Raw genomic sequence first — 52,002 nt, forward strand, 5'->3', positions numbered from 1 at the left:
GCCTTTTTCGGACGGGGGTTCGATTCCCCCCACCTCCAATTTGTATAACTCATTACATTACAACAAGATAAGGAGAGCAAAGGAAGGGTTGTTTGATACAATTCCCCCATCCCTCCCAGAAATTCAGGCTATAACCCTCAATAACTTAGAATAACTTAAAACCTCAGATGTCACGATTTTGTCACGGGATTGGCTTAATTATTTTCTATTAGTTCGGCTTAAAAAGGCTTGTGCCGTTTAATTTTTAGCGGTATAATATGTCGGTAATTATTTGTCTTTACCGACATATTAGGATATAGCGGTTATACTATGAAAACGGAAATTACAAATCAAATTATTAAAATTGTCAAACGGCTGGGTATTGTCAGACCAAGAGATATGGATGAATATGACATACATCGCAAGTATATCCATATGCTATATAATCAGGGTGTGCTAAATCGGATTGGACGAGGCCTTTATACCCTGCCTGAGACAGAGCCGTCTGAAAATAGGAGTATTGCCGAGGCATGTAAACGGGTACCGTCAGGAATAGTATGCCTGCTCTCAGCACTCAGATTTCACGATCTGACAACCCAATCGCCGTATGAAATCTGGATGGCCATTGACAATAAGGCTCGTAGCCCCAAAGAGCTTGGCATTCCTATACGGATAGCAAGATTTTCCGGTAAAGTACTTACGTCCGGAATCGAACGACACAATATTGAAGGCGTTACGATCCGCGTTTATAATCCGGCGAAAACAGTTGCCGATTGTTTTAAATTCAGAAATAAAATTGGGCTGGATGTTGCCCTTGAAGCTCTTCGCGATTGTCATCGGGCTCGCAAATGCACAATGGATGATCTCTGGAAATATGCTAAAATCTGCAGGGTTGCTAATATCATGAAACCTTATCTGGAGTCTCTGGTATGAGCAAAAGGAATTTTGAAAATCTTGAGGCTTCGGTTCGTCAGCGTCTTTTAAATCTCAGCCGAGAACGAAATGAGGATTTCAACTTAATCCTGACACGTTATGCGGTTGAAAGATTCCTATATCGACTATCAAAATCTAAACATGTAGACAGATTTATTCTTAAAGGTGCGATGCTAACCGTCATTTGGATAGGCGAAGTGCACCGTCCAACTCGTGATCTGGATTTGCTTGGTTTTGGCGATCCGGAAGCAGAAGCGCTTAAGGCAGTAATCAGAGAGATATGCTTGGTAGAGGTTATGAAGGATGGACTTGAATATGATGCTGACAGTGTAGAGATAGAGGAAATTCGCGGCAATCAGGAATATCCCGGACAGCGAGTGAAGGTAAACGCGAAACTAGGTAGCGCCAGGATTAGAATACAGATCGATGTTGGTTTTGGTGATGCCGTAACCCCAAAGGCGAAATTAATTAACTATCCAGTATTGCTTGATTTTCCGGCTCCTCGAATCAAAGCTTATAATAAAGAGACCCAGATTACTGAGAAACTACAATCTATGGTTTTCCTGGGGATGGCCAACAGTCGAATGAAAGATTTCTATGACATTTATATTCTCTCCAAGACTTTTTCGTTCGATGGTAATATACTCGTCAAAGCCATAAAGACAACGTTTGAACGAAGAGGCACACAGATTCCAGAGGACATACCTTTGGCTTTAAGTGATGAATTTGCGAATAGCACGGATAAGAATACTCAATGGAAAGCATTCATAAATCGGAATAGTCTTGAAGATATTGGTGTTGATTTCCCTCAACTTATAAAATTGCTCCGAGAATTTTTACTTGAACCACTACAGGCCACCGCGGTTGGTAGTCCATTCAGGTACAAATGGAATGGCAGTAATTGGAAATAAAGAGATTAGCATACTCATGCAGAATGAAACCGAAAAAGAATTGTTACGTAAGTTGCGTGATCTGCAGGAGGAGAACAAACGCCTTCGTATCGAAAACAACAGGTTGAAGAAAATTCTTGAATCCTTTTCCATTAAACCGGTCTTTTCCATGAAATTACAGGAACAAACTGATGGCGAAAGGCCTGTATCCAATGAAGAAGCTGAAATCGAACCGAATTTGGAATTCGATAAGGTTCGGCTTTTTCGGGATCTGTTTCGAGGACGAGAAGATGTATTTGCTTTCCGGTGGGAAAATAAATCAGGCAAATCTGGCTATTCTCCAGCTTGTGCCCATGAATGGGATCCATTGCTCTGCAGAAAGCCGTGTTCAAAATGCCCCAACAGCGATTATCTGCCAATTACGGATTCAGTGATCGAAGAGCATCTCGCCGGCAAAAAGACTATAGGAATCTACCCACTGCTGACCGAAGAGAGCTGTTACTTGTTGGCTGCAGATTTCGACAAGGAGTGTTGGCAGGATGATGTAGGCGCTTATCTGCAATCCTGCAGGGAGATGAATGTCCCCGCGGCCCTGGAGCAGTCGCGCTCCGGGCAAGGTGGTCACATCTGGATTTTCTTCTCAGAAGCAATACCAGCCATATTAGCCCGCAAACTGGGTAGTGTCGTATTAACAAATGCTCTATCAAAAAGACATAAGATCGGCTTTGACTCATACGATCGCTTCTTTCCAAGTCAGGATACTATGCCGAAAGGGGGCTTTGGAAATTTGATAGCGTTGCCGCTGCAGAAGATGCCAAGAGAGAAGGGGAATACCGTATTTCTTGATGTCGATTTAAGGCCGTATCCAGACCAATGGAGATTTCTGGCATCCATCAAGAGAATGAATCCTGATGAGGCAAGATACATTGTCAAAAATGCCGAAAGATCAAACTCGGTAATTGGTGTTCGAGCCGTAAAATATGACGATCTCGCTCAAGATGATCCTTGGGCACTCCCACCTTCAAAGCAAGTACCTGAGCTGGAGTTTAAGGGGCCCTTTCCTAAAAGCATTTCAATTGTCTGCAGCAATTTGCTTTTTATTGAGAAAGAAAAGTTATCTTCACAGTTAATTAGCCGATTAGTGCGGCTTGCAGCTTTTCAGAATCCAGAATTTTATCGTGCTCAGTCTATGCGCCTTTCCACATTTGGAAAACCTCGTATTATTTACTGTGCAGAGGAATTCCCAAAACACATTGGTCTTCCAAGAGGTTGCCTCGATGAAATCAGAAGCCTTCTTAATTCCTTAAACATAGAGACTAAGCTGGAAGATAAGCGATTTCAAGGAAAGACGATTGATGTATCATTTGAGGGTAAATTACAGGATATTCAATATGGCGCTGCTTCGAAGATGCTTGAAAATGAAGATGGTGTATTGGTAGCTCCTACCGGGTTTGGTAAGACCGTAATTGCCTCATGGCTGATCGCTCAGCGAAAAGTGAACACATTGATTCTCGTACATCGGAGAATACTGATGGACCAATGGAGAGAAAGGCTTAGTCTTTTTCTGGATATTCCACTCAAAGACATAGGGATGTATGGGGGTGGGAAAAAGAGGTTGACCGGTATAATTGATATTGCTGTTATTCAGAGTCTTCAGCGAAAGGGCGAGGTTCAGAATTTTGTGGCTGACTATGGGCATGTCATAATTGATGAGTGCCACCATGTATCGGCCTTTAGTTTTGAACAAGTTCTCAAGCAGGTTAAGGCGCAATATGTTCTCGGTCTGACCGCTACCCCGGCAAGACGAGATGGGCATCATCCTATTATCATAATGCAATGTGGTCCAATCCGGGCGAAAATAGACAGCAAAATTGTGGCACTTGAACGTCCATTCAAACATGTTGTGCTTCTCAAAGAGACCTGCTTTAAGATTCCAGAATCAATGATAGAGCCAACAATTCAGGAATTGTATTCGGCACTTGTCAATGATCGCGAGCGAAACAATCAAATTGCAGAAGAAATTCTTGCTTCTATTGCTGAAGGCAGATCTCCTCTGGTACTGACAGAAAGAACTGAGCACCTCAAGATTTTGTCTGAAATGCTGGGGGATTCTATAAAAAATCTGATGGTATTAAAGGGTGGAATGGGAAAGAGACAGCGGGAGGCTGTCTTGGATCAACTTAAGTCGATTTCCGATAATGAAGAACAAATCATTTTGGCTACCGGCAGGCATATTGGTGAGGGTTTTGATGACGCTCGCTTGGACACTTTATTCCTAGTGATGCCGATTTCCTGGCGTGGAACTCTGCAGCAATATGTAGGGCGCTTACATCGGCTACATGATAATAAGCGTGAGGTGCGGGTTTATGACTTTGTTGATAGGCAGGTTCCTATGCTTTTTCGTATGTTTAATAAAAGGCTGGCCGGATATAAAGCAATCGGCTACTCAATCGGAAGTGAAACAACCAGTTCTTAGAGTAATCAGCGATTGTAGATTCAAACCTGAAATCAATATATAATTTCTACCGCATTGCTATTGAAACACATTATTGCGAATTGAAGGTGTTTTTGTATATGTGCCAAAAACCATTACATGTCAAGATTTGGAGGCTGAATAGAATAATCGGTGAACTTATTCACGGAAACAATGATAGGCTCGGACTGGTGGGAGCAGGAAACACCGTCACGATATTGTCACGCGACGTTGTAAGTGGTTGACCTGTATCACGTTTTTGTGGTTCGTTTCCCCCCACCTCCAGCTATATCGCTGAATATCATGCAATAACTTACGACGGTTATGGGTACGATTTGGGCACAGTTTTCAAACATGCCCGATGTAGTAACATATTCGGATTTTGCTTGACAATTGATCTCAATAAGAGTTCATTTGTTCCGATAATAGTATCAGTTGTGTCAATAATAGAATCGGTTATCATTGTATGTATGCGCGAAAACCGAAAATCGAATCGTCGATCGGGGTAGGCTCCGGAATAGGGGAAGCTCTGTTTCCCAAGATACGCCGGAAAGCGCTCGCGCTATTCTTACTCAATCCTGAAAAACAGTATTATTTCCGCGAAGCTGTCAGGCTACTTGGCGACACGCCCGGCTCCCTCCACCGCGAGTTAAAGTCACTGACAGCGGCCGGGATCCTGTCGGTAGAGCAGATCGGGATGCAAAAGTTCTACCGCGCGAATCCCGAGAGCCCGGTCTTCGATGAACTCAAGTCAATAGCCGAAAAGACATTTGGCATTGCGGATGTCATTCGTGACGTCTTACACACTGCAGCCCAAGATCAAATAGAGGTCGCGTGGATTTACGGATCAGTAGCCAGCGGTAAGGACACCAGCTCCAGTGACATCGACCTGATGGTGATAGGTGCTTTGCCGTTTCGCGAGTTGGTGGCTATTTTGAAGCCGGTAGAAGAACAGATGCAGCGCCCGATCAACCCGACGCTGTACTCGGAAAGTGAATTTCAGAAGAAGGTCCAGGACGAGAATCATTTTCTTTTGAACGTATTAAAATCCGACAAGTTATTCGTGGTGGGAAACGAAGATGACCTTGAAAGATTGGCTCAGTAGCGGCTGGTTGAAACAGCACACGACTAGCCGACAGGAAATACGAGACCTGCTTGACAAGGTTGACCGGGACATTACCGAGGCTGGCAAAGAGGAGATCACCCTCGACTGGAGGCTGGCCATAGCCTATAACGCGTGCCTTGGTTGCGCGACCATTGCTCTTAGAGCAAGCGGTTATCGAATTCCCGGAGGCTCCGGCCAACACTATCGAACCATCCAATCGCTGCGTTTCACAATCAAACCATAGGCCGATGTAATAGCATCGTTGGAGGTCATCAGCAGGAAGAGAGCCATAGTCAGCTACGATGCGGCCGGGACCATTACGGAATCGGAAGTAGTAGAAGCAAGAAGCTTAGCAGAAGAATTGCGAGAGGAGTTGCTTGCCTGGCTGCGGCAAGAGCATCCAGATTTGATACAGGAGTAACCGGCAGGCTGGTATACCGTCTCATTGAACGGTGCCACGGCATCCGAACAATCGGCGGCCACTGCCGTCTACTTGTATCGCTTCAAAGCTGGGGAGCATGGCGCAACTGCGATGCGTTCTTCTTAAAACAGGCCAGAGAGATCGATAGCTTACAGCGACAAAAAGTTGTGAAACTAGAACAAGGACAAAGAATTGGACAGTTTAGAATTACAACTGCTGGTAGACCTGCATAAACATGCGGAACGACAAGGTCCTGGCGGAGAGGCTGAGACAAAGCAAGCGATGGAACTAGCCGGTCTCAATCGCTCGCACCTTTTGAAGATAGCAGATATTGGCTGCGGCACGGGAATATCAACGATTCTGCTGGCAAAAGAGCTGGATGCGAAAATAACCGCAGTGGATTTTCTGCAGGAGTTTCTGGACGAACTTCAAATCAGGGCGGAAAATAATGGGGTTGCAGAGCAGATCACAACATTGAACTGCTCCATGGATGCATTGCCTTTTTCTGATGAGGAATTCGACGTAATCTGGTCTGAGGGAGCTATCTATAACATGGGCTTCGAGGCCGGTGTGGCGGCTTGGAGGCGATTCCTGAAGCCTGGAGGAAAACTCGTCGTTTCGGAGATTACGTGGCTTAGCGCCTCGAGGCCGTCAGAGCTTCAGTCCCACTGGGACGAAGAGTATCCCGAAATAGATGTGGCCTCGGCAAAGATCGGCATCCTTGAGCGTCATGGTTATATTCCCGAGGCGTATTTCTTCTTACCGCCGCATTGCTGGTTTGAGAATTACTATCGGCCCATGCAGGACCGTCTCGATGCGTTCCTGAAGCGACATGGCCAGAGCGAGCAGGCAAAGGCCATCGTAGAAGCGGAACATCACGAAATAGCTCTTTATGAGAAGTACGGCGAATACTACAGCTATGGCGTCTATATAGCGAAGAAGGTTTGAAATCCGTAGATTCGATGGGCCGAACCGGGTAAGAACCGGTCACAATTTGGTCACCTAAGAAATATTATAGGTTCTTTAACTCAACCAAACTTCACCTTAACTTCAACATTCTTGACAGATTCAACACCTGAAAGGACAGACTGGATATCAGCTTCTCTGGTCTGGTGGGCGTCAGGAGGTAAGCTGCCACTTACTATGATTTTCCCTGTCGATGAATCGGCATCCACATCCAGGTCCAGTCCCATAGTCTTTGCGGATCTCATAAGATGAGTTTTTACTATGCATGCCAGGTGCAGATCTTTCAAGATCTTTAAAGATTTCTCCGTAGGCCGAAAGGGATCTTTGGCAATTTCGGTAACAACCATTTCAATTGCATCGTCGATACGTATTCTTTCCAGGTTCAGAACCAGGTCGAAAAAAATAGGATCAATGACTTCGGCATCATAAAGGAACTGCGTCCAGAGTCTTCTCCTGTTATCCATATCCTTTATCTTTTCGAAAGCTCTTTCCCTGGAAATCCCCTCCTCTTCCATCAGCATTTTAACTCGATCCCCGAGGGGTGCATTCACCCGGACCCTGAGAACGAAAGGAACTTCGTTAAGAAGGATATGAGCCAGATTTCCGTGATAGATGATAGAACCTTCCACGGCAAAGTCCAACAAAGCCGTCTTGAAACAAGTGAGATAATGCGCTCTTTCATTAGACCGTTCGTGCCAGTAGCCCGGCGGATGCATTTCCATTATATCTTTTTCACCCAAACCAGTTTCCTCTATTCCGTAACGTCCGGCCGCATCAATTACCTCCTCGCGGCTGATGACTTTATATTGCAGCCGGGCCTTTAGGCCTTCTACCAACTTTCTGGTAGCCAAGAGAGAACCTCTTGATATCGCTATGACAGACATATCAATTACCTTCCGCTTAAATATTTGATTACTTTTCTCATTTATCCGTACCGGGGAGCCCGAAATCTATGAGCCCGCCGCTGCCGGGCAGTGAGCACCTGTTTCTGTTTTTCTCTGCATTAATTTCATACTATTCTCGATTGGCACGAGCTATGTTTACGGAACAGCTCAAAAGGTACAACATAATTAGAAGTGTTAACTGCTTATCCCGTGAATCAGTATGACATAACATTGGTCGCTTCAAGTATTTCCATGACCGCCCTGGCGGCTTTAACCGGCTGTGCGATTTTCACCAGCATATCCGGTGTTATATTTCGCTCCTGAATGCATGGCGTGCAGATAAGAAGCGTCCCGCCCTGTTCAATGAAGGATTGTATCAGATCTTTAAGAGGCGGTAATCCGGCCGCAAAAACATGTTCATAACAGCCCTCTTTTGCGATGAAGACGGCTGACCCCTGGAGCATAATAGTTACCTGCACCTCCATGACCAGAGCCGCATTGCCAATGACAAACGGTAAACATGCCCTCTCAGGGTCTTCAGGTCCGTGGGTTCCAAAGATAACAAGTTTCTCTTTTTTCTCTTCGCTCATAGTTTTACCTTATATAGATGTTTGGGGCTCTTTTTTGGTGTTCAACAAAATACTCTCCGGAAATATATTAGTCACTTCCTACATTCGTACACTCTCGGCAGGTTGAAATTCACCACAGTAGGCCTTCGCCAGGTATTCGGAAATATCCTTAACTTCAATATTTTTATCTTTGGCCGCATGTTTAAGATTCACGAGGCAGATAGGACACATAGCCACGATATTACCTCCTGCGGCGGATAACTGCTCAATTCTCTTATCGGCGATCGCCTGAGCCTTGCCGGGGAAGAATGACTCAATCGGACCTCCGCAGCAATGCGTCAGCTTCCCGGCATATTCCGGCTCGATGATTCCTGCTCCTGCTTTATTGAGCAACCAGCGCGGCTCATTGACGATGTTCTCGTAACGAGCATAGACACAGGAATCATGAATAGTCACATTCAAATCAAGGGTTTGCATCGATTCGATATTGCTGTCAACTAGCACTTCAAGATAGCTCTTCACTTCTACGTCGAAATCCTGAACGTATTTCGGGTAAACACTCCGGAGCATGTTTGTCGTGTGGGGATCAACGGTAATTACGGACTTGACGCCGTTTTTCTTGAAAACCTTAAATACCCGCTGAGCGTGTTGTTTGAAGGCATCATCAACACCTTCATCGTGAACAAGCGCGCCCGAGTACATTTCATCTTCATAGAGATAACCAAAATCAACTTCAGCCGCCTGAAGTAACTGCGCAATACTGCGCAGGATATTGTTGTATTGCTTTACTTCACTGGAATCGGTTCGGGCCATAAACCAGGCAAGGTTGATGAATTTATTCGCGAACCTTCCCAGCCCAAAGAATTTTGTAATCCATGAGTTTTCGAAAAAGGCCATTTTGGTGGCCAGAGCTGAGATAGCCGGGATGAGCTGATACATATGACCGGTATAGAGGATCGTTTCCCCACCCCTGGGTATAGTTAATCCCTGGGCCCACCTGGTGGTCGTACGAGGGGATAATTTAAGTACGCTTTTCCTCTTCAACAGGTTATCGACCAGGATTCCCAGGACATGTTGCGTTGGTAGCGGCATGATTTAATTCCTCAATAGCCCAAAGACTTTTCGGCTAATATACGTGCGAAGAGTCCTTACATTTTCCGTAATATTGACGCCTGCGGGGCAGTTTTGCTCACACATTTTGCACATGAGGCAGGAGAAAATTGTCTCCTGATTTTCCAGAACCCTATCTTCCACGCCAATTATCACGTAGCGAAAGAGCTGTCTGGGCAGAATATCCAGCCCCATCGGACAAACAGCGGTACAAACACCGCAATTCATGCAGGCCGAGGCGTTAAAAGATTCCGAGGTTTTTATTTCATCAATAAATTTTGAATCTACTCTTGTCATAAGATATCCTTATTTAACCGGTCGATATTTATAAAAGCCTTCATTGTCGGGTTTGCCGACCTCTTCGACAATACCATACCTCCACATAGCCATAATCCATAGCATGACATCAACACTGGGATGTTCGAGCACCGTGGCAATTTCGGGGATAGTCGCGGGTTCCTCTCGCAACCGGGAAAGAATACGCTCTTTCATAATCATTTCATCTCTCATTACCTCGGCGAGGTCCCGATTATTTTGATTTATCATCATTTAACCTCTTTAATGAGCGAGTCAATCATGGCGGTAATCTGGACATCCGTGTATCCCTCAACGTCGATCGCGTCCTGAGGACAAAGCGGAACACATGTGCCCCCTCCCTTACACAAAGAAGGTATAATCCTCGCCACTTCCTTGCCGTCGGCGGATACTTTCTCAATGGCGCCATAAGGACAGGCTTTCGTGCATTCATCACACCAAACGCACCTTTCAGGATCGATTTTGGCAATAAGAGGTTCGAGATCAACATATCCTTTCATCAGCAGTGCGGCGCTTTTGGAAACGGCCGCCATTGAGGAGGTCACACTCTCCGCCAGTGTTTTGGGACCCTGGGAAGCTCCGGCAATAAATACCCCATCAATGACCGTTTCGACCGGCCTGAGCTTGGGGTGAATTTCATTGAAGAAACCATCCATGCCAATCGGAAGCTTCAGGACATCTGCCAGCTTATTGTTTTTTCTTGGAATCATACCTGTTACAAGTATGAGCAGGTCGACTTCAATATCAAACTCCTCGCCATGAGAAAGCAGATCCTTTACCTTAATATGTACTTTGTCGCCGGCTCTTTCAACTTTCGGAAAGTCATCATCGGCATACTTGATAAAAACGGAACCATTGTTTAGAGCGCTGTTGTACAGAAGTTCATACTTGCCATATGTTCTCATATCACGGTATAAATGGAACTGGTGAATTGACTTGTCTTTTTTGCCCACCTCCAGGGATGTATGCACGGCCGCAGTGCAACAATAACGCGAGCAATAGAGGTTGGGATTTTCCATCTCCCGCGGTTGACGACTGCCGACACAATAAATGTAGGCTATGTCTTTGATTTTACGACCATTAAAGGCCAGAGAGCCATTTGACTTATCCAGCATCATTTTGAAATCCGGAAGAGTAATGACCCCATCAAGACCATAGCCGAACTCCCCCTCAGTAAGCCGGTAGGAATCAAAACCGGTTGCTACAATGACTGTCCCGACATTCAGCGATATTTTTTCCTTTCCTTCAACCTGGATAACCACGGAAAAATCACCAATACTGCCGCCCTTTTCTATGAGTTCGGAGGAAGTAAAAATCTTGATATTATCTCGCTGTCCCGCTTCCCCCGCGAGAGTCCCGATAAGATCGATTCCCTTACGATCGTTTGGAAACATACTGCCGAATTTTCCGACCCAGCCGCCAATTTCGGCTTCTTTCTCAATAACAAAGACAGATAATCCCATGTCGGACAGGGAAAGAGCGGCGCGCAATCCTGCCACACCGGCACCGATAATAAGAACTCTCGGCGCTGTCTTGATTCTCATGGTCGAAAGAGGTTCTGTCAGGGCGCATTTGGCTATTCCGGCCCGAACCAGACGGATACCTTTTTCGGTAGCCTGATCCTTATCATGCTGGTGGGCCCAGGAATCCTGTTCCCTGAGATTTACCTGTACATACTGATAGGGATTTAATCCGGCTCGTTCCGCCACGGCCCGGAATGTGAAAAGGTGCAATTTCGGTGAACATGAGGCTACCACCAAACCATCAAGTTTATTGGTTTTTATGTCCTCTATCATTTCCTCCTGCGCGGCATCGGAACAAGCGAACATGGTCGTTTTGGCCACCACCACACCGGGATCACGGCTGATCGCCACACGGACTTTTTCAACTTCCACATAGTCGGAAATATTTCCGCCGCAGTAACATATGTATACGCCAATTCTTCTATCCGTCATCGTCCGGCCCTTATCCTCTCTATGTAAGCGGCGGTCTGAGCCACCGCCGCGCCTGCATGAAGAATGCTGTCGGGAATATCCCGAGGGGCAGAAGCCGCTCCGGCCACGAAAACACCGTTTATACTGGTTTTACCAGAATTGATATCTTCATCGATTTCCTGAACATAAGCAAAGGGGTCCAACACAAGTTTGCCATTCTTGAACATATGTACGTAGTCAATATTTGGTGAGAACCCGGTCGACAGAACAACCAGATCGTGTTCCATATGTTTGATGCCTCCGCCGCCTTCGATATTCTCATACTGGACGTCAAGATTGCCGTTTTCGACTTCATTAATGAGGGCCACTTTTCCTTTCACAAAGGAAATACCCATTCCCCTGGCCTGCTGATAAAATTCGTCATAGCCTTTGCCGAAGGTCCGGATATCGATATAATAGATGGTTATGTCGGCCAGCGGCAGAGCGCCCATGATTAACTGCGCCTGCTTGATTGAATACATACAACAGACCCTGGAACATAAAGGATTATCGACGGTACTATCCCGGGAACCGGTGCAAAGTACGTAAGCGATATTATCAGGCGCCTTGCCGTCCGAAGGGCGGATGACGTGATTATAGGGTCGGGTAGGGGCCAGGATGCGGTCCATTTGCATGGCTGTAATAACATTGGGGTATTTACCATACCCGTATGTTGGTTTTAAGTGAGCATCGAATAGATTGAATCCGGTCGATATGATGACCGATTTCGCCTCAACCGTCCGTTCTTCGTCACGCATGTTGAAATCAATGGCATGAGCCGGACAGGCTTTTACGCATTGCTGACATTCGGAGCAAATGCCGCAGTCAAGGCAACGGCCGGCGCTGTAGCGTGCCTCCTCTTCGGTAATGGGAAGCTCCACTTCGGACATGTTTTTAATTCGTTCCCCTGCCGGCAGCTCTCGCTTTTCAACAGGGATTCGTTTCGAAATCGAAGGCCGCGGTGTTGCCATTCCAACAACAGGGAGGATTTTGTCATGTCCGTAGCCATTACCGCCGTTGCCGGAGGGGAATCTCGAGAGAACTGAAGCCGCCGTTACCGCCGGCAGTCTATTATCGAAGGTGATTCCGTTAAGCGTTTCGCCTTTCAGATAACGATCAATATAAAATGCCGCCCGTTTTCCCTGACCGATGGCGCTGACAATCATGGACGGACCGGTAACGGCATCACCTCCGGCAAAGATCGAAGATTGGGATGTTTGCAGCGTTTCCTCATTAACTTTAATGGTACCGTTGCGATTGAGATCGAGTTCACCGGCAAACGGCGACGTGCTCGGTTTCAGACCTATCGCAAGTATGACCAGGTCAACGGGGATACTCTGTTCGGATCCGTCCACCGGAATCGGCCGGCGCCGCCCGCTGTCATCCGGCCCGCCGAGTTTCATAGCCAGACTTTCGACCGCTTCGAGCCGGCCGTTCGATCCGATAAATCTTTTTGGGGTTTTGAGAACCTGCAGCTCCACCCCCTCTTCCAGAGCCGCGGTAACCTCCCAATCATGCGCCGGCATCTCATTCCGACTGCGGCGATATTGAATAATGACTTTGGCGGCACCCGCCCGGATTGCCATTCTTGCAGGATCAATGGCCGCATTGCCCCCGCCGATTACCATTACCGTCTTTCCACTTAAGTCTATTCCGTTTGATGAATTCGCCTGCTTGAGAAATGTCATGCAGTCGGTCACGCCATCGAGATTTTCACCCTCGATAGACATCTTCATCCCTTCCATAGTCCCCAAAGCCAGAAAGGTCGCGTCGAATCCCTGTTCCCTGAGAGGAGCAAGCGAGGATATGGGCGCATTTGTTTTAAGGGAAACACCCAGGGCAGTGACATTCCTAATATCTCGATCAACCACATTATTAGGCAAACGGTAAGCCGGAATCCCATAACGTAACATACCGCCGGGCAGGGGCGCCGATTCGAAAATCGTAACTCGATACCCGCGACGAGCCAGGTGATAAGCGGCCGAAAGCCCGGCCGGACCGGAGCCGACCACGGCCACTTTTTTGTCAGCAATTGTATCCGGTGCCATATATTCAGGTTCGGGATGCCTTTGATAATAATAGTCTACCATGAACCGCTTGATGGCGCGGATAGAAACGGCTCCCTCCAGTTTGCCCCTGGTACATTCGCCCTCGCAGGGAGCATAACAGGCCCGGCTGAGACTGCCGGGAAGAGGAGCATCTTCCATGTGCAGATGAAAAGCCTCTTCATACTTGCCGCTGCGAACCAGCGAAACGTAACCGTGAGCTTTGACCCCGGCTGGGCAGGCATAAGAACATGGGGACGTTCCCTCGCGTATCATGACCGCCTTTTTGGGAACCGCCTGGGGAAAGGGAATATGTATCGCTCGATGGGCAACCAAACCGAAATTGAAGGGATCGATTCTGGCTACTGTACAGGCTCGCTCGCATTCTCCGCATCCGGTGCAGGCCGCCGAATTTACAAAGGTGGGTTTTTTATTAAATTTAACCAGAAAACCGCCTTTATCCTGTTTTACTATTTTAGCAATCTCACTGGAAGTGGCGACGGTTATATTGGGATGATGAGCGGTGGAGGCCATTTTGGGTGTAGAGATACAGCTGGCACAGTCAAGAGTCGGGAATACCTTGCTGAGGAGAACCATCTTGCCGCCGATGCTGGCCTCCTTTTCCACCAGTAGTACCTTGTACCCCATATCACCCAGAGTGAGTGATGATTCCATCCCCGCAATGCCGCCCCCAATAACCAAAGCATCGTAGTTCATGTCTTCATACCTTTTGCTGAAAGGTCAGGAGTAAACGGCAATTCGTGAAATACATCATATGCACATTCAAAGATAAAGGTCATTGAGCAACCTTCTCTTCCGTTGAATTGAGTTTCATCAATGCCGCTTCGAATTTATCCATATGCGACTGGAATGATTCAGCACAAACCGAACAAATTGCGGCCATCTTGAGCCGTCGCGGGTCGTGTCCGTGTTTTTCCAATAGCGATTGTGCCTTTTGAACGATTTCACCTGTCCTTTTCGTGCAGTCCTGCAAATAAGCGCAATCAGTCCCGTCGGCGGCTATGAAAACGCCGTCGAAACCCGCGTCAATTGCGTGAAGCACCCAGGATGGCTTGATACCGCTGGAACAGGGAACCGGTATCACAAGCACCGCGGGTGAATAAGACATATGGGAACCGCCGGCCATATCGATTCCAGGATCAGAGATATTGTTGGTGGAAAATACCAAAATCCTCGGAACCCTGCTGCTATTTGAATTCCCCGCCGACATTATTTCATCCGGCGCACAAATAGACGCCAATATCCGGCTTCTTCTATATTGCCAAGGTATTCGTGTCCGACTTTTTTACACCAAAGAGGAATATCGTCGTTAGTCCCTTCGTCAGATGAAAGCACTTCCAAAATTCCTTCCCTTGATACATCAGCCATTCCCCGCTTCGCTTCCAGCAGTGGTCCCGGACAGGCTGTCCCCCGCGCGTCAACAACCTTGTCAATTTCTAGTGCTTTGAGCTCCTCGGTATTCATCCTTTTATCCTTTTTTAATAGTTTATCTTGTGCGTATAAGCGTATCTGCGAATTATTGCATATAAATTATAAAAAAAATATCAGGTCCTGCTTTTGATTAATCCCTTTGCCTTCTTTCCCCTCTGTTCCATTCCTTCCAATAGTATTGATCTTATATCAGAACAGACTTTGGCCAGCCTGATATTGGTCAGCTGGTAATAGACCGTCTGTCCTTCCTTGCGTGGTTCGACTATATGTTGAGATTTAAGGACTCTCAGATGTTGGCTGATATTACTCTGGTGCAAACCGAGCGCTTGGGCAATTTTGCTGACGCTCATTTCTTTCCTGGCCAGCAACTCGATAATCATCAGCCTTTTGGAGCTGGCAATCATCCGGCAAAACTCGGCATGCATTTCGAATATTTCAGCATCTCCTGTATTCATATACTCCTTTATTCGTTACTACGTATATACATATATATATAATCGGCACTTGTCAAGCCCAAAATAATATTTTGTCGAAATATTTTTTATGAGACAGCGTAACATGAATCATATCATCATGTTATACCAATGGCTATGGTTGGTATGCATGTGACGACAGGTTGGTCCTCAACTCACATCCCGAGTCTTTAGCATCATTTTTGGTTGATTTTATCTCTATAGATGTGTATGATTTAACGTCAGGCATAATGATTGGAGATGCCAATGAAAGATCAAAAATCACTCTGCGAAAAGTTGTTGACGATTGTCGATAGTATCGCCGATGGTGTCATTACTATCGATTTAGATTGGCACATCACATTCATAAATAAGGCCGCCCAAAGAATCACGGGATTTAAAGTCCAGGATGCGCTGGGAAAACCATGTCGGGAGATTTTTCAAACCAACGCCTGCGACGCCAACTGCCCCCTCAAAAAAACTTTTGCTACCGGAAACCCGGTTATCAATCAGCCGGTCTGCATAACCAGCAGAAATGGGCGGCGCGTTCCCATTAGTATTTCGACAGCCCTTTTGAAAGATGAAAAAGGCAAAATCATTGGGGGGGTCGAAACATTTCGGGATCTTGATTTGGCCAGGAAGCTTCATAACGATTTTGAAGGGAAATTCACACATGAAGGGATGATAAGTCGCAACAAGGTAATGCAGGAACTCTTTGAGATTCTCCCTACCATTGCCGAGAGCGGCAGTCCGGTTCTGATTGAGGGCGAAAGCGGGACCGGAAAGGAGCTTGTGGCCAGGGCATTACATAACCTGAGCCCGAGAAAAGCAGGTCCCTTTATAGGATTAAACTGCGGGGCTCTTCCGGATAATCTTCTTGAGTCTGAACTTTTCGGCTATGTCGCGGGTGCTTTTACCGACGCCAAAAAGGACAGAAAAGGGCGCTTTGCGCTCGCAGAAAACGGCACCTTATTCCTTGATGAAATAGGCAATATCTCGCAGGCCATGCAGGTCAGGTTACTGCGTGTTCTCCAGGAAAAGGAGTTTGAACCGCTGGGCGCCGCCAAATCCATCCCTTCTAATGTCAGAATTATCACCGCTTCAAATAACCCCCTGGATCAATTGGTTTCGCAGGGCGTATTTCGCACCGATCTATTCTATCGAATAAACGTTGTAAAAATCAACCTGCCCCCTTTACGTGATAGAAGAGAAGATATTCCGTTATTAATAGATCACTTCATTGAGCAATTCAATCGCCTCCGCAACAAAGACATCCCGGGAGTTTCCCCGCCTGTGCTTGAGATACTCATGAACTACAATTACCCGGGGAATATCCGCGAGCTGGAAAATATAATTGAACATGCCTTCGTCCTTTGCGCCAAGGGCATAATCAAACCTGAACATTTGCCGATGCATTTGCAGGATAAAAGATCGATACCGGTCATTGAAATAGCCGCCTCCATGAACGAAATGGAATCCTTATTTCTGATTGCCGCCTTAAAGCGAAATAACTGGTCACGTAAAGATACCGCCAAACAAATTGGCATAAATCCTTCTACCCTATATAGAAAAATCAAGCGACTTAGACTTAAAATCCCTGACGAAAAAGGCTGAATATCGCTTAAATATCAGCTTGCATATTTGCACGAATAAAAAACCTGCCTCGTGCAATAATGCCCGATTTGTCTTGCTCCATCTATATATTTGCCCCTTTTAGAAATAACACAATTGTAATAAGACATTGGGGGCATATTAGTTATATCAAATTGCCGATTTGGATGGGAATTTTGGCATCCTTTATGATTGTATCTAATATGGAAGGAGAAAAACGAAAGGAGGTCCAGAATGATTGGGCTTGATAGACTGATGAGACTAAATGGAGTTGTCGCTGCCGGGCAGTTTTCTGAGGACGGCAAGGTCATCCGAATTGTGGGTGAAATACCGGAGGATTTGATGGAAAGCGCTGAATTCTGTGTCCGTCAAAATCAGACCTGCCGCGATTTTCTTAATTCGCTTAATCAGAAAATGCCGCGCGATTATGGATCATTGGTTGGATGGACGGTCTGGGGAAGTAAATACTCAGTAGTTGTGGTGGGCAATACGCGCGTTTTTGTCAAAACAAATCGCGGAGATTACAACCAGCTTATGGTTGATTTGGCTGGATCGGAAGCCACCGGTCCGAGACAACTAAACTACTGATAATTAAGGCTGAATGACAATATTTCTTGAAGCATTCAAAAATGTATTAAAATAATAAGGAGGTGATTGGAATGATTGAAAAGAATAATGAAAAGCCCGTAATGGGTCAGGGTGTGTATCATCCCGGAGCAAGACCCATGGAAGTCTTCCGCGACAAAGACGGCTGCCTATGGCTTTGCGACAAAGGTGTCGATCCTAATAAGGATTTCGAACAGCAGGGTTGCTGGCGATGCAAGGATCTGGCTTTTACACGGAATGACTGATGAATAGTGCAACGCGAAAGGTAAAACGTGAAATTACTTTTGATGTTACTAAAGGAATTGCCTTTTGAATAGCTGCCCCGCATGGCCCAAAGCGGGGCGGCTATGGAAAGAACCGACCTCATGCATTTTTCAACAAGTTTTTTAATCGTCCTCCAAAATCAGCCGTTAATCTTGGTCGCAATGATCTCTGCTGGTGTGGCAGCCGTAAAAAATGCAAAAAGCGTCACTATGCGGCGGATAGGAGTTGGTTCAGGGCCAGAATAGACAATGCCGCCTGCCAAACCTCCGCCGGAAAGAGTTAAAGCGGGTGAGTTTCACCTTGGATCATACCGTATAATATGGAGCCGGAGGTATATGCCTGATTATGGCAAGAATTGAGCCGTTTAGTCGGTTTTGGTCGGAATACGAAGATTGGTTCGAGAAAAATCACTTCGCCTATATATCGGAACTTCATGCGGTAAGGAAACAATTACCCGAAAACGAAAAAAGAATTGAAATTGGTGTGGGCACAGGCCGCTTTGCCGCTCCACTGGGTATTAAGCTGGGGCTGGAACCATCAGCGCCAATGCGCAAAATAGCGGAACAAAGGGGGATTCAAGTGGTGGGAGGTGTTGCCGAAGAATTACCTTTTGCCGACAAGCAATTTGATCTGGTTCTGATGGTAACGACTATTTGCTTTCTGGATGATGTCACCGACGCTTTTCGCGAGACTCGCCGAATATTAAAACCGACCGGGCATTTCGTGATCGGCTTGATTGACAAAAATTCTCTGCTTGGCAAATTGTATGAAAAGTATAAAAAAAATAATAAGTTTTACAGGATGGCTACTTTTTACTCCGCTGATGAAGTAGCAACAGCCCTGGAGCAAGCCGGCTTCAAAGATTTTAATTTTGTCCAAACCATTTTTCATCCCTTAAGCGAAATCAAAGGCATTGAACCGGTCAAAGATGGGTATGGTCAGGGATCATTTGTCGTCATAAGAGGACAAAAATGAAAAATATACAATACCGGCCTATTGGAATAATTCATTCGCCGTTTAAGAATGAAGAAAAAACACCTCCTCAGCCCGGATTATCAGGAAAGATCGGGGGAATAATAGTTTTACAGCCTGATTATAAAGATGGGCTATCCAATTTACAGAAATTCCCCCATATCATTCTTGTTTACCACTTACATCTCTCCAATGATTTTACGTTGAAGGTAAAACCTTCCCGCCGTGATTCTTTACATAGTGTGTTTACCAAAAGATGCCGGATCGTCCCCATCCAATCGGGCTGTCCGTGGTTCATCTTGACAGCCCTGAAAATAACTTCCTATATATTTCAAACATTGACATTGTGGACGAGACACCCTTATTGGATATCAAACCTTTCGTACCGACCCTGGCGCAGCAATACGGGGCAAATCTGGGTTGGTTGCCGGAAATGCATACTGACAAGTAAACTGAATTAATATTGGTAAGAAGAGCAAGGCATGTTGATTGACATTCTGGGAAAAACCCTTATGATAACCGGTTTTGTCGGATTGATGATGCTGGTTATTGAGTATATTAATGTTGTCACCAGGGGATCCTGGCAAAAGGGTTTGAGCGGCCACAGGTGGATGCAATATCTTATCGCGGTGGTGCTGGGAGCCACGCCGGGTTGTCTGGGAGCCTTTGCCATGGTAGCCATGTTTTCCCACCGGGTGGTAACTTTGGGGGCTTTGGCGGCGACTATGATAGCTACCAGCGGTGATGAAGCCTTCGTCATGCTGGTTTTGTTTCCTGAAAAAGCTCTTCTGCTTAATGCCATACTTATTGTTATCGCCCTGGTGGTCGGGTACCTGACCGATTTTATTGTATCCAAGCGATTTGATAACGGTCTGGAGAAATGCTGTCAACTGGAAATCCATGAGCCGGAATATTGCAATTGTTTCCCCCGAAGTGAAATCCTTAACCAATGGCGCCGCTTATCCATCGCCAGAGGCGTTTTGAGTTTGGCTCTGGTTTTGTTTGTGCTGGGTCTGGCCATCGGCTCAATTGGACCGCAGGCGTGGGACTGGAAACGTATAACCTTATTGATAACCGGCCTGACCGGTCTTTTTATAACAGTCACCGTTCCCGAGCATTTCCTCCAGGAGCACCTCTGGAATCATGTTGTCCGGAAGCATATTCCGGGCGTTTTCATGTGGACCATGGGGGCCCTTCTGGCTTCCCATATCATTATCGAGCAACTGCATATGGATAAGTCCATTCAGGCCAATGCGTTTATCGTGTTATTGTTTGCCTGCTTCCTCGGAATTATACCTGAATCCGGTCCACATCTGTTATTTGTTACCTTATATGCCCAGGGCGTAGTCCCTTTTGCCGTGCTTCTGGCCAGTTCCATCGTTCAGGACGGTCATGGTATGCTGCCACTGCTGGCCCATTCACGCCGCGGATTTCTGCTGGTCAAAGCGATTAATCTTATTGCGGGTCTGGTTGTGGGTACAATTTTTTATTTCGGCAATTGGCTGTAATGGCGTATGATGGTATAAAAGCTCATATGCGAAAAGAAAGGTAAATGTAATGTATGTATATGGTCCGGTTCCGTCGCGACGGCTCGGGCGGTCTCTTGGAGTCAGCCCGATTCCACCCAAAACCTGTTCCTACACCTGCGTCTATTGCCAGCTGGGTAGGACGACCCGTTTACAGGTGACCAGAGAAAGTTTTTTCCCAAAGGAAGATATCCTGGCGGAGATAGTAACTAAAAGCCCTAAAGCAAAGCCCGATTTCATAACCTTTGTCGGTGACGGTGAACCCACTTTGTGCAAAGACCTGGGCTGGCTAATCCGGAAGACCAAGGATAAGCTACATACTCCCACCGCCGTAATTACAAATGGTTCATTGCTTTTCCGCAAGGATGTCAGAGAGGATTTAAATGAAGCCGATGTTGTGATTCCCACATTGGACGCCGGTTGCGAAAAAACTTTCAAAGCCGTCAACCGACCTCATCGGGATATAGATTTCGCGACTATGCTTCAAGGTATGGTTGAATTCCGTCACTCGTATTCCGGGCAATTCTGGGTCGAGGTCATGCTGGTCAAGGGGATCAATGACACCGAAAATGAATTACACAGCATCAAGAACGCCATCGATAGGGTAAACCCGGACAGGGTATATATACTCACTCCGATTCGTCCGCCGGCAGAACCATGGGTACAGCCGTCTGATCCTGAGGATATTCTAAAAGCGCAGGAAATAATCGGACAAGCCGTAGCGGTGGCGGGGTTGGAATCGGGACAATTCGGACTGAGTGAATTCTCAGATGCCAGGCAGGCAGTTTTGGAGATCGGTTCGCGTCATCCTTTGCGCCGGCAACAGGCGGAGGAAATTGAAAAACACTTTGTCAAATCGGGTATATTGAAGAAAATGCTCGAAGAAGGGGAATTGATAACTGTCGCCTACAAAGGCGAGGAATACTTGCTTCCGGGATATTTTAGAATGGGAAAGATGATCAAAAAATAAGGAGGTATAAAAATGAATCCGATTTGCATAAAAACCAATGACTTGCGTTGGCGGCCAGCCGAAGGTTACGGGATGGGCGCCGAAGAAAAAGTGCTTAATGAGGGTGACAGCGTGGCACCCCGGGCAATTCTCCTGAAAATACCGCCGGGATGGAGTATGGAGGCCCATTCTCATCTAAACACAGAATTGCACTATATACTTGAAGGTGACTACGAGAGTCAGGGCAGGATATATCCGGCCGGGACTTTCTGCATAATTCCAAAAGAAGTCAGGCATGGATCCTATTCCACAAAAATTGGAGCAACGATTTTGATTACTTGGTGCAATCTGAAATATTAATATATTGCTGTCAATTAACCGGTAATATTGGGAAAATAACACCTGCCGTAAGGCAATAGTCTGTCTGAAAACATTTTTGCACTGACACTTTTAAACCACACTCAGCGGAATGTAAATGATCATTCTGCCGCTATTCTGCCGCAATTTATAATACAGCCGCATGGGGCAAATTGGGAATATAGGAACAGGATAAGATCAATTGAAATCAGTAAATCGTTTGGGAAGAATGGGATGTCGAAGGGAATTAAGGAATTCGAAAAGACCGTCAAGATTTTATCACGCGACGTTGTAAGTGGTTGATTTTTATTACGTAAGCCCTTTTCCATTGATCTGAAATTCCCGGTATGTATAGAAAGCATTTAAAAATAAGCTGTTTCTTGTCGGTGCCGGCTGGCGCCAGGAAGCCTTTGGCCAAACCTATGACCCTTTTATAAAGGCATCAACAAACGATACCGGCCGCAGAATTATTCAGATTATCGCCCTTGAGGATGAATCCGACCGGGAGGAATCAGGCGAAAAGTATCGGGAACCGTTCGAATACCTGTCGGTCGCTTTCAATGAATTCTTCACCATCTTCATCTCCGAAAACCGCCCCATAATCATGGAATCGCTGGCATCGGTTAATCCCACCGGGATATTTATATGCGGCGGATTGATTTCTTTGTACCAGTAAATGCTCTGTTTGGACAGCCGCCTTAAAGATTTTATAATCGACCGGCAGTTACCCTATGGGGGGGGGTTCGACCGGATTGGCCATCGCCGCCCGGCAGGCGATGGTCGGCGGCTGGTTATTGAATATAAACGGTATTGGCGTCCCTGTTATTGATGAGGAAGTCTCCGAAAATCCGAATAATCTTGAAATCCGCGATGGATTGGGGTTGGCTCCATTCTCGATAGATATACATTGCGGCCAATGGGGCACAATAACCCCTCTTATCCGCGCGGTGGACAGCGGCATGATAAAGACCGGCTTGGGTATTGACGAAGATACAATGCTGGAGGTGGACAATGGCCGGCTGGTTGTCCATGGTTCCGGTCAGGTATATAGAATTCAAAGCGATAAAGAGCGCAGACTACCCATCTAGATTTTCAGAACAGGCGGCGGCTTCGCTAGGTAGCCTTGGTGTTGAATTGTTTGTGATCTGAAATAGAAAATAAAACTGAATAGAAGCGGAGTTATGAGGAATCAGGGACCCGTAATCTTATGTCACTTAAAAATCATTAAGACACATTTTTCAATCCTCCCCTGTCTTTAAAATTAAGATTGACATATCGACAGAACCGATTTATTTTAATTGTACCGGTTATTGTTACGGTGACTACGGAATAAAATTATCATTGAAGAATTATTACATTGTACAATAATATTATCCTCAATTCGCCAATGCGGCATATAGCCGGATTCCTTTTGCATGTTGCGGTGACATCCTGGATTATCATCCTCGGCCTTGCTTCCTACTCGCCATGCGCCGAGATGTCTCTGATTTTGCCTCCCTTCACTCTATCGGCTGACCCTGTTTCTTCTGGACAGGTCGGCACTCCGATAACTCTACACGTGACAATAACCCCTGAGATCCCCTGCGATGAAATTACACTTGAGGTGGTCGAAACCGATCACCTGACCTATACCGGACCGGCTTCGATGAAAGCCCCCGCTGACTCGGGGAAACCGACTGATTTCATTCTGAAGGTCGTTATCCCTCCCAACGACACCAGCGGTCTTGTGTTTGAAATACGGGGAGGCGGACGGGGCCAGACGGCCAAGACCTATTGGGTAACGGTTGGCGATTCCGTGGTGAGTTTCCCCGGAAATCCGCGGCTATCTCCCACACCTGTTGAAGGTTCCGATCCCATAGGCGGAAAGTCGATCGAATCACACCCGAAAAGGCGGGTCACTATCGGCTATTACGACTCCACCGGTAATTTTGTTGCCACAAAGATCACCAAGTATAACGCCGACGGCGAAGCACAAAACACTCAGGCGCTTCCTGAACCTCAAAACCCCGATTGGCGGATGTCCGATACCGGACAAATGCATGCTATGGAGCAGGAACCATTGCTGATGCAAGACCGGCAGGTTTTCATCCTTGACAATGAAATCTGGTGCCGATACCGGGGCGAAATGGAATTTAAACGGGTTGACTCGTTATCACAGCCAAAACTACAACAATGGTTTGATTCACTTCAAGCGCACGATATGTCGGCCGATTTCAATGTTATTCTGGATCTTCGTAATATAGAGAATTACGACACAGCCCGCAAAGTCTTGAAAAATCTGGTGCCGCTGTTACCGGCTGGGTACTTTCGAGCCGCAACCTCTGGCGCTGTCCTAAAACAATTGCGGGAGTCGGGTATTAAAGTATTACCGTATCCGAAATTCCCTGCTGAGAAAGACAGCAATTGACTCGATGTTTATATACTCGGGCATCCGGAAATACTTGATTGTAACTACCCGTAATGAAAAAAGGCCAAGAAAGGAGTCAGGTCATTATGCCTCACGCATCTATTATCAAAGGATATTCAGAGTTTCCGGTACTATTGGTATTCTTTACCTTGTTGCTGCTTTCCTGTGATACAAAGAAGAATAATTCAAATAGCAACGATAAATACGATGACAGGAATCTCTCTGTCGCTCCACCCGCAAAATACGAAGGTATCATACGAGATATCGACATAAAGGTGGAAAAACTGCCACAAGGGTGGAATATCAGTCTGAAAAATAACTTATGGGCATCAGAATTATATGTATGGTTTGATAACCGATTTCAGGGGACCATAGAACGAGCTAATGAGTACCGTGAAAAATATGTTTGGAAAACCTTCTTTACGCCGACACCCGTCAAAAGAGTGATAGTCGGGGTTATAGATTCACCTTATGATAAGGACATAGGAAGAGCTTGGTACAAGGACATATAATAAAAGGTAAATAGAAGGGTATAGAGCCTGCAAAAATTTCGGCCAAGGAATATAAAAATTCATATTATGGGGAATAAAGTCCTTTCATTAATGACGACGAGTATGTTATAACTGTGAATATATGTCCTGTGCACTCAGCATTCCGCTTGGCAGGATGATAGACTTTAATTAAAATGGCAAATAATATAGGTCCCCTGTATATACCATACGCCTCCCAAAATTATTTATGCATTCTCCTTACCCTGATCGTGGGATTGTGGTTTAGGTAAGGCGATTCGGCGCTTCTTGGGTGGGTGAATTCGTGGATATACAATCATCAGCCGGTACATTACCCAGGCAGAATTTAATACAATGAAAAATAATAGGGTGAAATCTCGCAAATATATGTGTGTTCTCACAACTTCTTGTTGATATGTATTGAACTGACCATACCTAGCACTCCCGAGGTACAGCAGATCACCCACACCGAAGAATAAAACGATGGATATTACTACCACGGTGAAGTAGCAACCAACGATCGTCACGCGTGTTCCACGTGGATAATTATGCGCAGTATCCCCCTCAATGAAAAGCATCAGCCTATACATTCCCTGTAAAAGAGCACAACCAAGTAACGTATATAAAATAATGTCTTTCCAGTACTCCAGGAACGCATTTAATTGCCATAGCGACGGCAACACGGGACTTGGCCCGACATATGTATGGACGGCTCTGTAAAATCCGAAGCAGGCAAGCGCCAGCAGAAAACATGCCACCACCCAGTCTGAAAGTAAACCGGCATATTTATCATGAATACGTCTGATAGTGTATCTGTATAGCAAATGAAGACAAAGAACCAAAAAGAGAAAGACCAAAGTATGCTCCAAAAACGAAGCAAACGGTAGTTCTTGGAAGATTCCCACGACGTACGCAAGATAAAGCGTCACAAGCGTATAGACAATTTCTACCTTAACCTCCTCCTTTGGCGGTTTGGATATAGATCCAACGCCATAAATAAAACTGAAAAAGACTATGGCTATTGCGGAAGGAAGAATAAGGGCCAGTGGCAGCATCATTTTGTAAGTCGGCCAACTGAAGTGATCGACCTTATGAAAGTAATATTCGGCGAGGAATTTTTCAAGTAATAAAAAGCCTATTAACACAGCATATACGATGGATACGACCAACCGGGATTTTGACGTATCAACCGGGATTCGAGTCTTTGCCATTTCCCCAAAGGCACCGTGAGCCTTAGCCATTACACGTCATCCCTTTGTTCATCAGGTTGAACCTACGAATTAATTTTGAAATTCGATAAATAGAGAATGGCTTCATTACTGCGTTTCTGCAATGTCCCTGCCCATGGTTGAGCCACCATGGAAAAACGCCCGTTTAACCGAGATTGAAATATAAATCAGGAAAAGATTTTTGAGATTCCACAACTATCCAATAGCAAAATCCCAATAGATTTATATCCTTACCTCTCAATATCCTCCTTATAAAGCGTAAATAGCGCTTCCCGGTCAATCTTATAAAATGACACTGCATGAGACAATGCCGCTTATCCCAATTAACCGACACCAAATCTTTCTTTAGTACGATATTCTCAACCGGCCTGAGACTGCGATGAATAAACCCGCAATAACCCGTTCGCACCATCGATAGCCTGAGAAAAGAATATCCCCATAAATACCAGGTTCACCAGCGCCGGAAGAATACCGACATACGGAATACTGGCCGCCACCGCCAGAATCGATACCGTCAAACCCAGATTCTCTGACACCGGCGGCGATTGTATCCCGGCCGTCTGCACATACCGGTTATAATCCTTGGCCCAGCCATAATAAGCCTGAAAAACCCAGTACAGATTGAAAAGGGGGATAAACAGGAAACCGACCGCTTTGCCGGGAGTCGTTCGCGGATGGCCCGGCTGGATGGCGGTCCAGAGACGATGCACCAGGATAAACAACATCACCGCCACATATATCATTGTAAGAAAAGCCAGAATCCAGAAGGGTACCGCCAGCTCCTCTTCATAATCACTCATAAAACCGAAAGCTATGGCGCTGAAAAGCATTGAGGCCCCCGCACCACCGAGGATCGACCCGATATACAGGCCCTTGGAAATAAATTTCGGTCCCCCGCCGGCGGGCCATTGGTACACCTGTTGCGGGACGGCCGGGGCGGCCCCGGGTTGCGACTGAGCGGATGCCATACTACCGCTCCGATCTCCGGACGCGTAAGCCGCCGGCCCGGCATACGATGTCTTGGCCATAATCCGGTCCGGGAGTTTAATAAACGCTATCAGTAACAGCACCCAACCCCCGATCCTTAGAAGATCGAAGACATATGGAAAACTCCAGTAACCGAAACCGAACATCACAAGGATTTGCACCAAAATAGGTATCGCCACGAATAAGCCAAAACCTATTCCACCCAGCACGGCGCTTTGGGTCCCCTTGCATTTAATTATAAATATCACGCCGCAGGCCACCGTCAGTAGCCATATTACCCAGAACAGCGATTGAGTCTGAATGAAATCCATTTGCGCGCCACTCCCATTGTTTGCCACCACCGTATCAGGCCATTGCCCCCCTGATTACAGGGGTGATTGATTTGTTAAGATTAATTCGATATGCGTAACATAATCTCTGTCAATCATATCTGTCAATCATAAAAAGACCGACGCCCTTTTCGCCTCCTTAAATAATATCTTCAGCCTTATAAAGAAATAACTGCAATTCAAACATATTATACTGTAACTCCAGGTGCCGTAAAATAATTTACAGCCTCCCCGCATTCACCAGAATTTGGATACTACAATATTATCGGACACGGTCAGGAAAGGCCGGGCCATCTATGAAAATGCCGAGAAATCGAATATAAAACCCTGATTACCTTGATTTTTTGCTTGACATTATTGTTTAGCCACTATACAATATTTAAATGGAAAACAGAAAAGATAAACTGGGCGAAGTTCTTCTAAGGATTCTGAACAAGTACGTTGATAACCAGAAAAAGCCGCGTCATTACGGGCTCGAGGAGTTCCTCTATCCGGCCGAAGTGCATCTGATCACGCTTATCGGACCGAATCCCGGCCTGGGCGTAACAGATCTGGCCAAAAGAGGCGGGGTCACCAGAGGAGCCATATCTCAAATGGCCCAAAAACTTGTTAACAAAGGACTTATAACAAAAAAACAAGACCCGGGAAGTGGCACCAGAGTGATTTTTGAACTTACCAATAAAGGCAAGATCGCTTTCTATTCACACCAGCGTATGCATGACGACGTCGATCGTGAATTGCTTGCCTTTGTCGAATCCCTTCGACCGGAGCAATTCAGGATACTTGTGCGATTTCTTGATTTATTTGAGCAGGGAATTGATAAAAGAAGTGAAACCTGATATTTTTTTTCTCGTATTGTATAGTAGCTAAACAATATGTTTCATTTTTAAGAAGGAGGTTCAACGATGAAACGTTACCAGAGAAGGAACAAAGGCTATATGGGCATCGCCATTCTTGCCGTTCTGGCTGTCTTTTTCGCCCTCTACCTCATCCTGCCCGGAGTCACCTTGTGGCCCATTGGATTGGTGAGTCTGGCGCTGGTCATGATGGTTGTGAGCCATATCCAGGGTGGCAGACATCACGCCAGAAATTCAATTCAGCCTTTGTCTGATAATTACCGGTGATGCCGGATGGCACGATCATTGGTTAACCGGGGCGAAATTAAAAAATCGCCCCGGTTTTTCCATTATCGCCATTCCAGTATCGTCCCCGACCGCGGAGCACTTGATATCGAATGGCAGCGCTTGAAGATTGACAAAATATCATAAAGTCAATCACAATATCACCCGGTCCGTTTTTCCGTAAATCAGGACTGCCGGTCCGACTGCTTCCGCACATGATATATTCCATTGACTTCGCGCCATGAATTCCGAATAATACAAAATATTCCGACCGTAGACAATAAAGGAAAGAAAAACCTATGCTTAAAACTCTGATCACTTACTTATTTCTGATCATAATGCCCACCAGTACCTTCGCCTGGTGGGAAACCATCGTTGACACCGTTGAAACCCGCTACCCGAATGGCCAATTGCATCAGCAATACCAGCAGGTAACCTTTGGGGGAAATGAAAAAACCAGCAAAACCGGATTCTATCGCTCCTGGTACGAAAATGGCCGTATGGGATGGGATGGTCGGTACACTGGTGATAAAGAATCATGTACCTGGGTTCACTGGGATAGCACCGGCCGCAGAGTGGAAGAAATATCCTATAAAGCGGGTTTCAAGCATGGCGATCATATTGTCTGGAATCCGAATGGTACCATGAGAACGGCCCTCCATTATCGACAGGATAAGCTTCATGGATTATGCACCTGGTACACAACCACCAACAACATCAATGGTGAATACAATAATCCCTGTCTTTCGATAGTGGCAAAGCGGTTTTATGTCGATGGGTTGATGCTGCTTCCTATTCACGATACCACTGATTCTCCCTGCATTGAAGGGCTCGTCGGCGGACAGGAACCCTATCATAATATTGAAAACGATCTGTGGATTGAATGGAATCTGCAAAATACTGAGTTTTATGTCGGCCGTATGGTCGATGGCAAAAAACATGGTGTCTGGATTCTCTGGACCGCCGACGGCGATATGAAACGGGTGGATGTCTATGATCATGGCGTCCCCTCGCCCTGATCGATAATTGACAGCAAGCCCGGCTGGTAACAGAGAACACCGGCCAACCGCCTTCGATGGACTATCCATATGCAATCCGTAACCATATGAAAATGGTGGTTATTAACCGTTTCACCGGATTATAAAAACCCCGGAGTATTTCCAGCAAAATTGAACATTTTCGAAATCCGTTTGTTTATCAAAATCGAGATGAGATTTTAAATGTCCTATAAACCAAAATCCGGGAGGATAAAAGTGTCGAAAACTAATATTTTTGGTCTGGTTGCGGTAGTCATCCTGCTTGGTTTCCCTGCCGGCGAAACCTGGGCTGAATGGTCTGTTGATCTGGAGAGCGGCGTGGCTTTCACCGGCTATAATGATGTTCGAATACCCGGACGTGGGGGCACGAATATTTCTCTTTCGGATGACCTTAACTCCGATGCGGCGGGATTCATTCGAGTCCGCCTTACCGGAGACCTCAGTGAACGGCAGAAATTATCATTACTTCTGGCCCCCCTACGACTTAAGGCCTCCGGAACGGTGGACCGCGATATTGACTTCAATGGAACCCGGTTCGACTCCGGTCTGCCGATAAATTCGCATTACCGCTTTGATTCCTACCGGTTAACCTACCAATACGCTCTTGTCAATTCGGATCGGCTCCGGTTCGGTCTGGGACTGACAGCTAAAATCCGAGATGCCTCGATCAAACTTACAAACACCGCAGGATCATCGGAAAAAACCAACACCGGATTCGTTCCCCTGATTAATTTCTCTCTGGATTGGTCATTGGGATCGAATATTGGCCTGCTTCTGGAAGGCGATGCTCTGGCCGCACCGCAGGGTCGGGCCGAGGATGTATTGCTGGCGGTCCATGGCCGGGCTTCGAACAGACTCGCTTTTAAACTGGGCTACCGGATCCTTGAAGGCGGAGTCGACAATGATGAAGTTTACAATTTCACCTTGATACATTATCTCTCGGCCGGGGTCGTTGTAACCATATAGAATCTGGCCTGGTTATGGTCGAAGTAATTCTGTCATTTTGAAGCCCGTAACATCTTGTTCGACCCGGTGAGTTCAAATCAAATGAAATGATTTTGTTTCCCGGGCAAATTAAAAACAGCCGGTATCCCCTTGCGATTACCGGCCGCATAATAAACAAACAGGATCGACATCCTAATTCCGGATTATCTCTGCCTTTGATAGATTAACGACAAGATCATTTATAGCCATCCTGAGCGAATTTACCGCCACTTCCTGCTTTCTGGTGGCCGTATTAAGGCCGGGCATTGCCTTAATATCATCTTCGTACACCTCGGCTTTGCCCTGCCAGACAACCTCACCTGTCATGGTGTTTATCAATTGCAGGTCCAGCTGAGTATGCCACTCGATCTTGCGTTTACCAGTACTCTCAATCCATGATCCAAGGAGAAGCCCCGTTGATGTAGCCAGACTTATGGCCAGCGGATTTGTCTTGACTTCCTCGAAACCATATGCCTTGGTTTCCGTTTTTGTCGTCATTATGGCTACTGGTATGCCCAGCCCCAAAGCCAGTCCACCCCCGAATAACATCTGTCGTCCGAAACTCTGGTTATAATAACCGTAAAAATGCCCTATTTCCCCCGTCAGGACGACATCAATATGCTCCGCCGCCAGGCTATCAAGCATCCCTTGTTCCAATCTTGATGATTCTTTATCGCCCAGTGTTATTTTATCAAACGCATGCGAATATTCAAGGTGCTTCACCAGCATTTTGGAAATATCTTCCGCCACCCGGTTCCCGAAATCCCGATCATAGGTATAATCGCCCACATCGGTCCCACCGGCTTCCTTTCTGGCCGATACCACTTTCTCGATATCATTGCGATTATCCTCAAGAATCAGCACCGCGACATTCAGCGGCTTCTGACTTGCGGCCTGCATTATGGTGCGGTCCGTCAGGGGATATTTAAGATTATAATGGCAACCGGCTAAAAATGTCACGACCAGGGTTATCACCAGAAAGACCCTCCACACCGGCCGGATTGTTTGTAGCTGTAAATCTGTTGTCACGGTTTTCATAGCCAAGCTCCTCATTTACATTGGTTGCCCACATAGTCAATTACGACAGCCCTGCAACAGGCCGCCAATTACCTGAAACATCTGTTTTTATTTTCTCTTATAGAAGACTCAAAAAGCTGGTTTTTTTTATTGCCGCGAATATACAAAAATTGCCATGATTGGTAAAGAAATAAATATTTAGTCGTACAGGATTTATCTGATTTTGCCTCGAAGCCTCAGGTGAATCTGTCGGGTTCCATCAGTTAAAAATCACGCCGATTGCCCGATTGTCCATAACTCCATGCCAAACAACGCATTGGATCATTATATGGACTGGCCTCTGCGAACCGGCCCTGTCATAAAGCGATCCGGGAAAATGACCCGTAAATTCTATTTCAGAATAAGAGATTCGAGTATAAAAAATCTTTGCCATAAACATCCCCTTCTAATTAATTTCAGCCGACTATTTCAGGTTGATTACCTGCTGGAAAATTGGATGATGGCCGGCCCATGACGTCATTATATTGAATTGATGACATGAGGATTTAGACAATGAAGCCTGATTATTTCTGCGGATCAAGGGAGTTCCCGGGATATCGGCGCCGACTTTCGACACTTCGTTATGGTTGGATCGGCATTATTTTGTACTTACTGATGACGGCATCACCCGGCCGGGCGGAAACTCCTCGCTTTGGTGATTCCACCCGTATTGTCCATGTCTATGTGGCGCTGTGCGATAATCGGTATCAGGGCATAGTCCCGGTTCCCGAACCATTGGGCAACGGTCAGTCTCCCCGAACCAATCTGTACTGGGGAGCCCGATACGGCGTCAAATCCTTTTTATCCGCGTCCGGGAATTGGGATTTGGTTCAGACTCAAAATAACCCGCGCAAAGCCATTCTCGAAAGATGTGTCTTCGCCTCAAATAATAACAACGTTTTAATTATTGCCGATGCTTACGATGGCAAAGAAATAAAACAAACGGTTGAAGATTTCCTGGCCTCGGCGGCCGGATTAATGAAAGATTCCGTCGGAATTTCAGGGAAGGATATTCCATGCGGGGGTAAATCCGAATTGATAGCGTATGTTGGACACAATGGCCTTATGGATTTCACCTTATCGGAATATCCACAGAGACAGGATACAACCTGTCGAGAAACAATAATCCTGGCCTGTGCGAGTAAGTACTATTTCACGGCCCCCATCGACCGCGCCGGAGCCTGCCCTCTGTTATGGACAACCGGCTTGATGGCCCCCGAAGCCTACTCGCTTATCGCCGCCATAGAATCCTGGGCCTCCGGGCAACCACCCGACTCTGTCCGGGTCAGGGCCGCGGCCGCCTACAGCCGCTACCAGAATTGCAGCCTGCGAGCTTCAAAAACCTTGTTCGAAACCGGCCGATAAAGCCCGATAAAGACTAAAGAATACTGGTAGGTTAATTCGATTGACATCCCGGTATTTCTGTAAAATGCCGCCAGGTTTCATTGGAATTTTTCCACCAAATTGCTTATTATTACTATTGCAAAAGAAACCCGAATTACATATAAATAACCATAAATAAGACCGCAACTGCGTGAAAAATGAGCCATTTCTGAAAATTATGGGCCAAATGGACAATTGGTTATTTCAAATTTGCGTATATTCTTCCAAAAAACGGCACTTTTGCCTGATAAAATAATAATGAAGGTGTTAACGGGTGAACAAGCGCCAAACCATTAGAACTACTAACCTGAACAAATTGGATTTGAAAACTGAATGACCGAAATCAAGCAAGAATCACGGCGGCAATATGGAATGAGAATTATGGCCATAGCCGCTTACGCGCCTCGCTATAAATTAACAAACAGCAGGATTTCCGCCCGGCTTCGGCTGGAACGTATGCGCGTCAATGCGGAAAACAGACGTAATGACCGTCCTCAGCTTGATGCCGTTGAAAATAAACAGTACAAAACCAGTGACCGATGGATTCAACGGTTCATCGGTTTTAAAGAACGTCGCTTTGCCGCCGCCGATGAGGGAACGATCGATCTGGCCGCCCGGGCGGCTTTAATGATACTGGGGAAAACCGAATTAAAGGCCGCCGATATTAATGGCATAGTCTTCGGCACCGTCACCCCGTCATACCTGAACAGCCCCCCGGATTCAACTCTACTCCAGGACCGCCTGGGTATTCCCCCGACCGACAACGGCTCATTACGGGAATTCCATTGCCTTGATTGTTCCCTGGCCTGCAGTACCTGGGTGGCCGCCATGAAACAGGCCTATTTGTTGATCTCCTCCGGCCAGGCCAAAAATCTCCTGGTCATCGGCGCCGACAAAATGAGCGATACCATCAACTGGCGTGACAGGGCTTTTGCCACCATTCTTGGTGATGCCGGAACAGCCACCTGGTGTACCGCCGTGGACCCGGAGGAAGACTGGTTCGCACCCTGGCAATTCTGGAATTGGGCCAACGGACGCGACAGCGATATCATTGTGACCCCGAAAGGAGGCTCCAAAAACCCGATCGGTTCCATGGAAGATATTATCGAGTTCCGAAATCGCCTGACTATGGATGGCGCTATGGTCAAAGACATTATTGTCCCGCTGGTCGGCGGCCCGGCCATTCAAGCGGCTCTCAAAAAAACCGGCTGGACCATCGATTCACTGGACCTGGCCGCGCTTCATGAAGCCAATCTGATTTTGAATAAATATATCATCGAATCATGGAAAAAACTCGGCTTCCGAGGTCAGGTCCTCGATGCCGCGGGAATGTTCGGCAATACCACCTCGGCCACCATTCCTCTGGCGCTGGCATTGAATGGAGAGGCTCTAAAACCGGGACGAAAATTTATCTGGTCCGCTTTCGGCGGCGGACTGACAATTACAATGGCTCTGGGGCAGATAAAACACGAAATCCAGATCTTCCTGGCCGTCTGATTTCAAAGTGTCTTAACCAAAAAAAACACCTTTCTCTGGAGAATGAGAGATTAAGCCATATTTAACCGATTTGTTGAATACTACTCAAATCCAAACCTCCTCAACCACCACTCCTGCTATTTCAATCTCAGTTCCTCCATTTATTGGCGAATTATATGACGATATTTGGATATTTGCTTTCGGCTAATAGTCTGTCTCACTTATGGTCAGGGCATGATATGTCTGAAATCAACCCATACTCGGACTGGTCTTTTCTTCGCCAAAGCCGGAACCAACCTGGACTGGACCCGGTGAATTTCCCGGAATTGTTTGCCGCATATATACTTCCCGGTTAAGCATATCCATTTTCTGCTTGACAGCAAATTGTCGATTATTTATTTTTTGCCAATTCAATACGGAGATATGAAAAGTGCCGAAAATCCGAGTCCTCCTGATAGAGGACAATCGACTTTTGCGAGAGGGTATCACCGTCATGCTGAACGAGCAGCCGGATATCAAAGTCGAATCGGCCACCGGCAATGGTGACGCCCTGGCAAAGGCCAGGAAGATCAGGCCGCAGGTGGTCCTTCTTGATCTGGGATTGAGGAGCCAGAATAGCCTGCGCGTCGCGGAACTTATCAAAAAGGATTATCCAAAGGCTGAGATCGTGGTTATGGATCTTATCCCGGTCCAGACCGAAGTCGTCGAATTCGTCAAGGCGGGTGTGGCCGGTTTCATCCTCAAGGATGCCACTATTGATGACTTTTTACATACCATCCGATCGGTCGCGGAAGGTAAGAAAGTGTTACCGCCATCCCTGACCGGATCGCTGTTTTCCCAGATCGTGGAGTACGCCGTCAAAAGCGGTAAAGCAGATCGATTGATGAAATCGGTCAGGTTAACCAAGCGGGAACATGAGGTGGTTAATCTCATCGCGAGGGGCATGAGTAACAAGGAGATTGCCACAGAACTTAACATCGCCTTGCATACGGTCAAAAGCCATGTCCATAATGTATTGGATAAACTGGCTCTCCATACCCGGCTGGAGCTGGCCAGCTTTGCGCTTACCGAGGGCATGGTCAGAAAATCGCGCAACTCGAACTCGAAGATAAAATCAAAGCACCTCAATCCTAAGGACTAATCCTCTTTTCAATCCTTCGACCGATTGACAACACCGTCCGAATATCATACTTTTAATGCCGAGTATAATGATTTGCTCCGGCAAAGATTATCGATTAAGGAGTATAATCGTCGAATTTCAGTAATTTCTCGGGTGCGGGGTGAATTCTGTCGATCGGATCATAATTGTCCGGTCACATATTCCGGTCCGTACCGGATTTTTGTATTCGTGGAATTGAGGTCCGATGCGCAAGCTGAAAATCGGGATTATCGACCTGGTCGCTAAAGCTCCGACGCGGACTCTCTGGATGCGCGTCATGGGTGCCAATTTCGTCAGCATCATGCCTCAGGTCATCGCCGCCTGGTGTGAAGGTCAGGGCCATGAAGTCACGCTGGTTACCTATACCGGCCGGGAAAATCTCGTCAAAGAATTACCGGAAAATGTGGACTTGGTTTTTATCAGTTCCTTCACCGAGGCCGCCTTGCTGGCCTATGCCCTCAGCAATCTGTTTCAATCTCGAGGTGCGGTCACTGCCCTTGGGGGCCCTCACGCCCGCTGCTATCCCCAGGATGCCCAGAAGTACTTCGACTATGTGTTGGGATTCACCGATGAAAATCTAATCATGGAAATCCTGCGTGATTGTACCCGACAGCAGCCCTTTGGTTTGCATCTCTCGGCCGATCACCATCCGGTTCGGTTGCCGGGTGTGAGGGAGCGATGGAAATTCATAGAGCGGACTCTCCGCAAGGCACCCTTTATCAAAATAGTCCCTCTCCTGAGCAGTCTGGGTTGCCCGTATACCTGTGACTTCTGTATCGACTCCACCGTCCCTTATCAGCCATTGGCTATGGACGCTTTGAAAGAAGACCTGCGTTTTCTGCTTGGTAAATTCAAGCGTCCCCGGGTGGCGTGGCATGATCCGAATTTCGGGGTTCGCTTTGATCAATGTATGACGGCCATAGAGGAAGTAGTTCCACCGGGCCGCATCGACTTCATCGCTGAATCAACCCTGTCACTGCTTTCCGAGGCCCGTGTAAAACGACTGAAGCATAATGGCTTCAAGGCCTTATTACCGGGTATCGAATCATGGTTCGAGATGGGGAAAAAGTCGAAAACAGGAAATAATACGGGAATGGACAAAGTTAAAATGGTCGCTGATCATGTCAACATGATCCTGCGATATATCCCCTATGTCCAGACCAATCACATTTTCGGACTCGATGGTGATGAGGGATCGGAACCGTTCGAGCTTACCAAGCGATTCCTGGACCTCAGTCCGGGGGCTTTTCCCGCTTATTCGATGCTTTCGGCCTTTGGCCAGGCGGCTCCGCTCAACCTGAAATTCCAGCAGGCAAATCGAGTCCTGCCGTTTCCCTTTCACTTCCTCAGCAACATCCAGATGAATATTAAACCGAAAAATTATTCCTGGTCGGAGTTTTATGATCATATTATCGATGTCACGAAATACTCGTATTCCACCCGTCTGATCCTGCGACGGTTTCTGGCAAATGGAGAGACAATTCCAAGATGGCTGAATATCGTTCGCGGGCTGTCGTCAGAGCACTTTGGTCGAGTCAAATACTTCAGCGAGATACGGAGACAACTGGACACCGACCGACCATTCCGGCGCTTCTTCGAACAGGAAACGGCGGATATCCCTCAATACTTTATGGAAAAAATACGTTTGGATCTTGGCGAATTTTGGGATTGGTTGCCGAGCGGCGCAATACAACACGATCCCAATGCTTATCTGCTGTCACAGCCAAAGACAGGACCGGTTTGCAGCCCTGCGGTCCCCGGTCTGGCCTTTGACTGAAGACGGCGTTCCAAAGTTCCCTTCCTGGCTACCGTGTAAAAAGAGGAAAAAAGAAAACCGGCTTTCGGGCCGGTTTTCTTAAAAATCAATCCCGCGCCTGAGTCGACGCAGGTTGCGCTATGTCGCGGTTAGTACGACTTGCGATAGCCTTTACTACCACCCTGGCGGTTGCCGCCCTGGGCGCGCGGTTTCGCTTCGTTGACATTCAACTCGCGACCGTTCAACTCCTGGCCGTTAAGGCCGCTTATGGCAGCGGCGGCTTCGTCCTTAACCGCCATCTCTACAAACGCAAAACCTCTCGGCTTTCCAGTGTATTTGTCCGAAATAATGTTGACGGTTGAAACTTCACCAAAATCCTCAAAGGCCTGGCGTAATTGATCTTCTGTCGTATCGAACGACAAGTTGCCGATGTAGATATTCATCCTACACTCCGTAGTTTTTATCCCAAAGTGAACTGCATTCCAATGGAGTCAGATACCTCAAGATAAATGACATGTTGCGCACGATTGCGCGATTAATCTGAGATTACGCTTTAGCCAAGAGTTGTTGATTAGGACAAGACCATGATTAAAGTCGAACTCAAATCAATAATAACATCTAATTATATACGATTATTCGACGAAAACCTACGATTATTTATGCAAATCCCAATTTATTTTTTTCCCCCCTTTGATGAAATAAGAAAAACCGGCCGTGGTTTTATCGAAATACGCTATAACCCCATCAACCGCAACATATACGCGAATCCGTTTGTCACCTCTTTCTCACCCCTTATCAATACGGTCGGCAGGAAACGAAAAATGCATCTGGACTATCACCCAGCCGCCGTTACGCTTTTCCAATACCCCGGTCCAGCGAACATCCTCCCAGTCGGCCGGCTGACCTTTCCATTCGTTGAAATCATCGAGCCGGGCATGATACCAGGCCACTTCCCCCGTTCGTGATAAATTTATCTCAAGATCACGGATATCAAACCCGATCGCCCGAAAATCATCACTCATAAAAAAGTTTTCCGTTAATTCGATAAAAGCCTTCCGGCCCCGGATCGTTCCGTTGTCTCCGGGAGAAAAATAAAACAGGTTCTCATCATCGGCAAAACAGCCGAACAGGAGGTCCTTATTCTTGTCGACCGCCCATCCGATACTGCTCTCTATAACTTTCTCTATCGCGGTCTTCTCGGCTTCGATATCAATTTCATGATTCATAGTTCGGCATCCTTCTCCCAGGGTTATTAAAAGCGTGATGGTAGCGATGAACAATAAATTTCTCACTTACCCTCCTGACTTGTCGGCAGATCCACCCTCTCCCCACCCGGTTGAATCTCCATTACTCAAACTCGTTATAGTAAAATCTACGATTATAAGAAATGGATGTTTCCGACACGTGGTACCCGGCGGGTTCGACTCAATTAAGCCTTGGGGCTTTCAACCTGAGAAGGCGCTGTTTCTATAATTTCCCTTCGTTTTGAGGAAAGATAGGTGTACAGGGCCGGTATTACAAAAAGGGTCAGTCCGAGCGAAAACAGCAGTCCGCCGATAATCACAATGCCCATCGATACGCGGCTTTTCGAGGCCGCCCCGATCGCCAGCGCAATCGGTAACACCCCGAAAATGGTCGCCAGGCTGGTCATCAAAATTGGACGGAAACGCTGCACCGCGGCATCGATCACCGCTTCAACTACCCCCAACCCCTGGTTCCGCCGCTGGTTGGCGAATTCCACAATCAAAATACCATTCTTGGTGACAATCCCGACCAGAGCAATAATACCGATCTGGCTGAAAATATTGAAGGTCTGGCCGAAAATCCACAGCGAGAGAATCGCCCCGGCCAACGCCAGTGGAACCGTGAACATAATAATCAGCGGATCCCGGAAACTCTCGAACTGGGCTGATAAAATCAGATAAACCAGAATCAAGGCCAGAAAAAAAGCGAACAGAAGCGTGTTCGAGCTTTCCGCGAACTCCTTGGCTGTTCCGGACAGAGTCGTCGAAAATGATTCATCCAGCACCTCATCGGCGATTTTGTTCATTTCGTCGATAGCCGAACCGAGCGTAAAACCGGGCGCAGGCGAAGCGCTTACGGTTCCTGAAACATAACGGTTGTAGCGATACAACTGAGGCGGGTTAGTTCGGTACGACAATTTGACGACATTATCAAGCTGGATCAGCTCATTCTTATTGTTCCGGACATATATCGAACTGAGATCAAGCGGCTCATCCCGATTAACCCGGTTGGCCTGGGCGATCACCGAGTACTGCTTGCCGTTGAAAATAAAATAACCGTACCGCTGACCGCTGAAATACAACTGCAGAGTTTCAGCGATATCCCGAATAGTTATCCCCAGGGCCCGCGCCCGGTCACGGTCGATCTCGATTGTCAGTTCCGGCTTGTTGAATTTCAAATTCAAATCGACAATTTCGAACGCCGAATCGGCCTGCGCCCGGGCCATGAAAACCGGGATGACCTCCTTGAGTTTATCCATTGTGACCGCCTGAATAACATACTCCACCGGCAAACCCGAACGGCGGCCGCCGCCGATGGTCTGTTCCTGGGTGACATAGGCGCGTGCGAAGGTTTCGGTCCGCAGCCTGGCGGAAATGGCATTGGCGATTTCCTGCTGGCTCCTCTCCCGCTTTTCCGGCGGAACCAGATTTATTCGTATGAATCCGGCATTGGCCGCACCGCTGGAACCGAACCCGGGAGCAGTCAAAGCCAGAAGAGCTTCTTTTTCCGGTATGGTATCGACAATTTTTATCAGATCCCCGATATGATCTCGCATGGCATCATAGGCCGTTCCCTCCGGGGCCGTGATATTAATCGACAGTCGGCCCTTATCCTCCATCGGGGCCAGTTCCGAGGGAATCAGGGAACCGATTCCGAAAATAATAAGCACCGAAACCACCATGATCACCGGGGCCAGCCAGCGGCGGGCAATAAACCCGCTCAGCCAACGGTGATAACCGGCAATTAAACTTTTAAAAAAACGCTCACTGAGATGGAAAAATTTCGTTTCCCGGCGGCTCTTATGTAATATCCGGGCGCTCATCATCGGCGTCAAAGTCAGCGAAACAAAGGCCGAGATAAGGACCGCCCCGGCCACGACAATCCCGAATTCCCGAAACAGGCGGCCGGTTAATCCCTGGAGAAAGATGATCGGCAGAAAAACCGAGGCCAGCGTGATGGTGGTCGATATGATGGCAAAATAAATCTCTTTGGAACCAAGATGACCGGCTTCGCGGGGCCGTATTCCACGCTCGATTTTGCTGTAAATATTTTCCAGCACCACAATGGCATCATCGACCACAATCCCGGTCGATAATACAATCCCCAGCAGGGTCAAAATATTGATCGTGAATCCGGCGGCATACATGATGAAAAAGGCCCCGATCAGCGAAATCGGGATCGCCACCATGGGGATAATCGTCGTCCGCCACTGCCGCAAAAAGACGAATATCACCAGCAGAACCAGCAGGAAAGCAATTAAAATCGTCTCCTCGACCTCGGTGATGCCTTTCCTGATATTGGTGGTAACATCATAAGATATTTTAAGCCGGATATCCTCGGGCAACTCCCGTTTGATCTGCTCCACCCGTCGGTAAAACTCATCGGCAATAGCAATATGATTCGAACCCGGTTGAGGGGTCACCGCCACCGCCACCATCGGGATCCCTCCGTCGCCCTGCAAAAGTGTTCGCTCGTTCTCCGGCGCCAGAATCGCCTCGCCGATATCCCGAAGCCTCACCACCAAACCCTGGGTCTCCTTGATTATCAGGTTATTAAACTCATCAGGCGTGGTCATCCGGCCGAAAGTGCGAATTGACAGTTCGGTATTGTAACCCTCGATCATACCCGAAGGCAACTCGACATTCTCCTGGTTAAGAGCGCTCCTGACGTCCAGCGGCGTCAATCCGTGAGCGGCCAGTCGCCCCGGATCAATCAAAAGTTTCATGGAATATTTCTTTTCGCCCCAGATGCGAATTTCACTTATTCCCGGGATAGTCTGCAAACGCTCCTTGAAAACATCATTGGCAATCGAGGATAATTCCAGAAGCGAGCGGCGATCACTCTGAATCGCCATCGACACTATCATCATGGCGTCGGCATCGGCCTTGGAGATAATCGGCGGATCCACATCGGTCGGAAGATTGCGCTGGGCGCGGGAGACCCGGTCGCGAACATCATTGGCCGCGTCTTCCATATCCACTCCCAGCTCGAATTCCACCGTGATAGAACTGCGGCCGTCCCGGCTGGCCGAGGTCAGCGACCTGATCCCGGAAATTCCGTTGATCGATTCTTCCAGCGGCTCGGTGATCTGGGATTCGATAACATCGGCATTCGCCCCGGTATAACTGGTGGATACCGTCACCACCGGGGGGTCGACACTGGGGTACTCCCTGACACCAAGGAAAAGAAAACCAATAATACCGAACAGGACGATCAGAATCGACATAACCGTCGCCAGGACCGGACGATTGATACATATCGAGGATATTATCATAAACCAGTTCCGCTATTTCCCGGAAATATTCGAAATCTGAATCGGTATGCCATCGGTAACCTGCATTAAACCGGTCAGAATAAGTGTATCGCCGGGATTCAATCCCCCGCTGATCTGAATCGATCTTTCGGTCCGGATCCCGGTGGTAACCGGAACCGAACGGGCCAGGCCGTTTTCGCAGACAAAGACCCTATCACCTTCCAGTCCGGGCAGTATCGCCCCGGTCGGAATGACAATCGCCTCGGCAATCCGTTCCAGTGTAATCTCGACCCGGGCAAACGAACCCGGAATTAAAAGACCCTTCGGATTAGGGATGGTGGCGCGGGCCTTAAGAGTCCGCGTGGCCGGATCGACTTTGACCTCCACGGCATATATCGTCCCCCGGTGTTTTTCCTCGGCTTCCCCGATTTGGATCATAACATCCATCCCTGCCGTGAGTTTGCCGGAATATTTTTCAGGCACCGAAAATTCCGCCTTGATCGGATCGATATCCTGCATCGTCGCCACCAGCGTCGTCGGCGTCACATACGATCCCTCGCTGATATATCGCAGGCCGACCACCCCATCAAAAGGTGCCCTGATCTCGGTCTCGGCCAGTTGCGATTCGATCACTTCCCGTTCCGCCCGGATTATATTAAGAGCGTTAAGAGCCCGATCGTAATCCTCCTGGCTGATTCCGCTGATATCATGCAACGCCCGTTTGCGCCGCTCTTCATCGACCGCCAGGGCTTCCTCGAGTTGCTTACGCTTCAGCTCCGCCTGCAATTCCCGATCGTTTATTTTCAATAGGATATCGCCCCCCCGGACCTCCCGTCCCTCCTCAAAAAACACCCCCGTCACCCGACCCGATACCTCCGGACGCAATTCAACTTCCTCGTTGGCTAGAAGCGTTCCCGTAGTAAAAATCTTATTCTCCAACGGTTGCGGATGTAATACCATCGCCTCGACCGAAACCGCTCTCCCGCCCCCGCGGGTCTGCGGCGAAACATCGCTGTTATTACATCCGGCGATAATCAGAATAGCAGATACACACAAAAAACGAATCAGGTTCATTCTATATATACTCCCGAAAAACATAATTGCGCTAATATACTCGGAATGCCGACACTTCAAAAGGCCTTTTTTAAAAAGACCCCATCGGAATATAAGAATAGCCGATAAACCGGGGCCGCCCGGCTGGCAGACTACCGCCGTCATCGTTTAATGTACTTCTCAATACATTTGTTTCAAAATTAGTCTTATATCCCGATTCGGATGTCCAATCAGAAGGAAATACAATAAGGTGTTCCGAAACGGACACTGCTCTTCATAAAGGAAAAAAGTTGTGAAAAAGCCCGCATTGTTCCTCATGTTGCTTACTTTCGCCTGCGCTTCCATTGCCACGGCCCAACCGAAACCTCCCACTACCGAGGATTTCATAAACCGAATGAAAGAACAACTGGCATTGACCGACAAACAGGTCGATTCGGTTACTGCTATTTTTAAGGCCTCCAAAATTCAGGAATTATCAGAAAAGATGCGATCCGGCGACGATGACCCCGATGCCAGACACGAAATCATGGAATCAATGCGTTCCGAAATGGATAAGATCAACGAACAAATCAAAGGCCTTTTGACCAATGAACAGAAAGAGAAATTCGAGCAAATCCGGCAGGAACGCCGGAAGCCGAGGTCCGGCTGTGAACCCGGAGATCGAGGTCCCGGGCGTTAAATGGAGAGTGCGATTTTGGGGACGATAGCGAAAATAATCTCATTTACCACATAGCATTAATTTAACTCTCCTTAAACCCCCTTAGGAAAGAGCCCCCCTATGGCTCGTCCCGACTGGAGGACGGGGAAATTCCCCCGTCTTCCATAGTCTATGGCCTCCTTTTAAATATCCGAATCCCCCATACCCCTAAACACCCGGCATAATTGTGACCCGATAGCAGATCCTTGCCGTTCATCTTCACGGTAAAGCGAACATTCCATCCTGTCGATCTTATTAGAAAAACACCCGGAACCATAATGACAGAATATTCGCCCAGATTAACCATAATCGTATTTTCAGCCCTGATTTTTATCTTGATAGCGCCGCTCTCCCGGGCAGAAAATCCCGACGAAGTTTCCTCAAAAATCGACAGGTGCCGGACTCTTATCGATTCTGATAGTCTTATCGAGGCCATTGCGTCACTCGAGGAACTCTATCATAAGGATCCGGGCCGGATGGATATCGGAGATCTGCTTGTCAAATCATGCAAATTCCTGGGAGTGAAATATTACGGGCAATCGCTCTATACCGAGGCTATAACCGCCTGGAAAAAAGCCCTTGAAATAGAACCCGGCAACAGGGAAATCCTGGGTTATATCGCCCGATGCGAGGCCGAAATTATCGGCCTGGCCAAAGCCAGTGGCCTGGATACGACTGCCGCCGCCGATCAATTACCCTTGACAAACCAGGAAATAACCCCGGTCCATACCGCCGAAGAACCTGACACTTCCGAATCAAAGACAACGGCAATAACAGAGAATAAACCCGATTCGACCACCGCCTCGAAAACAATTGAATCCGGTATCTTAAACGAAGATTCAACCGGTTATGGCATCCCCCGCAGTCATTTCTCCTCAGGTCTGGAAACAGGTCTGGCGGCCAGGTCCGATGGCGCCGATACCCGGAGTTCGAACGGCTGGTATTTTAACGGTTTTATCGAACTCACTCCCGGACAATCCAGGGTCGCTCTCCGATTCGAGGTCATGTATGCCCGGTTGTACCACAAAGGTTCCATGGCGTCGGATTTCTCCGATGAGGAACTACTGAATATTTCGGGAGGCAGTCTCGATGCCACAATCATCAACCGGTTGACCAAAACCTCCTCCCTGCGGTTTTTTGCCGGTCCCGGAGTGTACGAGGTTGATCGTATCGACCATAATTCCACCGAAACCGATGAAATAATTCACAGCAAAACCGGCCTCGGTTTGAATCTCGGGATCGGCTGGAAAAAGCGATTCCCTTCTTTTGCCATCCTCACCAATATCCGCTACATCTACATATCACCGTCCATCAGTCCCAACCTGTTGACCCTGTCGTTCGGACTGGCCACCCTGTAACGCTCTTTCCCAACCGCAGTTATTGCATTTCCTCGTCAATCGGCTTTTGTCATAATTGGTTTTGAAACCGTGAAACCCCGCCTTATAATGGAACCATATGATTTTACCGTTCAATATCAGAAAATACGGCCGCTCTCCATTCACGGCGGCGGTTCTTCATGGCGGCCCCGGCGCCCCCGGATATATGGCCCCGGTGGCCCGTGAACTGGCTTGTACCATCGGCGTTCTTGAACCCCTTCAAACCAGAGATTCACTGGAAGGACAGATTGCCGAGCTGGCCGAACAGCTGACTGCGAATGCCGACCGCCCGGTCACCCTGATCGGTTCCTCATGGGGCGCCGTCCTGGCTCTGTTCCTGGCCGCGCGTTACGGGAATCTGACCGATAAAATCATCCTGGTCGGAAGCGCCGTGTTCGATTCCGACAGTTCCGCAAAAATCGAGGGGGTCCGCCTGTCACGGATGTCGGCTGATAAGCGGCGGCGCTACGAAAAATTGCGGCAGGAATTTATTCTGGCCCCGGCCGATAAACGCGACCGCGTGATGGCCGAATGGGGCCACCTGCTCGATCAAACCGACCAGTATCATCCCCTGCCGGCCGAATCGGAAGCCCTGGAGGTGCAGTATGATTTGCATACCAAAGTCTGGACCGATTTCATCTCATGGCGCGACCGCCCGGGAGCTCTCAAGGCCGAATTCGGCAAAATAACCGCCCCGGTAGTGGTAATCCATGGTGAGTACGATCCCCATCCGCTTGAAGGTATCCGGCCCTTTCTCGAATCCTGTCTCCCTTATACGCGCTTTTATATTCTGCCCCGATGCGGCCATTACCCCTGGATTGAAAAATACGCCTGCCATGATTTTTTTGAGATACTGAAAAGTGAACTGAAAAAAAACGAAGGCCGGAATACATAGTACCCCGGCCCTTATAACTATCTCGAATTGGAATGGCTGTTCGATTCGTCTTCCGGATCAGCCTTCTTTCTTAATTACCTTCCTGTTTTTTTCCGGCTGATCGCCTTTTCCATCAAGTGAAAAAGTAATATTATATGCTACCCACACCGTTATCGGCTTCCCGTCCTGCTCACCGGGGATGTAATTGCAGGTGTAAGCCGATTTTAATGCCGCCTCATCAAGCATCTTTTCTCCTGATGATTTCTTAATCATCACTTTCTGCACCGTCCCCGCCTCATCGACCAGTACTTGGACCCACACAACCCCCTCGATTCCGGCCTTTTGGGCCTCTATCGGGTATTCCGGCGGAACACATTTAATCTGCTCCGGGGCTTTGGTCAGGGCAACAAACTCGTCGGGCGACGGCCATTTGTCCTTTGTCGAATCGACCATCCCGGCCTTCACCTTCTCTTTTACCACCGCTCCCTTGGCCGGGTCATCATCGGCCCAGATCCTTACCCCGGCCAGACCGATCATCAAAACCATAGCGGGAACTGCCAGAAGCATCACCGGCAGGCGGCCGGTAGCAGTGGTTCTTTTTCCTTTTCTAAGGATCGACATAATTCTCTCCTCCAATTGTGATTTATTTGCCATATCGGCGCCGCACGACAGTACCGGGCGGTAATTTCCCATACGCCGTGCCAGGGCTACCAGCGATTGGGCGAAATCGCCCGGATCGGCGCCGCCGTTGATCACAAAGTCATCACAGGTTTTATCCGATTCGATTATCATCCTCCGGCGGAGCAACCAGACCAGCGGATTAAACCAGTTCACCGCCAGAACCAGCGATCCGATATAAGCCCAGATCAGATCATGCCGCCTGATATGTGCCAGTTCATGCATCAATATCATCCTCAGTTCACCTGCTTGAAAGCCGCCCGGCTTCGACGGCAAGATGACAGTCGGATTAAAAAGACCGAAAACAAAGGGTGCCTGAACCTTGGTCGATACGGCCAGATTGGCCGGCCGGTCCAGACCATACGATTGCGCCAGGCTTGATGCAGTCCTGATAATTTCCTCATCCATCACCCGACAGGATTGCCGGATTATTCGCCTCGCCGCAATTATTCCATACCCGAATCGACCCAGAACCACCATAACTCCCCCGACCCAGACCGGAAATAACCACATAATCACAGGTAAACCTGCAAAAACTGGTCGGCCGGTTGTATCCGTCCCGGCTGTATCGGGCATAGCCGCCGAAGCAACCATAGCCCGCCACGAGGCCGGAAATGAATCGGTGAGAGGCAGATTAAACGCCGGCGTGACCAGGGATAACAGCGGAAGAAGAACAATCGCCGCCAGGGCCGTCCGGCTGACCAAATTCCGGGTGGCCGGGGCGGCCCGATTCATTAAACCCACCACCGCCAGACCGATCGCGGCGATCAGGGCGCTCTTTATTATAAGAAGTAACGGCCATTGCAAAACCGCCGATCCATCCCTCAGGAAGAATGGAAGATATTCCAGCATATACATTTTCATCCCTCCTTGGCCCGTGCCTCGCGAATCACCTGTTCGAGCCGTTCCAGTTCGTCATCGGTAAGCTGTGTTGCCGATAGGCTGACCAGCGAGGCAACCGCGTTTTCGACCGAACCATCATAAAAAGTCCGCACCAGATGTTTCATAGCCGAACGGGCCGCCGTGTCGCGGTTGAGAGTCGGATGATAAATATACTGACGCCCTTCTTTCTCGTGCCGGACAAAACCCTTCTCCTCCAGAATCCCCAGAAGCGCCCGAACCGCCGAGTAGCTGGGGGGATCGGGGAGAGTCCGATGGATTTCAGCGGCGGTAGCCTTTTCCATCCGATAAATAATATCCATTATTTGGCGTTCGCGCATGGAGAGCCGGTCAAACAGCCTGGATTTGGATTTTTTCATGGCCTCTCCTTTTTTTATTAAGGGACGTTCCCGTGGTTCGGGCCGTTTAAAACTTTCTGCTAAAAATTTAGCAATAAAATCCCGCCTGTCAAGACAAAAATGCTAAAATATTAGCATTTTAAAGAAAAAGTGTTACCCATGTAATGAGTCTGTTTTGTTACCTATTTCCCCGGTCTAATTTTGACCATCTCCCCGGATTATACTCGCTTTCATTCCCGCCCCTTTCTGTCATTCCCGCGAAAGTGAATCCAATCTTCGTAGCCCACTCAACGGGTTTTATAAGCCGGATATATCAAACCTCACCGTAGAAAATCCTTATACCCGCAAAACCAATCATTTTAATCCCGGATGACCGGTCTGCAAACAAATTCCCGGCTAATTCCCCAAATTGCAAAAATAATTATCAAATCCCTTGACAAAATGTTTGGCTTGCCATACATTATTTGCTTTGGCAAACAAAGAACTGCTGGGATCGATAAAATGATGACGCCTCGTTTATTAAGCTCCAGTCTCGAAGATTATATCGAAACGATTTATCATCTCATCGACGAAAAACAATCCGCCCGGGTAAAAGATATCTCCAGGCGTCTGAAGGTTAACTACCCTTCGGTAACCGGGGCCCTCAAAGCCCTGAACAAAAGAAACCTGGTCAATTATACCCCTTATGAACATGTTACCCTGACCCCCGAAGGCAGAGAGATCGCCGCCGATGTTATCAGAAGGCATGAAGCATTGCGGAAGTTTTTCGTAAATGTCCTTTCTGTCGAGGAACATGAAGCCGACCGGGCCGCCTGTGAAATGGAGCATGCCATATCCAAACCCATCCTTGAAAGGATTATGCGCTTCGTCGATTTCATCGAAACTTGCCCTGCGGGCGGCGCCCAATGGAAAGAGGGCCTCGGTTATACATGCACCCATGGAATCCATGCGAAAAAGCAGACCGGATCCACCAAAACCAAATGCCCGTGCAAAACACAGAAAAAAGGCCGGACGCGGAAAAAACCATGAGCTCCCGCAATGATATAATCTTTCGAAAAATGACGGCCGTTGCTCTACTGATCGCCATTACCGGCCTGTGTTATCTGCCCTTCTCCAATCTGCATCTGCACACCCTGCCTGACGGGCGAATCATCGTCCACAGTCATGCTTATCCAGATCATAATTCCAATGGCCGGCACAACCATTCACATCAGGAATTCACGCTTTACCAGACTCTGGCGCACATCTATGAAATAGACGCCCAGGTCTGCATCCGGTCCCTTCCTTTCGATTTAATTGCCCTTGATCTTCTCGATAATTTCGATGAAACTGTATGTCCGGATGTTTATATCTCGCGGGATACCGAACGCGCCCCTCCTCAACACCTCTTTTCCTGACACCATTACAATTTAAATACTTCAAACTGTAAACCTGTTGGAAAGAGGTTAACAATGTTTAGGACAATAGGAATACCATTGCTGATGCTATTATTATGTCTTCCTGTTTCCGCGACCTCCGTCGCAATTCGCGGCATCGTGATCGATGCCGATTCCCGTGAGCCGATCCCTGGCGCCACCGTCATGATTGAAGGGACAACCAAAGGTACAAGCTCCGATTTACTCGGTCAATTCGTTATCGAGGGTTTGTCCCGCGATAAATTCATGCTTTCGGTATCATCCATAGGCTATTCCAATAAGACAGAAGAACTTCGGCTCCATCAAAATAACATCGATAAACTTGAAATAAAACTTAATCGTTCCCCGTTGGAAATCGATGGTATTGTGGTGACCGGAACCAGAACCCCCCGCTTTATCACCGATGCTCCGGTCCGGACACAGGTCGTGACCAAAACCTCGATCGAAAAAAAATCGGCCGCCAATATTTTCGAAGCTCTCGATGGCGAGTCCGGGGTACGGGTCGAACAACAATGTCAGGCCTGCAATTTTTCCATCCTCCGCATGCAGGGGCTGGGAGCCGATCACACCCAGATATTGCTGGATGGTCAGCCGGTATATTCCGGGCTGGCATCGGTCTATGGCCTGCAACAGCTGTCCACGGCCGATGTCGATCGGATTGAAATCGTCAAAGGAGCCGGATCGGCCCTGTACGGCAGTAATGCCGTTGCCGGGGCTATTAATATTATATCTTCGATCCCCAGGGAAACTGGGGGCGAAATTACCCTTGAAATGGGGGAATACGGAACCCGAAAATACGACCTCTCGGTCGGTACCCGCAAGGATAATGTCGGCATTTTTATTTTCGCGCAAAATAACGAGCAGGATGAAATCGATCAAACCGGCGATATAAATGCTCCCGGCGGCGTGGATAATCCCGACGGCTGGATTGATCGGGTGAAATCATCGGCCAAGAACCTCGGCTTCAATATCTTCGTCGATAACCTTTTCGCCTCCGATCAACTCGTTTTTCGAGGCCGTTTGCTGAATGAAACGCGCAACGGCGGCTGGCTCGATAACAATTTGTTTCTGAACCGATTCGCACCGGGAACCGAAGGTATTATTACGGATCGATACTCCGGAGGATTATCATACAAAATCTGGCTCCCCGGTGGCGCCGAATTAAATGCCGATCTCAGCCTTACACGCCATAAACGAGATGCCACCAACGATACTTTTCTGGGCGATTACGAGGACGCTTTCGGTGAGTCGCCGGACATCAATTTACTGAGACCGTATCTGGCCAATGAGCAACTCATTATCGGCAACATCAATTATATCCATACTCCGATTAGCGGACATACTTTCCTGGTCGGGTTTCAGGTCAGTCATAACAAGCTGGACGAAAGCGGGATGTATGTGGATTCCGATCAGCTGGAAGCCTACCTGTCGACTTCCGCCAAAGAAGCTCTGGAACTGGGAGCATATATTCAGGATGAATTCAGGCTGACGAAAAAACTGGAACTGGTGGCCGGACTCCGTTTGGATTACCACAACTCGGAAGATAAATTTCATGGCTCAGGTGATGTCCTGCCGTCGGGCCTGGAACCCCTTGAGTACGATGAAACCGCTTTGAATCCCCGTTTCTCCATTAAGTACGCCGCGGCTGAGGGTTTGAATATCCGGGGATCGGTCGGGACCGGCTTCCGGGTTCCCTATGGATTCTCCGAAGACCTTCATCTCTGTAGCGGATCACCCAGGGTATATAAGGGCGGAAATCTCAAATCGGAAAAATCGGTCAGCTATTCCCTTAACGCCGATTACTTCTCCCCGAAACTGACCGCCGGAATAAATCTGTACCGTACCGAATTGAGCGATGCCATTGCCTTTGCCGAAGCCGATGAGGTCGTGGCCGGTATGGGTTATACCTATGAATGGAAAAATATTAACGACGCCTACGTCACGGGAGCCGAATTCGATCTCTCTTACTCCCTTATCGATGATCTTGCCTGCCGCCTGAGTTTCGAAATTTTCCGGGGCAAATACGACAGTCCCCGTCAGGATTGGGCGGGAACCGAGTACGAAACCATCAGCCGCAATATTTCAAGGTACCCGGCAACGTCCGGCGGTATCGGTCTTGAGTATACACCCTCCCTATGGAGTTTTATCCTCGATGTTGATTACACCGGAAAAATGTATATCGACCTTACCGAACCGGCCGATGAAGCAGATATCAAGATACATGAAACTGAAAACTATTTCATTGTCAATACCAGGATTTCCCGAAGCTTTTTCGGAAAATATTCCTTATACGCTGGCGCCAAAAACCTGACCGATTACACCCAGGAAGAAAAACATATCGATGATGCCGCCTTTATGTATGCTCCGGTTTATGGCCGAATTGTCTATGGAGGAATACAGATTGCCTTTTAGATAATAATACCGGAAAAATCACTCCTCTCCATTTTATACCTCCTTACAGAAAGGGTACACTCTCGTGTACCCTTCTTATTTTATCCATTATTTCCCCTGCTATTTTTTTATGCCGGTATAGCCGGGCAGGTCAGACGAGTAGGTCAGAGCCCCGCACTCCTGACTATTTCGTGGGCGGCAAACGCCTTCATCCGCCCTTTATGGGATATAACCCGTCGAGAATATACAATTTATAATGTCATTTCTGCGAAAGCGGAAATCCAATGTTGTCGCCCACCCAACAGGTGGGTAAAATAATCTATGGTAATCAATAAATTTCGGGCAAATCATGCACCGGATGATCCACGTCTTCAGAAATCCAGCAGGTCGGCATTCCGAGCGAATGAGCCAATGTGAATTCGAGAGAAACCCGACAAAATAATGATGAATACTGGAGATAATATAACAATAATATGCCGGAATCGTTTGGTTTTCGA

The 52,002-nt window shown here is 47.6% G+C and carries 50 protein-coding genes; 31 read left to right on the plus strand and 19 right to left on the minus strand.

All coding sequences use genetic code 11. The features are described from left to right. Positions 1 to 309: 309 nt before the first annotated feature. The 5 genes from JXQ28_05765 to JXQ28_05785 all read left to right on the plus strand — a co-directional run bounded on the left by JXQ28_05765 (position 310) and on the right by JXQ28_05785 (position 6,749). On the plus strand, positions 310 to 912 hold the full coding sequence (locus JXQ28_05765) for a transcriptional regulator (protein MBN2277234.1): 603 nt from the start codon (positions 310 to 312) through the stop codon (positions 910 to 912). Beyond that, positions 909 to 1,823 (plus strand): nucleotidyl transferase AbiEii/AbiGii toxin family protein, encoded by a 915-nt coding sequence (locus JXQ28_05770; protein ID MBN2277235.1) that lies wholly within the window; start codon positions 909 to 911, stop codon positions 1,821 to 1,823. Before JXQ28_05765 ends, JXQ28_05770 begins: the two co-directional genes overlap by 4 nt. Positions 1,824 to 1,839: 16 nt before the next feature. After that, positions 1,840 to 4,278, plus strand: a complete 2,439-nt coding sequence (locus JXQ28_05775; protein ID MBN2277236.1) for a DEAD/DEAH box helicase — start codon at positions 1,840 to 1,842, stop codon at positions 4,276 to 4,278. 463 nt (positions 4,279 to 4,741) lie between these two features. Beyond that, entirely contained in the window at positions 4,742 to 5,380 is a 639-nt protein-coding gene (locus tag JXQ28_05780; GenBank protein MBN2277237.1) for a nucleotidyltransferase domain-containing protein, read from the plus strand. Positions 5,381 to 6,083: 703 nt separating this feature from the next. Further along, the gene (locus JXQ28_05785; protein MBN2277238.1) at positions 6,084 to 6,749 is read left to right on the plus strand and encodes a class I SAM-dependent methyltransferase; all 666 of its coding nucleotides are present in this window, start codon (positions 6,084 to 6,086) and stop codon (positions 6,747 to 6,749) included. Positions 6,750 to 6,829: 80 nt separating this feature from the next. On the opposite strand, the gene JXQ28_05790 is transcribed toward JXQ28_05785, so the two are convergent. The 10 genes from JXQ28_05790 to JXQ28_05835 form a co-directional block, all read right to left on the minus strand. After that, the gene (locus JXQ28_05790) at positions 6,830 to 7,651 is read right to left on the minus strand and encodes a cytidylate kinase-like family protein (protein MBN2277239.1); all 822 of its coding nucleotides are present in this window, start codon (positions 7,649 to 7,651) and stop codon (positions 6,830 to 6,832) included. Between the two features lie 215 nt (positions 7,652 to 7,866). Then, on the minus strand, positions 7,867 to 8,241 hold the full coding sequence (locus tag JXQ28_05795) for a DsrE family protein (protein ID MBN2277240.1): 375 nt from the start codon (positions 8,239 to 8,241) through the stop codon (positions 7,867 to 7,869). Between the two features lie 78 nt (positions 8,242 to 8,319). Beyond that, the gene (locus tag JXQ28_05800; GenBank protein MBN2277241.1) at positions 8,320 to 9,312 is read right to left on the minus strand and encodes a (Fe-S)-binding protein; all 993 of its coding nucleotides are present in this window, start codon (positions 9,310 to 9,312) and stop codon (positions 8,320 to 8,322) included. Between the two features lie 3 nt (positions 9,313 to 9,315). Beyond that, positions 9,316 to 9,627 (minus strand): 4Fe-4S dicluster domain-containing protein, encoded by a 312-nt coding sequence (locus tag JXQ28_05805; GenBank protein ID MBN2277242.1) that lies wholly within the window; start codon positions 9,625 to 9,627, stop codon positions 9,316 to 9,318. A gap of 9 nt (positions 9,628 to 9,636) precedes the next feature. After that, a complete protein-coding gene (locus JXQ28_05810) occupies positions 9,637 to 9,876 on the minus strand; it encodes a MarR family transcriptional regulator (GenBank protein ID MBN2277243.1) in 240 nt (79 codons plus the stop codon). Continuing rightward, the gene (locus JXQ28_05815; protein MBN2277244.1) at positions 9,876 to 11,600 is read right to left on the minus strand and encodes a CoB--CoM heterodisulfide reductase iron-sulfur subunit A family protein; all 1,725 of its coding nucleotides are present in this window, start codon (positions 11,598 to 11,600) and stop codon (positions 9,876 to 9,878) included. The genes JXQ28_05810 and JXQ28_05815 overlap by 1 nt, the downstream gene beginning before the upstream one ends. Beyond that, positions 11,597 to 14,380, minus strand: a complete 2,784-nt coding sequence (locus tag JXQ28_05820; protein MBN2277245.1) for an FAD-dependent oxidoreductase — start codon at positions 14,378 to 14,380, stop codon at positions 11,597 to 11,599. Before JXQ28_05820 ends, JXQ28_05815 begins: the two co-directional genes overlap by 4 nt. A 79-nt stretch (positions 14,381 to 14,459) precedes the next feature. Further along, complete coding sequence (locus JXQ28_05825; protein MBN2277246.1) at positions 14,460 to 14,894, minus strand: hydrogenase iron-sulfur subunit; 435 nt, start codon at positions 14,892 to 14,894, stop codon at positions 14,460 to 14,462. Then, the gene (locus tag JXQ28_05830) at positions 14,894 to 15,148 is read right to left on the minus strand and encodes a sulfurtransferase TusA family protein (protein ID MBN2277247.1); all 255 of its coding nucleotides are present in this window, start codon (positions 15,146 to 15,148) and stop codon (positions 14,894 to 14,896) included. The genes JXQ28_05825 and JXQ28_05830 overlap by 1 nt, the downstream gene beginning before the upstream one ends. A gap of 80 nt (positions 15,149 to 15,228) precedes the next feature. Further along, positions 15,229 to 15,570 (minus strand): winged helix-turn-helix transcriptional regulator, encoded by a 342-nt coding sequence (locus tag JXQ28_05835; GenBank protein MBN2277248.1) that lies wholly within the window; start codon positions 15,568 to 15,570, stop codon positions 15,229 to 15,231. A 258-nt stretch (positions 15,571 to 15,828) separates the two neighbouring features. On the opposite strand from JXQ28_05835, the gene JXQ28_05840 reads away from it, so the two are divergent. The 11 genes from JXQ28_05840 (at position 15,829) to JXQ28_05890 (ending at position 24,771) form a co-directional block, all read left to right on the plus strand. After that, the gene (locus JXQ28_05840; GenBank protein ID MBN2277249.1) at positions 15,829 to 17,181 is read left to right on the plus strand and encodes a sigma 54-interacting transcriptional regulator; all 1,353 of its coding nucleotides are present in this window, start codon (positions 15,829 to 15,831) and stop codon (positions 17,179 to 17,181) included. Positions 17,182 to 17,412: 231 nt separating this feature from the next. After that, a complete protein-coding gene (locus JXQ28_05845) occupies positions 17,413 to 17,766 on the plus strand; it encodes a DUF2173 family protein (protein MBN2277250.1) in 354 nt (117 codons plus the stop codon). 71 nt (positions 17,767 to 17,837) lie between these two features. Beyond that, positions 17,838 to 18,029: a hypothetical protein gene (locus tag JXQ28_05850; GenBank protein MBN2277251.1), complete on the plus strand. Its 192-nt coding sequence runs from the start codon at positions 17,838 to 17,840 to the stop codon at positions 18,027 to 18,029. Positions 18,030 to 18,393: 364 nt separating this feature from the next. Then, positions 18,394 to 19,023, plus strand: coding sequence for a methyltransferase domain-containing protein (locus JXQ28_05855; protein ID MBN2277252.1), 630 nt, complete (start codon positions 18,394 to 18,396; stop codon positions 19,021 to 19,023). Next, on the plus strand, positions 19,020 to 19,481 hold the full coding sequence (locus JXQ28_05860; GenBank protein MBN2277253.1) for an SAM-dependent methyltransferase: 462 nt from the start codon (positions 19,020 to 19,022) through the stop codon (positions 19,479 to 19,481). Before JXQ28_05855 ends, JXQ28_05860 begins: the two co-directional genes overlap by 4 nt. A 21-nt stretch (positions 19,482 to 19,502) precedes the next feature. After that, positions 19,503 to 20,528 (plus strand): arsenic efflux protein, encoded by a 1,026-nt coding sequence (locus tag JXQ28_05865; GenBank protein ID MBN2277254.1) that lies wholly within the window; start codon positions 19,503 to 19,505, stop codon positions 20,526 to 20,528. Positions 20,529 to 20,577: 49 nt separating this feature from the next. Next, positions 20,578 to 21,516 carry a radical SAM protein gene (locus tag JXQ28_05870; protein MBN2277255.1) on the plus strand — a complete coding sequence of 313 codons (939 nt, stop codon included), beginning with the start codon at positions 20,578 to 20,580 and terminating at the stop codon, positions 21,514 to 21,516. Positions 21,517 to 21,528: 12 nt separating this feature from the next. Further along, positions 21,529 to 21,855 carry a cupin domain-containing protein gene (locus JXQ28_05875; protein MBN2277256.1) on the plus strand — a complete coding sequence of 109 codons (327 nt, stop codon included), beginning with the start codon at positions 21,529 to 21,531 and terminating at the stop codon, positions 21,853 to 21,855. A gap of 728 nt (positions 21,856 to 22,583) precedes the next feature. Further along, a complete protein-coding gene (locus tag JXQ28_05880; GenBank protein MBN2277257.1) occupies positions 22,584 to 22,940 on the plus strand; it encodes a hypothetical protein in 357 nt (118 codons plus the stop codon). A 299-nt stretch (positions 22,941 to 23,239) separates the two neighbouring features. Beyond that, positions 23,240 to 24,259 carry a hypothetical protein gene (locus tag JXQ28_05885; GenBank protein MBN2277258.1) on the plus strand — a complete coding sequence of 340 codons (1,020 nt, stop codon included), beginning with the start codon at positions 23,240 to 23,242 and terminating at the stop codon, positions 24,257 to 24,259. Between the two features lie 86 nt (positions 24,260 to 24,345). Beyond that, entirely contained in the window at positions 24,346 to 24,771 is a 426-nt protein-coding gene (locus tag JXQ28_05890; protein ID MBN2277259.1) for a hypothetical protein, read from the plus strand. A gap of 224 nt (positions 24,772 to 24,995) precedes the next feature. Here JXQ28_05890 and JXQ28_05895 read toward each other — a convergent pair whose 3' ends face one another. Together JXQ28_05895 and JXQ28_05900 are read right to left on the minus strand one after the other, a co-directional pair. Continuing rightward, complete coding sequence (locus tag JXQ28_05895) at positions 24,996 to 26,009, minus strand: hypothetical protein (GenBank protein MBN2277260.1); 1,014 nt, start codon at positions 26,007 to 26,009, stop codon at positions 24,996 to 24,998. A gap of 347 nt (positions 26,010 to 26,356) precedes the next feature. Beyond that, the gene (locus tag JXQ28_05900; protein ID MBN2277261.1) at positions 26,357 to 27,295 is read right to left on the minus strand and encodes a hypothetical protein; all 939 of its coding nucleotides are present in this window, start codon (positions 27,293 to 27,295) and stop codon (positions 26,357 to 26,359) included. 401 nt (positions 27,296 to 27,696) lie between these two features. Here JXQ28_05900 and JXQ28_05905 point away from each other — a divergent pair, with 401 nt between their 5' ends. From JXQ28_05905 to JXQ28_05925, 5 genes are all read left to right on the plus strand, one after another. Next, positions 27,697 to 28,152 (plus strand): MarR family transcriptional regulator, encoded by a 456-nt coding sequence (locus JXQ28_05905; GenBank protein ID MBN2277262.1) that lies wholly within the window; start codon positions 27,697 to 27,699, stop codon positions 28,150 to 28,152. Positions 28,153 to 28,218: 66 nt separating this feature from the next. Next, on the plus strand, positions 28,219 to 28,437 hold the full coding sequence (locus tag JXQ28_05910; protein MBN2277263.1) for a hypothetical protein: 219 nt from the start codon (positions 28,219 to 28,221) through the stop codon (positions 28,435 to 28,437). Positions 28,438 to 28,443: 6 nt separating this feature from the next. Next, positions 28,444 to 28,581 carry a hypothetical protein gene (locus JXQ28_05915; protein ID MBN2277264.1) on the plus strand — a complete coding sequence of 46 codons (138 nt, stop codon included), beginning with the start codon at positions 28,444 to 28,446 and terminating at the stop codon, positions 28,579 to 28,581. 152 nt (positions 28,582 to 28,733) lie between these two features. Further along, positions 28,734 to 29,453: a hypothetical protein gene (locus tag JXQ28_05920; protein MBN2277265.1), complete on the plus strand. Its 720-nt coding sequence runs from the start codon at positions 28,734 to 28,736 to the stop codon at positions 29,451 to 29,453. Positions 29,454 to 29,687: 234 nt separating this feature from the next. After that, a complete protein-coding gene (locus JXQ28_05925; GenBank protein MBN2277266.1) occupies positions 29,688 to 30,437 on the plus strand; it encodes a hypothetical protein in 750 nt (249 codons plus the stop codon). A gap of 171 nt (positions 30,438 to 30,608) precedes the next feature. On the opposite strand, the gene JXQ28_05930 is transcribed toward JXQ28_05925, so the two are convergent. After that, positions 30,609 to 31,493, minus strand: a complete 885-nt coding sequence (locus JXQ28_05930) for a hypothetical protein (protein MBN2277267.1) — start codon at positions 31,491 to 31,493, stop codon at positions 30,609 to 30,611. 531 nt (positions 31,494 to 32,024) lie between these two features. On the opposite strand from JXQ28_05930, the gene JXQ28_05935 reads away from it, so the two are divergent. From JXQ28_05935 to JXQ28_05950, 4 genes are all read left to right on the plus strand, one after another. Next, the gene (locus JXQ28_05935) at positions 32,025 to 32,876 is read left to right on the plus strand and encodes a hypothetical protein (GenBank protein ID MBN2277268.1); all 852 of its coding nucleotides are present in this window, start codon (positions 32,025 to 32,027) and stop codon (positions 32,874 to 32,876) included. 351 nt (positions 32,877 to 33,227) lie between these two features. Continuing rightward, the gene (locus JXQ28_05940) at positions 33,228 to 34,391 is read left to right on the plus strand and encodes a ketoacyl-ACP synthase III (protein ID MBN2277269.1); all 1,164 of its coding nucleotides are present in this window, start codon (positions 33,228 to 33,230) and stop codon (positions 34,389 to 34,391) included. A 409-nt stretch (positions 34,392 to 34,800) separates the two neighbouring features. Beyond that, positions 34,801 to 35,511, plus strand: coding sequence for a response regulator transcription factor (locus tag JXQ28_05945; GenBank protein ID MBN2277270.1), 711 nt, complete (start codon positions 34,801 to 34,803; stop codon positions 35,509 to 35,511). Between the two features lie 223 nt (positions 35,512 to 35,734). Then, positions 35,735 to 37,306 carry a radical SAM protein gene (locus JXQ28_05950; protein MBN2277271.1) on the plus strand — a complete coding sequence of 524 codons (1,572 nt, stop codon included), beginning with the start codon at positions 35,735 to 35,737 and terminating at the stop codon, positions 37,304 to 37,306. Positions 37,307 to 37,434: 128 nt separating this feature from the next. Here the strand turns inward: JXQ28_05950 and JXQ28_05955 are convergent, their stop codons facing one another. The 4 genes from JXQ28_05955 to JXQ28_05970 form a co-directional block, all read right to left on the minus strand. After that, positions 37,435 to 37,728: an RNA-binding protein gene (locus tag JXQ28_05955; GenBank protein ID MBN2277272.1), complete on the minus strand. Its 294-nt coding sequence runs from the start codon at positions 37,726 to 37,728 to the stop codon at positions 37,435 to 37,437. Between the two features lie 342 nt (positions 37,729 to 38,070). Continuing rightward, a complete protein-coding gene (locus tag JXQ28_05960; protein ID MBN2277273.1) occupies positions 38,071 to 38,577 on the minus strand; it encodes a nuclear transport factor 2 family protein in 507 nt (168 codons plus the stop codon). A gap of 137 nt (positions 38,578 to 38,714) precedes the next feature. Next, positions 38,715 to 41,804 (minus strand): efflux RND transporter permease subunit, encoded by a 3,090-nt coding sequence (locus JXQ28_05965; protein MBN2277274.1) that lies wholly within the window; start codon positions 41,802 to 41,804, stop codon positions 38,715 to 38,717. Between the two features lie 12 nt (positions 41,805 to 41,816). Continuing rightward, entirely contained in the window at positions 41,817 to 42,857 is a 1,041-nt protein-coding gene (locus JXQ28_05970; GenBank protein ID MBN2277275.1) for an efflux RND transporter periplasmic adaptor subunit, read from the minus strand. 271 nt (positions 42,858 to 43,128) lie between these two features. Here JXQ28_05970 and JXQ28_05975 point away from each other — a divergent pair, with 271 nt between their 5' ends. The 3 genes from JXQ28_05975 (at position 43,129) to JXQ28_05985 (ending at position 45,804) form a co-directional block, all read left to right on the plus strand. Continuing rightward, complete coding sequence (locus tag JXQ28_05975) at positions 43,129 to 43,515, plus strand: hypothetical protein (GenBank protein ID MBN2277276.1); 387 nt, start codon at positions 43,129 to 43,131, stop codon at positions 43,513 to 43,515. 296 nt (positions 43,516 to 43,811) lie between these two features. Further along, complete coding sequence (locus tag JXQ28_05980) at positions 43,812 to 44,891, plus strand: hypothetical protein (protein MBN2277277.1); 1,080 nt, start codon at positions 43,812 to 43,814, stop codon at positions 44,889 to 44,891. Between the two features lie 97 nt (positions 44,892 to 44,988). Continuing rightward, entirely contained in the window at positions 44,989 to 45,804 is an 816-nt protein-coding gene (locus JXQ28_05985; protein ID MBN2277278.1) for an alpha/beta hydrolase, read from the plus strand. 57 nt (positions 45,805 to 45,861) lie between these two features. Here the strand turns inward: JXQ28_05985 and JXQ28_05990 are convergent, their stop codons facing one another. Both JXQ28_05990 and JXQ28_05995 read right to left on the minus strand, forming a co-directional pair. Next, complete coding sequence (locus tag JXQ28_05990; protein MBN2277279.1) at positions 45,862 to 47,319, minus strand: M56 family metallopeptidase; 1,458 nt, start codon at positions 47,317 to 47,319, stop codon at positions 45,862 to 45,864. A 2-nt stretch (positions 47,320 to 47,321) separates the two neighbouring features. Then, positions 47,322 to 47,720 (minus strand): BlaI/MecI/CopY family transcriptional regulator, encoded by a 399-nt coding sequence (locus tag JXQ28_05995; protein ID MBN2277280.1) that lies wholly within the window; start codon positions 47,718 to 47,720, stop codon positions 47,322 to 47,324. 480 nt (positions 47,721 to 48,200) lie between these two features. Between JXQ28_05995 and JXQ28_06000 the strand changes: the two genes are divergently transcribed. The 3 genes from JXQ28_06000 to JXQ28_06010 are packed head-to-tail and all read left to right on the plus strand — an operon-like array spanning position 48,201 to position 51,526. Beyond that, positions 48,201 to 48,728, plus strand: a complete 528-nt coding sequence (locus tag JXQ28_06000) for a metal-dependent transcriptional regulator (protein ID MBN2277281.1) — start codon at positions 48,201 to 48,203, stop codon at positions 48,726 to 48,728. Next, positions 48,725 to 49,096 (plus strand): hypothetical protein, encoded by a 372-nt coding sequence (locus JXQ28_06005; protein ID MBN2277282.1) that lies wholly within the window; start codon positions 48,725 to 48,727, stop codon positions 49,094 to 49,096. The genes JXQ28_06000 and JXQ28_06005 overlap by 4 nt, the downstream gene beginning before the upstream one ends. A 54-nt stretch (positions 49,097 to 49,150) precedes the next feature. Then, positions 49,151 to 51,526 (plus strand): TonB-dependent receptor, encoded by a 2,376-nt coding sequence (locus JXQ28_06010; protein MBN2277283.1) that lies wholly within the window; start codon positions 49,151 to 49,153, stop codon positions 51,524 to 51,526. Positions 51,527 to 52,002 lie beyond the last annotated feature (476 nt).

The organism is Candidatus Zixiibacteriota bacterium, from assembly GCA_016933955.1.
Lineage (GTDB): Bacteria > Zixibacteria > MSB-5A5 > GN15 > PGXB01 > JAFGTT01.

Excerpts from the sequence above, each read along its gene's own strand:
- JXQ28_05990 (MBN2277279.1), bottom strand. The coding sequence starts at position 47,319 with ATGTATATGCTGGAATATCTTCCATTCTTCCTGAGGGATGGATCGGCG.
- JXQ28_05910 (MBN2277263.1), top strand. The coding sequence starts at position 28,219 with ATGAAACGTTACCAGAGAAGGAACAAAGGCTATATGGGCATCGCCATT.
- JXQ28_05770 (MBN2277235.1), top strand. The coding sequence starts at position 909 with ATGAGCAAAAGGAATTTTGAAAATCTTGAGGCTTCGGTTCGTCAGCGT.
- JXQ28_05905 (MBN2277262.1), top strand. The coding sequence starts at position 27,697 with ATGGAAAACAGAAAAGATAAACTGGGCGAAGTTCTTCTAAGGATTCTG.
- JXQ28_06005 (MBN2277282.1), top strand. The coding sequence starts at position 48,725 with ATGAGCTCCCGCAATGATATAATCTTTCGAAAAATGACGGCCGTTGCT.
- JXQ28_05765 (MBN2277234.1), top strand. The coding sequence starts at position 310 with ATGAAAACGGAAATTACAAATCAAATTATTAAAATTGTCAAACGGCTG.
- JXQ28_05805 (MBN2277242.1), bottom strand. The coding sequence starts at position 9,627 with ATGACAAGAGTAGATTCAAAATTTATTGATGAAATAAAAACCTCGGAA.
- JXQ28_05835 (MBN2277248.1), bottom strand. The coding sequence starts at position 15,570 with ATGAATACAGGAGATGCTGAAATATTCGAAATGCATGCCGAGTTTTGC.
- JXQ28_05780 (MBN2277237.1), top strand. The coding sequence starts at position 4,742 with ATGTATGCGCGAAAACCGAAAATCGAATCGTCGATCGGGGTAGGCTCC.
- JXQ28_05895 (MBN2277260.1), bottom strand. The coding sequence starts at position 26,009 with ATGGCTAAGGCTCACGGTGCCTTTGGGGAAATGGCAAAGACTCGAATC.
- JXQ28_05845 (MBN2277250.1), top strand. The coding sequence starts at position 17,413 with ATGATTGGGCTTGATAGACTGATGAGACTAAATGGAGTTGTCGCTGCC.
- JXQ28_05800 (MBN2277241.1), bottom strand. The coding sequence starts at position 9,312 with ATGCCGCTACCAACGCAACATGTCCTGGGAATCCTGGTCGATAACCTG.
- JXQ28_05825 (MBN2277246.1), bottom strand. The coding sequence starts at position 14,894 with ATGTCGGCGGGGAATTCAAATAGCAGCAGGGTTCCGAGGATTTTGGTA.
- JXQ28_05840 (MBN2277249.1), top strand. The coding sequence starts at position 15,829 with ATGCCAATGAAAGATCAAAAATCACTCTGCGAAAAGTTGTTGACGATT.
- JXQ28_05900 (MBN2277261.1), bottom strand. The coding sequence starts at position 27,295 with ATGGATTTCATTCAGACTCAATCGCTGTTCTGGGTAATATGGCTACTG.
- JXQ28_05870 (MBN2277255.1), top strand. The coding sequence starts at position 20,578 with ATGTATGTATATGGTCCGGTTCCGTCGCGACGGCTCGGGCGGTCTCTT.
- JXQ28_05930 (MBN2277267.1), bottom strand. The coding sequence starts at position 31,493 with ATGAAAACCGTGACAACAGATTTACAGCTACAAACAATCCGGCCGGTG.
- JXQ28_05830 (MBN2277247.1), bottom strand. The coding sequence starts at position 15,148 with ATGAATACCGAGGAGCTCAAAGCACTAGAAATTGACAAGGTTGTTGAC.
- JXQ28_05775 (MBN2277236.1), top strand. The coding sequence starts at position 1,840 with ATGCAGAATGAAACCGAAAAAGAATTGTTACGTAAGTTGCGTGATCTG.
- JXQ28_05965 (MBN2277274.1), bottom strand. The coding sequence starts at position 41,804 with ATGATAATATCCTCGATATGTATCAATCGTCCGGTCCTGGCGACGGTT.
- JXQ28_05880 (MBN2277257.1), top strand. The coding sequence starts at position 22,584 with ATGGGGGGGGGTTCGACCGGATTGGCCATCGCCGCCCGGCAGGCGATG.
- JXQ28_05790 (MBN2277239.1), bottom strand. The coding sequence starts at position 7,651 with ATGTCTGTCATAGCGATATCAAGAGGTTCTCTCTTGGCTACCAGAAAG.
- JXQ28_05950 (MBN2277271.1), top strand. The coding sequence starts at position 35,735 with ATGCGCAAGCTGAAAATCGGGATTATCGACCTGGTCGCTAAAGCTCCG.
- JXQ28_05850 (MBN2277251.1), top strand. The coding sequence starts at position 17,838 with ATGATTGAAAAGAATAATGAAAAGCCCGTAATGGGTCAGGGTGTGTAT.
- JXQ28_05940 (MBN2277269.1), top strand. The coding sequence starts at position 33,228 with ATGACCGAAATCAAGCAAGAATCACGGCGGCAATATGGAATGAGAATT.
- JXQ28_05820 (MBN2277245.1), bottom strand. The coding sequence starts at position 14,380 with ATGAACTACGATGCTTTGGTTATTGGGGGCGGCATTGCGGGGATGGAA.
- JXQ28_05810 (MBN2277243.1), bottom strand. The coding sequence starts at position 9,876 with ATGATAAATCAAAATAATCGGGACCTCGCCGAGGTAATGAGAGATGAA.
- JXQ28_06000 (MBN2277281.1), top strand. The coding sequence starts at position 48,201 with ATGATGACGCCTCGTTTATTAAGCTCCAGTCTCGAAGATTATATCGAA.
- JXQ28_05885 (MBN2277258.1), top strand. The coding sequence starts at position 23,240 with ATGCGGCATATAGCCGGATTCCTTTTGCATGTTGCGGTGACATCCTGG.
- JXQ28_05865 (MBN2277254.1), top strand. The coding sequence starts at position 19,503 with ATGTTGATTGACATTCTGGGAAAAACCCTTATGATAACCGGTTTTGTC.
- JXQ28_05985 (MBN2277278.1), top strand. The coding sequence starts at position 44,989 with ATGATTTTACCGTTCAATATCAGAAAATACGGCCGCTCTCCATTCACG.
- JXQ28_05785 (MBN2277238.1), top strand. The coding sequence starts at position 6,084 with ATGGAACTAGCCGGTCTCAATCGCTCGCACCTTTTGAAGATAGCAGAT.
- JXQ28_05860 (MBN2277253.1), top strand. The coding sequence starts at position 19,020 with ATGAAAAATATACAATACCGGCCTATTGGAATAATTCATTCGCCGTTT.
- JXQ28_05970 (MBN2277275.1), bottom strand. The coding sequence starts at position 42,857 with ATGAACCTGATTCGTTTTTTGTGTGTATCTGCTATTCTGATTATCGCC.
- JXQ28_05955 (MBN2277272.1), bottom strand. The coding sequence starts at position 37,728 with ATGAATATCTACATCGGCAACTTGTCGTTCGATACGACAGAAGATCAA.
- JXQ28_05875 (MBN2277256.1), top strand. The coding sequence starts at position 21,529 with ATGAATCCGATTTGCATAAAAACCAATGACTTGCGTTGGCGGCCAGCC.
- JXQ28_05815 (MBN2277244.1), bottom strand. The coding sequence starts at position 11,600 with ATGACGGATAGAAGAATTGGCGTATACATATGTTACTGCGGCGGAAAT.
- JXQ28_05920 (MBN2277265.1), top strand. The coding sequence starts at position 28,734 with ATGCTTAAAACTCTGATCACTTACTTATTTCTGATCATAATGCCCACC.
- JXQ28_05935 (MBN2277268.1), top strand. The coding sequence starts at position 32,025 with ATGAAGCCTGATTATTTCTGCGGATCAAGGGAGTTCCCGGGATATCGG.
- JXQ28_05915 (MBN2277264.1), top strand. The coding sequence starts at position 28,444 with ATGGCACGATCATTGGTTAACCGGGGCGAAATTAAAAAATCGCCCCGG.
- JXQ28_05855 (MBN2277252.1), top strand. The coding sequence starts at position 18,394 with ATGGCAAGAATTGAGCCGTTTAGTCGGTTTTGGTCGGAATACGAAGAT.
- JXQ28_05995 (MBN2277280.1), bottom strand. The coding sequence starts at position 47,720 with ATGAAAAAATCCAAATCCAGGCTGTTTGACCGGCTCTCCATGCGCGAA.
- JXQ28_05980 (MBN2277277.1), top strand. The coding sequence starts at position 43,812 with ATGACAGAATATTCGCCCAGATTAACCATAATCGTATTTTCAGCCCTG.
- JXQ28_06010 (MBN2277283.1), top strand. The coding sequence starts at position 49,151 with ATGTTTAGGACAATAGGAATACCATTGCTGATGCTATTATTATGTCTT.
- JXQ28_05890 (MBN2277259.1), top strand. The coding sequence starts at position 24,346 with ATGCCTCACGCATCTATTATCAAAGGATATTCAGAGTTTCCGGTACTA.
- JXQ28_05795 (MBN2277240.1), bottom strand. The coding sequence starts at position 8,241 with ATGAGCGAAGAGAAAAAAGAGAAACTTGTTATCTTTGGAACCCACGGA.